This is a genomic window from Pseudomonas sp. GW822-FHT02G04 (assembly GCF_058802085.1).
Genome location: NZ_JBXANU010000004.1, coordinates 340,341 through 388,677, shown reverse-complemented (window position 1 = coordinate 388,677; position 48,337 = coordinate 340,341). Strand labels below are relative to the sequence as shown.

The following is a 48,337-nucleotide window of genomic DNA, read 5'->3' as shown; positions in this document are numbered from 1 at the left end:
ATTTTCGCCAACCTGGCCTACACCAAGACCCGGGCGGACCAGATCCAGTTCAGTGATCCGTACTACATCGCCAAGGAAACCCTGGTGGTGCGTGCCGCCAACGCTGAGCAGCCGAAAAGCTTCTTCAAGGACAAGCGCATCAGTTCCACCAAAGGCTCCACGTCCGAGCAGTCGATCAGAATGGCCGGGGCCACGCCGGTGACATTCCAGGACACCGGCTCGGCCTACATGGCCTTGCAACAGAACAAGGTCGTGGGTCTGGTAACCAACACCATGACGGCCTTGAAGTTGGTCAATCAAGCCAAGGCTAGTGGTGTCGAATTGGCACTCGCCAAGGAACCGATGGCGCTCGAACCGATTGGCGCGGGCATGCGCAGGGATGAGCCGGCGTTCCTCGCCAAGGTCAACGAATCGTTGGCGACGATGGAAAAAGCCGGGGAGATCGACGGGATCTGGGATCGCTGGATCGGCCCAAATACCGAGTACAAAATGGTACGTGAGGACAAAGTACAGAGCCTCAATGACTTGAAGTTCGATCCCCTGCCTTAGATCTCATACACCGCGGTGGACGGGTTTTTCGAGACCCGTTTTGCGCTCTCTCGGCAGCGGGCTCTTTCCCGCACGGCGTCAGTTGACCCGCTGCAAAAGGGAGGCGGTGCAGCCTCGTCCCATTCAAGGGTTAAGGAAGTCCTGATAGTTGGCCTTGGTAATCAGCTGATAGGGAATGGTCAACTGTGCCGTATAGGGTTCTTTCCTGATCATCTTCAGTGCAAGGTCGATCGACCCGATGGCCTGGCCTTTGTTGTCCTGGTAAACGGTCACCAGCAGTTGATCCTTCTTGATCGCGTCCAGGCCAGCGGGCCCGCCGTCGCTGCCACCGACCAGGATGTCCTGGCCCGGGCGCATGCCGGCCTGGCTGATAGCCATGGCCGCGCCAATGGCCATTTCATCAGCGTTGGCGGCTACGGCATCGATTTTTTTGCCCGACAAAATCCAGTTGTTCATCAGGTCCATGGCCTTGCTGCGCTGCCATTCGGCGCTCTGTTCTTCGACCACGTGGATGTCCGGATAGCTTTTGAGCACTTCCTTCACCCCTTGAGTGCGGTTGTGGGTGGCGTTGTTGGAGAGCAGACCGAGCATGATCGCCAGATTGCCTTTGCCACCCATTTTTTCCGCCAGGTAGCGCATTTGCATTTCGCCGGCCTTGATCTCGTCCGAGCCCACGTAGCCGACGCCCGGCGGCAGTTCGGCCTGATCGGGGCGGCGGTTGACGTAGACCAGCGGCACGTGGGCACCTTGCGCGTCGGCCGTCATCTTTTGCGTGGCGGCGGTGTCCACCGGGTTGACGATGATCGCGTCCATGCCCTGGGCAGTGAAGTTCTGCACTTGGTTGAGCTGGCGCACCACATCGCCTTGGGCGTCTTCGAATTGCAGAGTCACCCCCGGCAGATCCTTGGCGTGGGCGGCCATGTAGTCGCGCATCTGCGCCAGGAACACATCGTCTACCTGGGCGATGCTGACGCCGATGCGGATATCGGCGAGTGCCAAGGGGGTGAAGAGGGCGGCGAAGAGGTAGGTCAGGAGTCGTTTTTTCATGGTTTCAGTCCGGTTTTGTTGTTGTTTTTGAACACGTTTGAAATTGGCTCATGCCTGGCGCTTGGCGCTCATCTGCGTTACGCGTTCGGCAAAGGTCACGTAGGTCCAGCGTTCCGTCAGCGCTTGCAGCATGAGTTGTTGCCCGGTCTGCGGGGCCAGGCCATGCAGGGGCGGATCGGTGTCCAGGTTGGTGGGAAAGGCGTAGCCGTCGGCGGTGCAGGCAATCACAGCGTCCAGCTCTTGCGCGTCCAGTACCTGATCCGCCAGTCGCTGCAGCAGGCAGGGGTAGAGCGCCAACATCATGCGTTCGCGGTCCACGGTTTCCATGGGCTTGCCGAATGCCGAGGAGATTTGCAACAGGTTGGCCATGCGCTGGCGATCCGGCGTGTGATTGGTGCCGGCAGCGTGAAACAGCGCCGGGTTGAAGAACAGCAGGTCGCCCTTGTTCAACGGCAGCTGTACGGCGTGATGCTGGAAGTAGTCGATGAATTCGGCGCGGCGCCAGGCCAGGTAACCCAGCGCGTATTGCTGGGAAAACGGCAACAGCAGGGTGGGTCCGGTTTCCAGCGGCATATCGGAGTGGGCCACGGCCCCTTGCAACGTCAAGTACTGCGACAGCGTATGCAGGGGCAACGGGAAGCGCTCGACCACGTCCTCTGTCTGGAAACCCAAGTGATAGTCACGATGGGGCTGTTGCGCCTGGCCGCCCGGGTGCACCACGTTGACCTGTGCCGTGACTTGAAAGCCGGGGCCCAACCAGGCCTCGGCAATCAGCCCCAACAGCGGGTTGGCGTAGTACTCGACAAAAGACGACGGCGATTGCAGCGCTGCCTTTTGCAACGAATTCCAGATGCGCCCGTTGCTGCCGGCCTTGGCGAAGTGATCGGCGGTGAGGCCCTGGGCGGCTTCCTTGGCGAAGATCGCTTCGAACACCTGACTGTGGCGATCGACCACGCCCAGGTCTGCATAGCCCTGGCGTACAACCATGACCCCGGGGCCGTCGCGAAACAGTCGGTGCAACTCGCTCTGCACCTCTGCGCGATGGCCATCGCGCAAGGTCTGCGCGTGATAGATCGGCACATTGTTTTGTACGTCGCTGCAGTGGGCATAGTCCTCGGCTTTGACCTGTTGTTCGCAGAGTCTGGCGAAGTCCTGCAACTGCACTGAATCGGCACCCACAAACGCTGATAGCGGCTGATTCATAGCGCGTCTCCCGTCAGGCTCAGCGGGTTGGCGGGCCGTGGGGCGGTGTCGTCGCCGCAGCCGATCACGCCTTGTTCCAGGTCGATGACGGTGCCGGTCATCATTCCCGATTCGCGCGACAGCAGGAACGCAACGCTCTGCGCCACTTCCTCGGGTTTGAGCAGGCGACCAAAAGGTTGCGCGCGCTCGACAGTCGCCAGCCAGCCATCCTCGGCACCATGGTAGCGGCGCTGGATCTCGTCTTCATGGGGCGTGTCCATCCAGCCGATGTTCAGGCCGTTGACCCGGATGCGGTTGTGCAGGGCGCTGAAGGCCACGTTTTTGGTCAGGATCGCCAGGGCACCCTTGGACGCCGAGTAAGCGGTCAGATACGCCGGCCCACCGTGGCTGACGATGCTTTGGATGTTGACGATGGCGCCCTCCACGCCTTGGCTGATCATCAGTTTCAGCGCTTCCTGCATGAGGAAGAACGGTGCTCGCACGTTGACCGCGAACAGGCGATCGAACAGTTCAGGGGAGGTGTCGAGGATGGTGCCGCGGTCCGACATGCCGGCGCAGTTGACTAGCCCATGGAGGGTGCCGAAGCGGGTGCGGGCGGCGTCGATCACTGCACGGCAATCCTCGACTCGCTCCAGGTCGGCCTCGACGAAAAATGCCTGGCAATCGAGTTCCGCCAACTGGCGCACCTGGACCTGGCCCTGGTCTGCGCGGCGCCCGCAAATGATTAGGCCGGCGGCGCCCCGGCGCGCCAGAGTGTGGGCGACCGCTGCACCGAGGCCTTGGGTGCTACCGGTGACGACAAAGTACTGGCCACGGAACGAGGTAGTGAGGTCGGTTTGAGGCATGTGGTTCTCCTGGCTTCTTGTTGTTATGAGCGTTGTTGTCCTTGCGCCGGCTCGACGCCTGGCGAAACTGAGACTAGCATTGGCAAAACCTCAGTAATGCCCAAAAAAACCTCAAGAAAACCTCAGGCTTAAAACGATGCTCGAACGTGCCAAACACTTTTCCATCAAGCAGATCGCCACCCAGGCGGGCGTCAGCAAGGCGACGGTCGATCGCGTGCTGCACCAGCGCGGCAGCGTGCATTACCAGACCCACCGCCGCATCGAGCAGGCCCTGAACGAATTGGAGGCTCAGGAAAAGAATGGGCTGGCGGCAGGGCGTACGTTCCATGTCGACGTGATCATGCACACGCCGCAACGCTTCAGTGCGGCGGTGCAGGCGGCGATGACCGCGCAATTGAGCAGCCTGGCGCCGTTTCGCATCGCGCCGCGGTTTCACCTGTTTGAAGAAATCGAGCCACAGGCGATGCATGACCAGTTACTGCGCTGCGCAAGTACCGGCAGCCAGGGCGTGGTGCTCAAGGCCGCCGACGAGCCGGCGGTAAACCTGGCGATCAAGCAATTGGCCGCGGCTGGTATTCCGGTAGTCACGCTGGTCACGGACCTGCCGCACAGCGAGCGCATCGGCTATGTCGGCATGGACAACCGCACAGCCGGGCAGACCGCCGCGTACCTGCTGTCGCGGTGGCTGGCGCCACAGCCGCAGGACGTCGCCGTGGTGATCGGCAGTGAGCTGTTTCGCGGTGAAGAAGAGCGGGAGATGGGTTTTCGCATGTGGCTGCGCAGCCGTGCCGCCCATTTGCGAGTAATGGATATCAGCGGTGGCTACGGGGTTTACGATCGCACCTTCGAGCGCGTGATCGAGGCGCTGAAACAGCACCCCGATCTCAAGGCGGTCTACAGCGTGGGCGGGGGCAACCGGGCGATTGTCGACGCGTTCGCCGCACTGAATCGGCCGCTTGAGGTGTTTATCGGCCACGACCTCGACGAGGAAAACCGGCAGCTACTGGCCGAGGAAAAAATCGCCGCGATCATCGATCACAATCTGCAGATTGATGCTCGCCACGTGTTCCTGCATATCCTGCAATTTCATCGCCTGTGGAAGGCCGGGCCGATTGCATCTTCACAAGTGCAGATCGTCACGCCGTTCAATCTGCCTTACTGACTCATCCTGTTTATGCCGGGCGAACGCCCTCGTACGCATCTTGCAGCAGCTGCCGGATGGCCTTTGCTTCAATCGGTCGAGGGTTCCAGTAGGGGTTGGACAAGGCAATGTCCGTCGCTCGATCGAGGTCGGCCTCGGTCAAGCCCAGGTCCTTCAGCCGGGTCGGTGCGCCCAGTGAGCTGGACAGGTCGAACAGTGCCGCCGCCGGGCTGCAATCCTCAACGTTCAACGCTCGGCAAATGCGCGACAAGGCCGGAGCGGCAGACTGGTTGTAGGCAATAGCATGCGGCAACACGATGGTATGGGTCTGAGCATGGGGCAAGTTGAAACTGCCGCCCAGGGTGTGGCAAAGCTTGTGATGCAACGCCATGCCGACGTTGCCGAGCACGGTACCGCAGAGCCAGGCGCCATACAGGCAGTCATCGCGGGCGTCGAGATCGCCCGGGTTTTGACGGATGGTTTTCATGCCGGCGGCGAGCGCCCGAATGCCTTCCTCGGCCATCAGCGACATCACCGGGTTTCCGTCCTGGGCATACAAGCCTTCGGCGGCGTGGGCAATGGCGTTCATGCCGCTGGTGATGGACATGTCGACGGGCAGGCTGACGGTCAGTTCCGAGTCGTAGATCACGGTTTTGGGCAGTACGCGCGGATCTTTGCCGGTGCGCTTGAGGCCGTTTTCGGTCAGGCCGAAGACCGGCGTCATCTCAGATCCGGCATAAGTGGTAGGAATCGCCAGGATAGGCAACCCGGAGTCCATCGCGATGGCCTTGCCGAGACCAGTGGTTGAGCCGCCGCCAATGGCCACCGCGCAATCGGCGCCCAGCTTGCGTGCCAGTTCGCGGGCTTCACGAGCCGTTTCGATGGGCACGTGCATGACGGCTTTGTCGAAAATCTCCGCTGCACGGCTGCCGAGTAATTGGGCAATATTTTCGGCTTGGGGGCGTTGTTCTGGCGTGCAGAGGACTAGCGCACGCTTGGCGCCCAGTCGATCGATTTCCGCTTCCAACTGTTGCAGCGAACCTTGGCCGAAGATGACGCGCGATGGTTGGCCGTTATAAATAAAAGGGGACGTGGGCATATGTCTATTCTCCGCAAACAGGTAGGGATGATGAACGGGTGGCGATAGGGGTCGGTTGATAGGCAAACAATTGCCAATTCATTCCTGTCCTCAGCCAGACATTTAACGTTCGGTTTTGGATCGTTTTAGCCACGCCATGGGAAGTGATATCGGCAACCATTTCGCCAAAGACGATGGCGGTGTCTCCTGATTGATAAACCTTATGAACAACGTGTTGAATTCGGTGATAGACAGAAAGTCCATCACGCAAGTTCTTCAAAAAACTGTCGCAGTTATCCACTTTGCCACTGGAGTGGACATAACTGAGTTCGGGATGAAGTAAACGCTGAATGTTCTCCAGATCATTACTTTGCATCGCTTGATAACGCAGTTCTTCCAACGATGAAATTAATTCAGTAATGGACGGCTCGGTGCTCATGGGACTCTCGGGATTGGCATTGACAATGGAATTGACGACTACGCCTTCGCCAGGAAGAAATCGAATTCCAGGGTATAAAACGGATCGCTGCTGACAGTCCCGTCGGGAGTTTCGCCGGGAGGTTGTTGAGCCCAGTGGGTGATCAGTGACGAGCGCACGCCGAACACAGCATCGGAATCAAGGTAGGGATCACCTTCGCGGAAAACGTGGGTGACCAACCGTTTGTAACCGGGGGCACTGATCACGAACTCCAGGTGTGCCGGGCGCCAGGCGTGGCGATTGAGTGCGGTGAGCATCGTGCCGACAGGGCCGTCATGGAGTACGCAGTGACTTTGCGGCACAACGGTGGAAAAAAAGTATCGGCCGAGCGGGTCGGCTTGTAGCAAGGCGCGCTCGGTATCGCTCGTCACAGGATTATTCAAGTCGCCACCTGCCTGGCTGACCTGAAGGGTAGCGGACGGCACCGGATTGCCTTTGGCGTCACGAATGGTGCCACGCATGTACCCTTTGGCGCCGTGGAGCCCGGCACTGATGTCGGCGCCCAGGTCATACACCGTGGAGTTGTGAATCTGTTGCACGTCGAAGGCTGTCGCCTCAGTGCAACCCGACGGCTTCCTGTCATTCTGAGCCAGCACCAGGGTCGACAGACCCAACGTGTGTGACAGCAGCACAAACTCCTTGCGGTCGGACGAGCAGGCTTTGCCCACTTGTTCGAGAAAATCGATGCCGCTTCGCCATTCTTCTTCCGTGAGTTTGATATCGCGAGCGAAGGCATGAAGATGTTGTACGAGGCTGGTCATTACCTCGCACAAGCGCGCATCAGCGGTGCTGCTATTACGCGCCAATACGGCTTGTGTAATGGTCGCTTCGTCCAGATTTCGCATCTTGACTCCTTGATTTTCTTAAGCCCAAGCACGCTTGGCGATTGGCGAGAAACGTCTTGGGCCGCTCTTTTCAGGTCATAGCGCTGCACGTTATAGTTCCGCACAGCGTTGAAAAAGGCCGTCTACGAAATTCTTTATTTCATATATGAAAAAATAAAAACGGAGCACTGAATGGATCGGCTGACCGAGCTGGAACTGTTTGTCACCACGGCAGAGGTCGGGACTTTGACCAAGGCGGCAGAAATACTTGGATTATCCAATGCCGCTGCAAGCAGGCACCTGGTGGCATTGGAGCAACGGCTCAACGTCAGGTTGATCGACCGCAACACGCGACGCCTGGCTCTGACCAACTCCGGTCATCAATTTTATGCGAGCTGCAAGAGCCTGCTCGGTGAGTTGAAGGAAGCCGAGGCTTCGCTCAGCGAATCGCTGGTGCAGCCGGTCGGCACCCTGACGATTACCTCTTCAATCTCGTTCTGCATGCTGCATATCGCGCCGCTGATCCCGGCGTTTCGCAAGAAGTACCCGCATATCACCGTCAAAGTGCTGGGTGAAAACCGCTATTACGACATTATCGACAGCGAAATCGATCTGGCGATCCGGACCAAGGAATACGAGCCGGATTCCAATATCACCATTCGCCGCCTCGCCGAAACGCGTCGGGTGCTCGCCGCTTCACCGGGATATCTGCAGCGAAAGGGCACGCCGAAGACTATCGACGATCTGGCCAATCACGATCTGTTGATTTACAGCCACGCCAACCAGCCCCGGGTCATGCGCTTTACCAAAGGAGATGAAGAACGGGTGGTCAAGGTCGACCCTATTCTGGAAACCAACGACGGCCAGATTGTCCGCGCGGCGGCCTTGGCCCATGGCGGCATCCTGGTGCAACCGAAGTACATCATCAATGCCGACCTGGTGGCGGGGCGCCTGATCCCGGTGCTGGATGATTGGGACTTGCCGCGCCTGATCATCAACATGGCTTTTCAAAGCCGTCGTTACATGCCAACCAAGCTGCGCGTATTCATCGATTTTCTGCTCGCGGACTTTGCCGAGCACGAGTACGAACGCTACTGGACGCGCTAACGCAGTTTCTCGCTGGACGGAATACACATTTATTTTTTTGATGGTATTCAATGTGGCGAGTGCAAACTATGCTCCGTTCCGCTTGAACAGTTGAGCTTCTCTTGTTCAAAGAGAAGTTGTTCCTTCCGTTTTAATAGTGCTCGACAACACGACAATAAAGGCGTCTGCGTTCGCCTGCGCGTTTAAATATAAATCTAATAATAAGGAAGCGTTAAACCCATGAAAAACTTTGCCAAGTGCACGGTTGCGGTCAGCTTTTGCCTGCTGGTTCCCAATCTCTCAAATGCCGCCAATGAACCCTTTGCCAAGGATTCACGCTGGATGACCGGTGATTGGGCTGGCGTGCGCAGTGACTGGCTGGACAAGGGATTTGATATCGAGTTGGGTTACACCGGGGAAATGGCCGCCAATCTGCGCGGCGGTTATGACAAAGATCATACGGCGCGCTGGACCGAGCAATATGCATTGGGCTTCAAGGCCGACCTGCAAAAAATCCTCGGTTGGGAAAATTCGCAGTTCCAGTTCACCGTCACCGAGCGTGACGGGCGCAACCTGACCAACGATCGCATCGCTGATCCGCGAGTGGGAGGTTACTCCTCGAGCCAGGAAGTTTATGGTCGTGGGCAAACCTGGCGCCTGACGCAAATGTGGCTCAGTAAAGGCTGGCTGGACGGGGCGCTGGACTTGAAGTTTGGCCGATTCGACGAAGGCTCGGACTTCAACAGTTTCCCGTGCGACTTCCAGAGTACGCCGTTCTGTGGCGCCCAGGCAGCGAACTGGATTGGCGACATTTGGTACAACTGGCCGGTCAGCCAATGGGCCCTGCGCGCACGCTACCAGTTCGCTCCCGAGTGGTATGCGCAGATCGGGGTCTTCGAGCAGAACCCCTCGTATCTGGAAACCGGTAACGGCTTCAAGCTCAGCGGCAGTGGAGCCAAAGGCGCGCTGATCCCGGTTGAGTTGGTCTGGAGCCCCACGGTCAACTCGCTGCCCGGAGAATATCGGCTGGGCTATTACAAGAGTACGGCCGACGCCGATGACGTACTGGAAGATCGCAATGGCAACCCCCAGCCCGCCACCGGCGATCAGTTCAAACAGCACTCCAGCCGTCACGGTTACTGGTTTGTTGCCCAGCAGCAATTGACCGCTCGCGACGGCGACAGCCAGCGCGGACTTTCGGTGTTCGCCAACTTCACTGCACACGACAAGGCCACCAGCCGGGTCGATCATTTCATTCAGGCGGGCATCGTCTACAAGGGGCCGTTCGATGGCCGGCCAAAAGATGATCTGGGCGTGGGCATCGCGCAGGTCCACACCAACTCGGACTACCGCCGGCGTGCCCGCTTGCAGAATGAACAGAACGGCATTGCCGATTACGAAGATCCCGCCTATCTGCCCCTGCAGTACAACGAAGTGAGCAGCGAGATCTATTACGGGTTCCACGTCACCAACTGGCTCACCGTACGGCCCAATCTGCAGTACGTGAAGTATCCCGGTGGTGTGCGTGAAATCGATGCAGCAGTGATCGCCGGTCTCAAGATCCAGGCGAAGTTCTAGCCCGGTACTGCCCTGCCACGATCAATGGATTCGAACCGTGGCGGGGTTGACTACAGTTTTCCACTCAGCGGAAAACACATTTGCCGTAGAGACATTTTTTTTCCGTTTCAATGGCAGTAGTCTCAATTCCACTGAGCGTACAAATAATTTCAATAAGGTTGACCTCATGTCCAACAATCAAAATGCCTCCCGTGCTTCGTCAAAGATTCTTTGGCGTATCGCAGCCATCACCACCATGGGGTCGCTGGGATTTGGTTACGACACTGGAGTGATCTCCGGGGCGCTGCCGTTCATGACGCTTGATGTCAGTCAAGGTGGCTTGGGCCTGACGCCCATGACGGAAGGGCTGGTGGCTTCCTCACTGATATTCGGTGGCGCTTTTGGCGCACTGTTCGCGGGTCAATTATCTGATCGCTATGGCCGCCTCGGTGTGCTCAAGGCCCTGGCCATTTTGTTTGCACTGGGTGCGCTGGGTACGGCTATAGCGCCGGATATCTGGACCATGGTCATCACCCGTTTCATTCTGGGCATTGCCGTCGGTGGTGCGTCATCGACCGTTCCGGTATTGATCGCCGAGTTGGCGGCCCCCAAACACCGCGGTCGGCTGGTGTGTCAGAGCGAGTTGATGATTGTCGCTGGACAGTGCCTGGCCTACATCACCAGCGCCGGCCTGGCGCACTTGTTCGACAGTCCGTTCATCTGGCGCTACATGCTCGCCATTGCGCTGATCCCGGCGGTGCTGCTGTACGTTGGAATGCATTTTGTGCCGACCTCACCCCGTTGGCTGGTAAGTAAAGGTCGTATCGCAGAAGCCAAAACGACTTTGGCCGGCATCCGTGATACCCAGCGCGAGGCGGACCGTGAGCTGAAGGAAATCATTGCTCAGTGCAACGTCGAACGGCACCACAGCGGCGTGCTCGGCAAGCTCAACGAACCCTGGTTGCTCAAGCTGCTTGCCATTGGTATCGGCCTGGGTTTCGTTATCCAGTTCACCGGCGTCAATGCGTTCATGTACTACACGCCGATGATTCTCAAAGAGACTGGCATGGGTACTAATGCCGCACTGATCGCAACCATCGGCAATGGCGTGGTTTCGGTGATTGCCACCTTGATTGGCATGTGGGTGATCAACCGCATGGGGCGGCGCTCGATGCTGCTGCTGGGGCTGACCGTCGTGGTGCTGGCGCAAATCTTCCTCGGTGTCGTGCTCAACTTCATGCCGCATTCGCTTGTGCAAAGTTACCTGGCGCTGTCCGGCGTGCTGGTGTTCCTGTTCTTCATGCAGATGTGCATCGGCCCGGTGTATTGGCTGTTGATGTCGGAGCTGTTTCCGACCCACGCCCGGGGCTTGATGAATGGCATTTCAGTGAGCGTATTCTGGATTTTCAATGCCATCGTCGCCTTCGTCTTTCCGGTCCTGCTGAGTGCGATGGGCGGCATGACCTTCTTCCTGTTCGCCGTGGTGAACATCGGCTCGATCATCTTCTGCACCTTGTGGTTGCCAGAGACCAAGGGCCTGACCCTGGAAGAGATTGAACAGCAGATGAAGCAACGATTCAGCGGGCGTAAATGGCGTGCTCCCGTAGTGCAAGCGTATTGAGAACTGCCATTGCGCATACCGGCGCCCGACCTGAATGCCTGCCGGCCTTCAAGAATAACGATCAAGGATCTCGAATCATGACTGCTCACCTGGACACCGACATCGCCATTGGCGGCCTTTTCGAAGAGGAACATTCCGCCGAAATCGTCAATGCCCGAATCTCTGCCGACGCCAACCCGCGCCTGGCAGAAGTCATGGCGGTATTGACCCGGCATTTGCATGCAGCCATCAAGGAAATCGAGCCGACCCACGATGAGTGGTTCAAGGCCATCGAATTCCTGACTCAGACCGGACAGATGTGCACCGACTGGCGCCAGGAATACATCCTGCTGTCGGACGTGGTGGGTGTGACCATGTTGGTCGACGCGATCAACCATCGCCGGCCCAAGGGCGCCACGCCCAATACCATTCTCGGTCCGTTCTACGTGGCCAATGCGCCGCACTACGAAAACGGCGCGAACATCTGCCTGGACGGCAAGGGTGAACCGACGCTGGTCAGCGGACGGGTGCTGGATACGGCTGGTCGGCCGATCGCCGGCGCGACCCTGGATATCTGGCAGACCAACGACGATGGCTTCTACGACGTGCAGCAGAAAGGTGTGCAACCGGACTACAACCTGCGCGGGCTGTTTACCACCGATGCCGATGGCTATTACGCGTTCCGCACGGTCAAGCCGCGCCATTACCCGATCCCTGCCGACGGTCCCGTAGGCAAGTTGTTGGGTGATCTGGGCCGGCACCCGAACCGCGCAGCGCATCTGCATTTCATCGTCACCGCCAACGGTTACGACCAGGTCATCACGCACATCTTCACGCCCGACTGCCAGTACTTGCACGAAGACACCGTGTTTGGCGTGAAGAAAGAATTGATCGCCGAGTTCACCACTCAAAGCGACCCGGCGGTCGCCGAACGTTACGACTTGCCCGTGCCGTTCCTGGCGGTCAACTGGGATTTTGTTCTGACCCCGCTCTGATTAACCGACAACTGTCTTTGACCGTTCTCAAACCACTCATAAGTGATCGTCATGCCCACTAAAAATATCGAACTCCTTGCTGCCTATTGGACCCTCGCTGGCGATACCTATCCAGGTGCTCCCAGCGAAATCAGCCCGTTCTCCGTCCAGGATCGTGCACAAGCCGCCTCGAAAGCCGGTTGGCGAGGCATGGGATTCGTCCATGCCGACCTGCTGCATAACGTCGACAAGCTAGGCATTTCAACGGTGCGCGACATTCTCCAGGACAACGGCATCAAACACGTGGAAGTCGAGTTCCTGACCGACTGGCACCTGGACGGAGAGCGCCGCGCGGCGTCGGACAAAATGCGCGACGAGCTGCTGGAAATTGCCGGCGAACTGGGCGCGCGCAGTCTCAAAGTCGCCGGCGGACTATTCGAAGACGGGCCTCCGGATGTGCCGCGCATGCGCGAAACCTTCGCCCTGTTATGCGATCGGGCTCAACCCTTTGGCGTGAACGTGGTGATCGAGTTCCTGCCATTTTCCAGCGTGTGCACCATCGACCGTGCCATTGCCGTGGCTGAGGGCGTTCGCCCTAACGGCGGCCTGTTGGTTGACACCTGGCACGTGGCGCGTGGCGGCATGAGTTTTGATGAAATCGCCAAGATTCCCCTGGAGCTGATCAAGTCGATCGAGCTTGATGACGCCAACCACGCCATCGTGGAAACGCTGTTCAACGACTCCACGCACCACCGTAAATGCTGCGGCGAAGGCCAGCTCGACGTGCCGGACTTTATTCAGCAAGTGGTCAATGTCGGCTACAACGGGCCTTGGGGAGTCGAACTGATTTCCGCTGAGCTGCGCAAGCTGCCGCTGGAAGTGGCGGCGAAGAAAGCCTTTGAAACAACCATCGCGCAATTCGAAGGGATCAAGTTCCCGAATTGATGCGTTGAAGTCCATTGAAGTTTTGCTCGTCTACAACAACGAACAATAGAGTTTCCAGGAGATAAAAAATGGTAGGTATCGCAGTTCTCGGCGCCGGTCGTATCGGCAAGATCCACGCAGCCAACGTGGCTGCAAGCAAGTTCGCCAAGCTGGTCGTCGTGGCGGATCCGTTCGCCGATGCCGCTCAGAGCCTGGCCGATGCCTTCGACACCGAAGCCATGCTCGACTGCGAAGCGGCCATCGATCGCGACGATGTCCAGGCGATCGTCATCGGCACCCCGACCCACACCCACATCAGCCTGATGCTGCGTGCCGTGCGCCAGGGCAAAGCGGTGCTGTGCGAGAAGCCGATTGACCTGGACATGGCCAAGAGCCTGGCCGCGGTGGAGGAAGTGGAGCGCCTTAATGGGCGGGTCATGCTGGCGTTCAACCGCCGCTTTGAGTCCACGTTCGCCGAAATGCGCGCGGCTATCGATGCCGGCGATATCGGCGAAGTGCGCCAGGTGATCATCAGCAGTCGCGACCCTGGTCTGGCGCCTGAAGATTACATCCAGCATTCGGGCGGTATCTTCCGCGACATGACCATCCACGACCTGGACATCGGTCGCTGGTTGCTGGGCGAGGAGCCCGTCGAGCTGACTGCCATCGGCAGCCGTTTGATCGATCCGCAGATGATGGAAAAGTACGACGACTACGACACCGCGATGGTGCAGATGCAAACCGCATCGGGCAAGCAGTGCCATATCAACAACTGCCGCCAGGCGGTCTACGGCTACGACCAGCGCATCGAAGTGTTCGGCTCCAAAGGCATGCTGCAGATGGATAACCTGCGTCCGACAACAATCCGTCGCTGGAACCAGGACGTCACCGATGCGCGCGAACCGCTGCTGAACTTCTTCCTTGAGCGTTATCAGCAAGCCTACAAAGCCGAACTCGATGCCTATATCGAAGCGTTGGTGAAGGGCTCGCCGATGCCGACTACCGTGCAGGACGGCCTCAAGGCCTTGCAGCTGGCCGATGCCGCGGTCGAATCGGTCAAGACCGGGCGCGCGGTCAGACTCTGAGCTTGAACGGTCATTGGCTATCTCGGACAAGAACACCTGGAGAACATCATGTCTTACAAGCTTGAGAGTGGCGCCACTATTGGTGTGGCCTGCCTGGGGATTACCCACCCACACACGTCGGGCCGCGTCAAAGCCTTCAAGCGCATACCCGGCGTGCAGTTCCTTGGCGCCTACGACGACAGTCCCTTGCTCGAGCCGTTCTGCGATGCGATGGACTTGCAGGCACGCAGCAAGGAAGAAATCCTCGCCGACCCGAACGTGCATGTCGTACTGGTGCATCCCAAAAGCTACCTGATGGCCGACTGGGCCATCGAAGCGCTGGAGGCCGGCAAGGCTGTTCTCTGCGAGAAACCGGCGGGCCGCGGTACCATCGACACCACTCGCATCGTCGACGCGGTCGAGCGTACCGGCGGGTTGTTCCAGGTCGGCTACTGCTGGCGCTATGCGCCGTCGGTGGAAAAAATGCAGCAGGTTCTGCAAAGCGGTGAAATCGGCAAGGTGCTGCAGGTTCGCGCGCACGCTGGCTGTTCCCACGACGAGGCCGACACCAACCACATGAAACAACCGGGCGACCGTGGCGGTGCCTTTTATGTGATCGGCTGCCACACCATCGACCGTTTGCTGCTGCACTTCGGCATGCCCAAATCGGTCAATGCGCGGATTACCAAATTCGCCGGACAGATGAGCGATTCGGCCCGCGAGGACGCGGTAGGGGCGGTGCTGAATTACGACGACAAGTTGATCACCATCGACTTCATGTCCTGGGACCCGATGCCCTGGACCGAGAGCTGGGACATTACCGCCTATGGTACTCACGGGGTGATGCATTCCACGCCGATGCCGGCGTCATACAAGCTTTACCACGATGGCAAGAATGGCCATCAGCAAGGCTGGACGCACTGGAACGAGAACAGCTTTCCGGAGATCTGGGCGGTGCGTAAAACCGTCTATTCGCCGGAAATTGCCGAGATCGGTAACCCGGTGTATTTCGACCGTGAAGCCGCTGCCTTCGTCCAGTCGTTGCGCACCGGAAGCCCTTCGACGGTGCCGGCCAGCCAGGCGCATAACATCAACGTGATACTCGAAGCTCTGTTCGAGTCCGCTGAGTTGAATGGCCAGGAAGTCATCCTGGCTCAATAGCGACATGTAGTCCCGTAGGCGAAATACCCCCGTTCGGCTCTGTAAACAGAGCCGGAAGGGGAGTTGCATCCCCGAGAAATGCCAACAACAAAAAGAAGAGGACACTATGCACAAGATCATCAAGGTTGCCGCTGCAGTATTGTTGGGCCTGGCCGTCAGTGCCTGCTCGAAAAACGAAACCAGCACCAAGGGCACCATTGGCATTGCCATGCCCTCGAAAACCGAAGCACGCTGGGTTTCAGACGGTAGCAGCATCGTCGACTCGTTGAAGAAACTCGGTTACGACACCGACTTGCAGTATGCCCAGTACGAAGCGCCGACCCAGCTGTCGCAAATCGAAAACATGATGGTCAAGGGCATCAAGGGCCTGATTGTCGCGCCGATCGACGGCACAACCATGGCCGATGTACTCAAGCAGGCCAAGGAGAAAGGCATCAAGGTCATTTCCTATGATCGCCTGATCCGCAACACCAAAGACTTCGACTACTACGTCACCTTCGACAACTACCGCACCGGGGTGCTGCAGGGGCAGTCCATCGTCGACAAGTTGCAGCTCAAACAGGGCAAAGGCCCGTTCAACCTGGAAATTTTCGCCGGCTCCACGGACGACAACAACGCCCATGTGGTGTACGCGGGAGTGATGTCGCAGCTCAAACCCTACATAGACAGCGGCAAGCTGGTCATTCGCAGCGGCCAGCAATCCATAGACAAAGTAGCCACTCCAAACTGGGACGGCGCCCAAGCCCAGGCGCGTATGGATAACCTGCTCAGTGCCTTCTACGGCACCGCCCACCTGGACGCGGTCCTGGCCATGAACGATCAGATCGCCACTGGCGTGGTGTCTTCATTGCGCGGTGTGGGCTATGGAACGGGTAAGGCAGCGATGCCGATCGTGACCGGCCAGGATGCCGAGATTTCCAGCATCAAGTCGATCATTCGCGGCGACCAGACCTCGACCATTTTCAAGGACACCCGCGCCCTCGCTGAAGCCGCCGCGCAGATGATGGACGCGACCTTGACGGGCAAGACAGTCGTGGTCAACGACAGCACGTCCTACGACAACGGCTCCATGATCGTGCCGACCCAGTTGCTGACCCCGCAACTGATCGATGGCAACAACTGGCAGAAAGTCCTTGTCGATGACACCAAGTTCTACACGCCTGAGCAGTTGCGCTGAGGCAACCCGCGATCGGTGCGTGCTGGCAGGAGAGAAAAAATGACAAAAACAATTCTCGATATGCGTGATATCCAGAAATGCTTCGGCCCGGTGAAGGCGCTGAGCCGGGTCAACCTCAAGGTCGGCGATGGCGAAATCCATGCGATCTGCGGTGAGAATGGCGCTGGCAAATCGACCCTGATGAAGATCCTTAGCGGCGTCTATCCGCATGGCAGCTTCACCGGCGAAATTGTCTTCGATGGCGCGCCACGAACTTTCCAGGGGTTGCGCGATAGTGAGGCGCTGGGCATCTGCATCATTCACCAGGAATTGGCCCTGGTGCCCATGCTGTCAATCACCGAGAACCTGTTCCTCGGTAACGAAATCGCGCGTCATGGCGTGATCGACTGGGATCAAGCGCACCCGCGGGCCCGCGAGTTACTTGCGCGGGTCGGCCTCGATGCCCGGCCGCAGACCTTGGTGGGCAACCTCGGGATTGGCCAGCAGCAAATGGTGGAAATCGCCAAGGCGCTGGCCAAGGACGTACGTTTGCTGATTCTTGACGAGCCCACCGCGAGCCTCAACGAAAAAGATAGCGACACCTTGCTTAAGCTGATGCTGGAGCTCAAGGGAAGGGGTATCACCTCGATCATCATCTCGCACAAGCTCAATGAGATTGGACGGGTGGCCGACGAGATCACGGTGATTCGCGATGGCAGTACCGTCGACGTTATCGACTGCCGTGTCGAGCCTATCGATGAAGGCCGGGTAATCCGCTCCATGGTCGGCCGCGAACTCTCGGACCGTTATCCGACGCGCGTTCCCGACATTGGCGAAACGCTGTTCGAGGTTGAAGGCTGGTCGGTCGGCGACCCGGAGCACCCCGGACGCGATCGCATCCGCAACGTCAATTTCCACGTACGTCGTGGCGAGGTGGTGGGCATTGCCGGGCTGATGGGCGCTGGCCGTACCGAATTCGCCATGAGTGTATTTGGCCGCTCCTATGGCTCGAACATCCGCGGCAAGGCGCGTCTGGAAGGGCGTGAAGTTGACCTTGGCACCGTGCGCAAGGCCATCGATCACGGGTTAGCTTACGCCACCGAAGACCGCAAGGGCGCTGGCCTGATACTGGGTGAAAGCATCACGCGCAATACCAGCATGGCCAACCTGGCCGCCGTGTCCAAACGCTGGGTGATGAACGAACTGGCGGAGACTGCGGTGGCGGTCGATTTCCAGACGCGTCTGCGCATTCGCAGCCCGGACGTTTTGCAGGCGGTGGACAAGCTCTCGGGGGGGAACCAGCAGAAGGTCGTGCTGGGTAAGTGGCTGTTTTCCGATCCCAAGGTTTTGATCCTGGACGAGCCCACTCGCGGCATCGATGTCGGGGCCAAGTACGAGATTTACGCGGTGGTCAATCAGGTGGTCAGTGAGGGCAGGGGAGTGGTGATGATTTCCTCGGAAATGCCTGAGCTGTTGGGTACCTGTGACCGAATCTATGTGATGAATGAAGGGCGCTTTGTCGGCGAGTTTCCGATCGCAGAGGCATCGCAGGAAAAAATCATGCACGCAATCATGAAAAATGAGGTGATCCAGTGAGCGAAGTCAGTGTACCTCTCACATCCAAACCAACGGCGCTCACGTCATTCAAGCGCGGCGCGCGCGAATACGGTCTGCTGGCATCGTTGATCGTCATCATGGTGTTCTTCCAGGTGGCCACCGGTGGGGCGCTGATGCAGCCGCTCAACCTGACCAACCTGTTGTTGCAGAACAGCTACATCGTGGTCATGGCGCTGGGCATGCTGATGGTGATCGTCTGCGGCCACATCGACCTCTCGGTCGGTTCGGTGGTCGGCGTGATCGGCGCGCTGGCCGCCGTGCTGATGGTCCAGTATCGATTGGACTTCTTTACTGTAACGGTGATCTGTCTGGCGGCGGGTGCACTGATTGGCGCGGCGCAGGGTTACTGGGTGGCGGTGTGGGGCATGCCGTCGTTCATCGTCACCCTGGCCGGCATGTTGATCTTTCGAGGCGCGACCATCGCGATTTCCCAAGGACAGTCGATCGGGCCGTTTCCGCCAGCCTTTTCCGCGATCAGTTCGGGCTTCATCCCGGATGTCTTTGCCAACGAAAACCTGCGCATTACCTCGTTGCTGCTGGGGATCGCCGTCGCAGCAGCGTTCTGGGTGGTCGAGTATCGGAGTCGTAAACGCACCCTCAAGAGCGGCGGCAATGTCGCCCCCATGACCCTGTTCGCGCTGAAGAATGGCGTGATCGCGGCGCTCATCGTGTACTTCTGCTACCTGCTCTCGACTTACCGCGGCATCCCTACGGTGCTGGTGATCATGAGTGTGTTGATCGGCGTGTACACCTTCATCATGAACCGCACCGTGATCGGACGCTGGATCTACGCGGTGGGTGGCAATCTCAAGGCCGCCAAGCTGTCGGGGATCAACACTTCGCGGGTGACGTTCTTCGCCTTCGTCAACATGGGCGTGCTGGCGGCGGTGGCCGGGCTGATTTTCGTCGCTCGCCTTAACAGCGCGACACCGCGGGGCGGCACCGGGTTTGAGCTGGATGTTATCGCCGCGGTGTTCATCGGTGGTGCCTCGGCGTCCGGCGGAGTTGGCAAGGTGGTCGGCGTGGTGATTGGCGCTTTCATCATGGGGGTGTTGAACAACGGCATGTCGATCATGGGAATTGGCATCGACTACCAGCAGATGATCAAAGGCGCTGTGTTGCTGGCGGCGGTATTCGTGGACGTATATCAGAAGAGCAAAGGTTGATATGGCAGGCATGATTGGCACCGCAGGGAGACAGCGATGATCAAGCACATTGTGATGTGGAACCTGGAAGGTGAAACGCCTGAACAGCACAAGCAGGCTTGCTTGTTCCTCAAGGAGCAGTTTGAAGGGCTGGCCGGGCTGATACCTGGACTTTTGAAGATTGAGGTCGGCGTGGATTTGAGTCGAATCGACTATGCCTGCGACGTGGTGCTCTACAGCGAGTTTGATTCGCAGGAAGCGCTGGATGCCTATGCCTCCCACCCGGAGCATTTGCGGGTGAGGGGTGAGCTGGGCAATTCACGCATCGCGCGGCATCAGGTCGACTATTTGTCCTCGTAGGCGACGGTAAGAAGTGATGAGGGTGCGGGAGGGGCCAGAAAGTTTGCTCCCCACCTTCCACCTTTGACCTATTCCTACGATTCGGACGCGCTTTAGCATTAGTTAAATTGAACGCGTGGGGGCTGAGGACAGGCATTCACTACAGCGGAAAAATGCCGGACCTGGTTCAACCAATTGTTTCGCTATGCCATGGTTGAAAAGGATTGATGACCAACCCCTCAGCAGACCTCGATATTGCCGCCACTCTCAAGCCGCCGGTGACTAACAATCCCTATTTGCTCATGGAAGACCTTCCTGTCTTCATGCAAAAAATACGGCATTATGGTGGTGGCAAAGCGACTGTTTTGGGTTTGCGCTTGCTGTACCTGACCGGCGTGCGAACAGGTGAATTGCGGTTAGCTGAGCCTGATCAGTTTGACTTGGATCGGGGGATTTGGACTATACCGGCGGTGATTGTTAAGCAGTTGCAGGTGCGATTGCGTAAGGAAGGCAGCAGCAAGATTCCACCTTACGTGGTTCCGCTTTCACGTCAGGTGATCGCGATCGTCCGGGAATTGCTCGAGCTCAGGCGTCCAGCACAGCGCTATTTACTGCCCCATCGCAGTGACCTATCAAAGCGGATCAGCGAGAACACCTTCAACGTAGCGCTCAAGCGCATGGGCTATGAAACCCAGCCTACGGCCACGGTATTCGCGCAACGCTCTCTTCCGCGCTCAACGAGCTTGGCTATGAAGAGAAATGGATCAATGCGCAACTGTCCCATGCCGAACCCAACAAAGTCCGAGCCACTTACAATCATGCACTGTACGTCGAACAGCGTCAGCGAATGATGCAGGATTGGGCTGACCTGCTTGATCGCTGGGAGCGAGGAGAAAAGGGTGTTGTGGCGGCGCCTGCACCGAATCTTTCAGGAGAGTTGGATATGATTGCGGAATACCTGAAGAACCTCTCTGCGGGTGGAAGCCCTCAGCTTGGCGGTGCCTTGGGGCGGGAGCGGGCGGTTTTGGCACGCGGGCTTTGAATAATTTGAGCCGTCGGTAGGTGATGGCGCAGCGGTTAGAGGATTGGTTAATTAAATGGCTTCGCGGTGTTGGGAGTGCTTTTCTACCAGTGCTGCGTTGCTTGTTGATCGTGCATTTGCAAAATTGAAATCGGTACACTCAGAAACTTAGCTACTGGGGCTGATATATGAACCTCTCTGATGCAACGCTGGTGCTGCTGCTTGCGGCTCGAATCCATGGAACGGACGAAGCTGTTAGAGCTTCGGCCAAGAGCGTGGTGAAGAAGTTGCCGAGAAGCAAGCGCGATCTGATTTACAAGGTTATCGATTCGCGAAGTCCTCTCCATCTCGTGGGCTTTTTAGCAGAGAATCTGGATGATTGATGGTTTACCAGCGCCAGCGCGTTTTCTGCTTATCCCATCCAAGTGATGGCATCCGACGCTATGTTCTGTTCGCGCGATGATTCGGAGTGGCTTGCTCGGACCAAGACATTCCTGCTTGCCGGTTGACGCTCGGGGCCTGTAGGTCGACCCCAAAATTTTCGCCGGATCTTCTCCTACTTGCCGAATATTCCTACATTTTTCCTTCTGTGCATTTGTTAGCGTATCACCTTCATTTTGATGTCCGCTCAATGAAAGCGGTACTTCGACTTTGTCAGGAAAGAGGGTTGGAAAGGTGATGGATCACTCACTAGCATTGAAGGTTGTCGATCAGGAAAGAACAGAGTCACTGCGTGAACGGATGGACGCCGCCGGGTGTGTGTTCGAGTTTGTGGTTGTGTCTCCTGGGGAGAATTCACTGATCGATGAAGCAATGCATCGACTAGCGCTGAATGCATTGTATGAACAGATCATGGCCAGCCAGCTTGATTGGCATCGTAAGCTGATCCGGAGGCTCCCCTGCGGCGATTACCCCGAACCGAGCATGACTTGGGCTTTGGATAGGGCTACCGCCACTCCATTGAGTCGAGCAGAAGTCCGTAACCTGACATTGACCGAAGATTATCAGCGAGGGCCATTAGCTCTATATAGCCATTTCCGCGAGCCTCCCTATCTCACCCAGTTTGAGGGCGGTGAGGTGGAGGCCGAGGCGCTTTTTCGCGAGTGGCTTGAACTGCTTGGAGTCGAAGACCAGGACGACGTGGTTACTCTGAATTGGGTCAAGGGGGGCGTGGAGGGCAATAGTGGGTTGCTCGATAAAGACAACGTTGCCTCCGGACGTGAGTTGTGGAGTGACTACTTCGATGCAGGTTTGGAGTGGTGGGGGATTTGGTGTCTGACCATCTGGAATCCACGACGTCGTACGTTGGGTGCATTAGCTGCCAGTGCAACTGACTGTCGCTTGGGGGCGTATATCTGACAACTGCCGCCTTGCCGTAAAGCAATACGGGGAGTCGAGCTATACCTTGTTTGATGTGGCCGACGTTTCACCGATTCTCTCTTCGGCCTGCACACGCCCAGCTTTTGAGCCACAGCGTTCGCACTTTCTTGTCGCATGCACAGCGCGATGACCGCAGCCTGCTTCATCGCTGGCGGGCGCGCTAGCCCGTCAGATCGACCAACGACGCGCGTGTGCAGTTCGGGGTGCAATTCGTGAATCCAAGTACGCAACGAATCCCGTGCCGGGTAGCCCGGCGCCTTGATGGTGGAAGCGATGCAGCGCCCATGGTCGAGATAGTACCCGACAGCCTTTTCCCTTTGGGCCAGTGAGTACTCCAGCTTCGAGAGCACGTAGCCACGCGACAGGTCGAGGCATCGCTCGTACTCTTCATGCCAGCTCATCAGAGAGTTCTTCGTCGGGTAGCCCAGCTGACGAATAGTTACCCCGGTGTACTTCCCCAGTTTGATGTAGAGCTTGGGGGTGATGAAAGCACTAATCTAATACTGAGGATTTCCAATGATTTGCGGTTTTTTTGACCTGATCTCAGACTCAAAATTATCGATAGCGCTTAGTGCTAGAGTCTTTTGCTCAGATAGATTTTTTCTCATTACACGCATCACTCGATTTCTTCTTGCTTTTAGGTAATCCAATTGGCCCGCTGGATTATCACTCAATGAAAGTGGAAGCATAGTTAAGGTGTCACTGAGTTCCTGCTTTGAGAGCTGTCCTTTCTTCGCGAACATCAATAAGCGTTCCATATGGTGGTCAGAAAATAGCCCCAACGCTACAAGTGAATCTTCTAAATTTCCGCCATCTAGCGCTCTAAAATGCTCAACTAAATACTGAGCGCTCCAATCATTTCCTTGCTCCACCCAATGCGTCAATTGGTTGAGGTTGCTGTTCGACTGCTCGATAATCGACCAGCATTCAGTTTCGCTAGCTTCTGATAATGCAATAAAAGTACGCTTTTCTGGAGTGGCTAAAAACATCCTAACTACCTCTAGGCAACTAGGTGAACTATCACTCCCCGAAGCTGGCATGCCTAAGCTTGTAAGTATGAATAGCGTAAACAAAAGTTCAAGTGTCGACTTTTTTATAATCATGGCGCACCATCTTTCAATAGATTAAGGAAGTATCCTTTCTGGAGAATAACCCCGTACGCAGGGTGTATTCATTCGTCGTCAAACAAGTCATTCGATTGGACTAACAATTACTGTAATTCTTCCACTTCCATCAGAACTGATAATGTTGTTGATTCTATTCATGGCGTTAATTGTGTTAGCAAGGGAATCGGTGGAGTGCGAGGTTCCAGCGCCGATACAGCCCTTGAAGTCTTGTGGGTAATTACCGTTGTGAATCTGTATGTTTTGGTAACCCGGATTGCCAGGAATATCTTGCAGCTCAACCCGATGGGGGGTGTGGTCTGTCCTCACAGAAGCGTCATACGTTCCCGCTGGAATCGGCGGCTTGTCTCCGTTATAACCCGCAAAAGCATTCTCCATAGTGTAACCGGAGAAACTATTTGAGGATTGGTCGCTCGTTACGCTAATTGTTCCCTCCACAGTATTGCCTGTAGAAGAATACGTTCGATTGGAAATTCTGATCGTCACTTCCAACCCTAGGGGGTCAAGAAATTTGACTGGATTGCCTAAAGTATAGACATATGTATTAGTCCCCCCTGCCAATCCAATCGGATCTCCCGAGATAAATCTCCCAAAACCTGGAGAGTAATACCGTGCCCGATAGTAATAGAGCCCCGTGCCATCATTTTCTCGACCGGTGTACTGCTGGCTGTTAGCGCTGGTGGAGCCGCTGCTGCTGGTCTGGCCATAAGGGTCATAGGTGTATTGGGTGGTGGATGCTCCGCTGCTGTCGGTGAGCGCTTGGGTTGAACCCAGTGCATCAGCCAAGTAGCTGTAAGTGCTGCCACTGGCTTCGGTGCGGCTAAACATTTCATCGAGACCGCCCGTGAGGAGGTTGGCTTGCACCGTCGGGGGGACGGCACCGGTCAGCTCTTGCACCAGGTTGAGGCCATCGAAAACATAGCCGGTGGTCTGTCCGGCAATCGTCTTCTGGCTGCGTCTGTTGGCCGCGTCATAACTGAAACTGCCGGACGTGGTGCCCGTGAGCGTGCTCAGGCGCTGGCGCGAATCCCAGGTGTAGGTATTGCTGCCGTCGCTGGTCATGTTGCCGTTGGCGTCATACAGCAAGGAGGCACCGCTCCATGCCGTCAACTGGTTAGCCGCGTTATAGCTGGTGGAGCTCACAGCACCGGGGAGGGTGGTGCGGGCCAGGCTGCCGCCAAGCTGCACTCGCTGACCGGCGTTGTCGTAGGCGTAGCTCAAATTACCAAGGCTGGTGCCGCCCTTGGCGTAATTGAGGTTGATCAGTTGGCCGGCGTTATCGTAACCGTAACTGACGGTCACCCCGTTGGGCAGGGTCAAGGTAGCACGACGGTTGTCCGCGTCATAGGTGAACGCCGCGCTCTGGCTGCCATTACTGAGATTGGTCAAGCGACTGCCGACGTCATAGGTGTAATTCACAGCGGGCTGGCCCGTCACCGTCATACTGGTGCGACGATCAGCGGCATCGTAGGTGTAGGAAACGGTGCCTAGGGAGGTGGTTTCGCTAAGCAGGTGATCCATATTGTCATAGCTGCGGGTGATCGTGCCGCCTTGAGTATCCACGATCTGCGTCAGACGGTTACCACCATCGAAGGTGTAGCCAACGGTGGCATCCGGTGCTGTCAACGAGGGACCACTGCCGATCAAGGTTTGCCCAAAGGCTGATTGCGTGCGCCGATTCAAGGCGTCATAGGTGTAGGTGGCGATGACGCCATTGCGGGCGGTCCACTGTGTCACATTATCCAGGCCGTCGAGACCATAGCTTTGCGTCGCGTTCAATGGGTCGGTGTAAGTTATACGACGATCGCGAGCATCATAGGTGTAGGCATGCACTCCGTTCTTGGCGTCGGTGACGCTCAGGAGATTACTGTTCGTGTCGTAAGTAAAACCGGTCACGTTTCCTAGCGGGTCCGTAACCTTGGTTTTGCGATCCAGCACGTCGTACTCCATCAGGGTGCGGCGTCCCACGGTGTCAGCCATTGCCATGACACGTCCCACGTTATCGGTGAAGTAGTTGATGGTTCGCCCCAATGGGTCGCTAACGCTGGCGAGGTCTCCAAGAGAATAGTTGAGAGCGGTATTCGCTCCGATGGGATCGGTGATCTGCGTCACCCGCCCTTGGCTATCCGATGTGAATTTCACAGCATTGCCCAAGGGATCGGTAATCTGTGTCAGACGCCCCAAACTGTCATAGCTGTAATTGGTGGTATGGCTCAGACCATCGGTATGACTGGTTAGTTGATTGAAGGTGGGTTCGTAGGTATAGCTGTCCGTCACGGCCTGCGATGTCCCTTGCAGTCGGGTCACGCTGGTGAGATTTCCCACGCCGTCGTGTGTATAGCCGGTCACTCGTCCCAGGGCATCGGAGACGGAGGTCACCTGATTGGTCGTGGCGTCGCGCTGGAGGCTGTAACTCTGCTGCTCGGACAGACCGAGACCATAGGTGTTTGTTGTGACGTAGCCTGCCCCATTAAATGCCAAACGCTCGATGTTGCCGCGAGGATCCGTAATGTCCGTCTGGGTGACTTGGCTGCCGCTGAGGGTGTAGGCGAATTGATAGGTACCCGCCACGGTGCTGCCATACCCCAGGGTTTGCTGGGAGACCCGGCCGTTGGCATCATAACTGTTGCTGAGGAGTACATTTCCATTGGGCCGAGTAATGATCAGCATGTGGTGGGAACTGTCGTAGGTATAGGTTTCCACACCACCATTGGCGTCGGTTACTGTCTCAAGATTCCCATTACTGTCATATGAGTAGTTGACCGTGCGACCTATATTGTCAGTGGCCTGAGTAATGCGATTGCTGGAGTCATAGGTAAAGCTTATCCAGCGCCCGTTGGGCGATGTCACCTGTTGTAAGTTTCCGTTAGAGGCTCGCGTCAACGTGATCGTATTACCCACACGGTCCTTGATTTGAGTCATGGCTGCTTTTGCCGGCACGGTGTTACCTGGTGCATCCGGGAACCACATTTGGTAGCCATCTTTTAGCTTGAGCAGCCACGGCGAAGCACCGCCAACCCACGAGATGGTCGCCCCCTGATACCGATCCAATGGGGAGCCATTGTGTTGATACACCGCATCAAAGTAACCCGTACCTGTCGAGGTCCGGTTGAAGTGAATACGCTCGCCATCCGAGAGAATCAGATCCTGATAGGTATAGGGAAAGGTATCGCCAATCATGAAGATGTCATAGACGTGATTGGTACCGACGCCGAAGGCGCGCGATCGCGTGTCTTCGGAGAGGTAGGTGCGAGTCAAGGTCAGCGGGAGCGTATCGGCGACCGTCAGGTCGGTGTGTGGGTAGGTGAACAACCCCGTAGACGTATCCACCGGCTCGGCTTTGTCGCTCGAAGCAACCCCCAACCCTTGATTGCCGCCTCCGGCTGTAGGGTTTTTGGCGGGCGCCAAGGACGGCGAGCTGACCATGGCTCCAGTGAACTCGTAAATACCAACCCCATCACCTGGAATGACCTGTTTGCCGTTCGCGGAAACTAATCCCCCACCATAGACATACCAACCTTTGTAGGCGGGATCGTAGGTCCAGAAGTCCATCGTCGAGCCAGGTGGGCGGCTGTTGTAATTGGGATAAATGATTTGTGCTGCCTGAAAGCTTTTGGGGTCGATGGCTTGTAGATTCGCACTGCCTGGCTGGATGGTGAAGTACACAGGGATACCGTGCGTGGGCAGTGGAAATGGCGTCCGATCAACAGGAATGGGGGTGATACTGACGGAGGTGACAACCTTGCCATCGATATCGCGAATGACCGTTCCTTTGGGGATGTGCAACTCCAGACCAGGAATATGAGGCGTAGTGACCGTCACCTCACTTGTCGTAGGCGACGACAGACTCACCGCATGTTGTGTATCGGTACGGGGCAACCAAATGGTGTATTGCAGGGACTGCGTTTTGCCATCCTGAAAAATGACGACCAGATCATCGAAAAATCCATATTGACGACCTGGCTTGTTGGCACCAGAACCATCGATTCTCAGCGTTTGATTTCCGGTATTGATACCACTCAGTAGAAAGCGGCCAGTCGCGTCCGTAGTGGCGATTTTTTCGCCCATTTTTAATTTCACGCCTACGGCTGCCTTTCCATTCATCAACAGCACCTGACCCGCCAGGGCTGTAACCCCCGAGGGGGCTTGCAAGGGTGGTAAAGCTTGTAAGGGGGAAGGCGGGCGATTGGCGCGCCAGTCCCCGGTGAAATGCTCTGGGCCCGGGATCCAGTCTTCAGGGCCAGTGTTGGCCATTTCGGGGCTAGGAGGAGTAGCCGGAGGCTTGGTTTGATCATCGAGGGCGCCAGAGGAATTGGTGCCGGTTGATACGGTGTTGGCGGTCAGGGCCTGCGTAGTGAAGTTGTACCCCGTAAGTGGGAGTTGAGTGCCACTCGCGTCCGTGGCGCCGCTGACAAAGACGCTGTAATGCGTATCCGGTAATAGCTCCTGCGTCGGGACAAAGAACACTGCTTGCCCGTTCTCCACGGGAGTTACTCTGCCGGTAATTTGACCGGTCGGGCCGATCATCGTCACAGTGTTGCTGTTCAGTGACGTCACCGCCATCGGCTTGGAAAAGCGCAAGCTGATCCAGCTGCTGAGATCAACGGCGTTGGCATTAACCGCAGGTAGACTGGCTTGCACTTGCGGTGGACTTTGCAGGGAGGGTGACGTCGCTAGCAAGCCGGATTGGTTCTCCTCCTGCAGTGAGAAAACTTGCCGGGATGGGTCATAAAGTTCGCCAAGCGTCACCGGTTGATCACTTTGGTTTTTGCCTCCCTGGATCAGGACGGAGTCCGCAGGCAAGGTTTGCGCAGTATGCCCATAACGAGCACTCAATAAGCCGGCGGGCAATTGAGTTACCGTTCCGGTCCGGGAATCCCACAGCTCTGCACTGGATAGCGCGACATGTTGCGTCGATAAGCCACCAACCAACAGAATACGACCATCTAGTAATAGGGTGGCCGTATGCTGAGTGCGTGCAGTAAACGCAGCATCAGTAACCAGCTGCGACTGCTGTGTCTGAATACTCAGACGCTCTGCCTGGTTGAGGGGGGGGCTGTCCGCGCCAATTCCGCCAACGATAAGCACCGTGCCATCCGGCAACAAGGTGGCCGTATGGCCTTGGCGTGGCATGTTTAGGCTGCTCGCGAAGTGCGTATCAGTGTTTGTCACTGGATCAACCACGGTCAGTGTCGCGAGTGTCACGCCGTTTTCTGTACCTCCGCTGAGTAACCAACGGCCATCAGGCAACAACGTGGCGGCTTCACCAGCATGACGCATGGGCACGCTACCAGCAGCGCCGCCAATTGCCGAAGCGGCGATCGCCAGGGAACTCAGCATGGTTAGCGCAAGCCAGGCGATAAGCAGCAACAAGCAATACGTCACTCGCTGTAACCAGACCTCAGTGTTAGAGGATGCAACGCAACCGGAATAATTCCCTTTCATGGCGCATTACCTCAAGGATTGGTCACGCTGACGTTAATGGAACCCACATTGGCAGCTGAGGGATCGACATAGATCGTATAGGTGCCGGTGGTGGGAAGCGTCTGGGACGGCAGGTTAAAGCTGGCGCTACTGGACGTGGTCGATGTAAGGGACGTGTTGTCGGGCTTTTTCAAAGTAACCGCCACATAGCCCATGCTGTTGTTTGTCAGATGAACCGTTGCTGACTGACCCGAAGTCCCACTGAAAGTGATGCTCGCGTTTTGACCCGCAGCCGTTGTGGTGACAGTCAAGGCGGAGCCATTGATCGTGACAGAGCCAGTCACATCTGCCGGCACGCTGGTCAGGTGAAAGGTCATACTGCCGGTGTCAGCGCTGCCCGGGTTGAGATAGATGGTGTAGGTGCCCGTGGTCGGGAGCGTCAGGGTGTCCGTGAAGGATCCTGTCGACCATGAGTTGAAATAGATGTAACCGTTACTGGTACTGGCATTGCCATTGGCATCCGGCTTGTAGATGTAGACCAATTCGCTGCGGCTATACGTGGAATTGGGTGCACTGAGGTAGATACGCTGAGCGGAGGTGCCGCTGAACGTGAGGCTGCCGTTCTGGCCGATGGCGGTCGTGGTCAAGGTGGCATCGGCCCCATCGATGCTGATCGTGCCCGTGACATCTGCCGGCACGCTGATCAGGTGAAAGGTCATGCTGCCGGTGTCAGCACTGCCCGGGTTGAGATAGATGGTGTAGGTGCCCGTGGTCGGGAGCGTCAGGGTGTCCGTGAAGGATCCTGTCGACCACGAGTTGAAATAGATGTAACCGTTACTGGTACTGGCATTGCCACTGGCATCCGGCTTGTAGATGTAGACCAATTCGCTGTGGCTATACGTAGAGTTGGGCGCACTGAGGTAGATGCGCTGGCCGGTGGTGCCGCTGAACGTGAGGCTGCCATTCTGGCCGATGGCAGTCGTGGTCAGGGTGGCATCGGCCCCATCGATGCTGATCGTGCCCGTGACATCTGCCGGCACGCTGATCAGGTGAAAGGTCATGCTGCCGGTGTCAGCACTGCCCGGGTTGAGATAGATGGTGTAGGTGCCCGTGGTCGGGAGCGTCAGGGTGTCCGTGAAGGATCCTGTCGACCACGAGTTGAAATAGATGTAACCGTTACTGGTACTGGCATTGCCACTGGCATCCGGCTTGTAGATGTAGACCAATTCGCTGTGGCTATACGTAGAGTTGGGCGCACTGAGGTAGATGCGCTGGCCGGTGGTGCCGCTGAACGTGAGGCTGCCATTCTGGCCGATGGCAGTCGTGGTCAGGGTGGCATCGGCCCCATCGATGCTGATCGTGCCCGTGACATCTGCCGGCACGCTGATCAGGTGAAAGGTCATGCTGCCGGTGTCAGCGCTGCTCGGGTTGAGATAGATGGTATAGGTGCCCGTGGTCGGTAGCGGCAGGGTATCCGTGAAGGATCCGGTCGACCATAAGTTGATATAGATGTAACCGTTACTGATGCTGGCATTGCCATTGGCATCCGGCTTGTAGATGTAAACCATTTCACTGTGGCTATACGTGGAGTTGGGTGCACTGAGGTAGATACGTTGGCCGGCGGTGCCGCTGAACGTGAGGCTGCCGTTCTGGCCGATGGCGGTCGTGGTCAGGGTGGCATCGGCCCCGTCGATGCTGATCGTGCCCGTAACATCCGACGGCACGCTGATCAGGTGAAAGGTCATGCTGCCGGTGTCGCTGCGATTCGGATTGAGGAAGATGGTGTAGGTGCCCGTGGTCGGGAGTGTCAGCGTGTCGCTGTAGGACCCGGTCGACCAAAGGTTGCTATAAATGTTGCCGCTGGTGGTGCTGGCATTACCGTTGGAATCCGGCTTGTAGATGTACACCCATTCACTTTGGGAAAATGTGGAGTTGGGCGCACTGAGGTAGATGCGTTGGCCGGCGGTGCCGCTGAACGTGAGGCTGCCGTTCTGGCCAATGGACGGTGTTGCCACCCTGGCATCCGGACCGTCAATACTGATGAGGCCGACTGGGTCTGGTGGCACGTCATACAGGGTAAAGGTAACGTTGCCGGTGGCATTGCTGCCGGGGTTGATCAGGATTGTATAGGTCCCGGTCGTAGGCAATGTAATGGGATCGACATAGCCGGTGGAAGAACACTCGGTAGAATTGGTCAGGACGCTGCCATTGGGGTTGTAGATGACCAGGGCATAGCAAGCTGAAAAAGTCCCCCCTGCCATATTCAAATAGATGCGCTGGTTCTGTGTGCCATCGAACAGAAGCAGCGCCTTTTTACTCCCGGTTGTAATGCTCACCGTCTTGCTTGCAGCGAAGGCAAGACGATCCATGTACTGGATGTCAGTGGCCAACAAGGGAGAAGGCGGAACAAACAAATCCTGGGTGCTGATTGCAGTGCCATAGGGTGTCGTGACGCTGACCTTACCGCCCATAGTATTGGCGGGAACACTTGTGGCGATGCTGGTCGTGGTTGTGGACGTGATGATAGGGGAGCGGAGACTCAACACTATTTTTTCTTTCGTTTTGTCCGTTTGGAAGTTGCTTCCCGAAATGGTCACCGCGGTGCCAGCTGTCCCGATAGTTGGCGTAAAGTTGGTAATGATGGGGGCTTGGTTCGCTGTGATCGTGAAGTTGGTCGTTGAGGTGGCACTGCCCGCTGGCGTGGTCACACTGATCGGTCCGGTAGTGGCGGCACTCGGTACCAACACCGTGAGGCGGTTGGGATAACTGGGGTCGATGGTCACCGAACTGGCGGTTACACCATTGAACTGCACGGTATTCTGACTCGCCGTGCTGCTGAAGTTACTACCGTCAATGGTGACCGTTGTGCCGACCGGACCTTGCGCTGGTGAAAAGGCCAGGATGCTGGGAGTGCCCGCGGTATAGCCCTTAATGGCCGTGATATTACCTACCACATCGTAATTGTATTCGGCCGATGCCGTGCTATTGGTGACGCCAGCGAGGTGACCGGCTTGGTCGTAGCTGTAGCCAATGGAGCCAGTGCCTATGGTGATGTTGGCGGCGGACGAGGTCGTGGCGACGTTTTGGGAGTCTGTGGCTTTGGCCGTGAGGCTGTAGGTGCCAGGTGGAACGTTGGCCCACTTGAAAGCAAATGGCGGGATGGTGACCGTGCTCAGCAGTGTGCTGCCCTGATAGAACTCTACTTTGACAATGTTCCCAACGCTCGTCGCGGCGGTTGCAGCCAAGCTGACTGTTGCCGGTACGATAAATGATGCGCCACTTGCCGGTGCCGTTAAGGTCACCGTTGGTGCGGCAGAGACTTGGGCAGCAAACGCCATGCTCAGCATCCACCATGTCATCACAACGAGCCGATACCAGCCTGACGCTTGCTGCGACATATCCCTATCCTCGGTTCTGTTGTGTGTGGGCTGATTCGCATGCAGCCTTTTGCTGGAAATGAGCGCTTGTCAGGGTTTTGAGAAACGCCACCAAATCGATTTTTTCCGTGGGCGTCAGAACCAAAGGACGACTGGCTTGGATACCGCGGTAATACACTTCCAGGTCTACGGCTTCTTCGAGTGTTGCGACGCTCCCGTCGTGCATATAGGGCGCTGTCTCGGCCACATTGCGCAGGCTGGGGGTGCGAAAGCGACCGAGATCGACTGGATTCAGAGTGACGCTGAAACGGCCTAGTTCGGCCAAGGCGGGATCCGATTGCACGAGTGCCTGCCGTTCGGTTGCAGTCAGCTTTGCAAACCGAATCGCCTCTGGGGCCAAGCGATCCGCGAGATACCTGAATCCCACTCCTAGGGTGTGAAACTGCTGATCGGTGAACAACGCGCTGGTCTCGCCGATGACGTGGCATTGCCCACATTGGGCACGACCACGAAATAACTCCAGGCCGCGCAAAGCGTCTGCCGGCAGGGCCGTTTTGTCGTGTCCATAGCTGTAACGATCAAATGTAGAATTACCCGCCAGCAGGGTGCGTTCGTAGGTAGCGATGGCTTGTGCAACTTGCGTGGCTGTTAACGTCTCAGGGGAGGCCGCAAACACCTTCTCGAAAGCCGCAACATACTGGCCGTCCTGCCGAATGGTATGGAGTAACTGCGCCTCATCATTCACGGCGTGTTCGATCGGGTTAAAGAGGGGATCCGTAGCCTGCGACTCGAGGCTGTCGCGACGTCCGTCCCAGAACTGCGTTTCGGCAAAAACCGCATTGACGAGGGTAGGGGTGTTGCGGGTTCCAAGCTGGCGATGGATACCCTGGGCGCGCGGCAAGCCATCGATGAAGCCTCGTTCGGGTTTATGGCAAGAGGCACAACTGATCGAGCCGTCAGCACTCAGACGCTTGTCAAAGAACAGCGTTTTGCCAAGCTGGATTTTTTCCACCCGATGATCAGGTGACGAGGCATCTGGTACGGGCGGAAGTCCCAGCAAGTTATCTACGGCTTGCTCCGTACAAGTCGCCGACAATCCGGGCAGAGGGTCAGCCATAACCATGCCGGCAGGCAACAACACCAGGCACATGCTCAGGCAGTGCACGCTGCGCATGCTCAGTTACTGGTACTTAACGGGCTGAAGTCGGGAGCCAGGATGCCAGAAGGGGTAGGGGAGAGAAGCAGAGTGCTTTGTATCAATGCATTGGCGAATGCTCAGCATTTGCTGCCGAGACTTTAGACCTGAAGCCACCATAAGCACCTCCCTGTGAACCAGAGCCACATTGGGCTCGTCGTACACGTCGTATGCACAGCGGTTGGAACACTTGCGTGTTCACGATGGGGTCTTCATTCCATGACCTTGGGTTAGATCGAACGTCCACGATCCTGAGCATCCAGCACGAGATGACGGTAGTACAGGGTTTGAAAACTTGCCAATGGGAGACTGGAAAGCGCCTGGGCTGGAGCGCTCCGTGTCTGAGTGGTGACTGACAGCGTGGCCATACAGACAGACCAAAAATCCGTTTCAAGTCCAAACGTAGCATAGCTGGCTTTTGTGATGAGCTATCACTATTCAAGCAGGAAGTTTCCTGACATACGGCTATCATCGTTTTCAGCTTTCCGACACGTGAGACCGATGGCAGGGAGAGGGGATGAGGACGAGAATTATCTGTTCATTGGTTCTTGGAGGCGTTGTTTCAGGATGTAGCCATCTAGCGCCAGATATTAAGGACTCGGAGGTGGCAGCCGACCGTCCTACGACCATCAACGGTTTTGTGATTGCGTCAGACCAAACGGCACTGCGATACAGAGCCAAAATCGCTAAGCAGGAGGAGAGAGAGTGGGACACTGGTTCAGCCAACTTGATCGGGGGAGGCATAGGTGCGATAGGGGCAGTGGCTCAATCTATCCCAATCGCTGGAGCGGGAGCGCTGACTGTTGGCGTATCTACATTGGTCTCTAGCTTCTATGGTATTGAGAAACAAAACGATGCGTACACGTCTGCCTATGCGTCGACTAAATGCCTGACAGAGCTGGCTTCAAATTTGGAAAGCCCCGCCATGGGGTTCGTCAGCGCTCCATCTGGAGGAGGAGATGCGACTACTTACTCCTTGAGGCTTTTAAATACCGGAATGTATCGAATGGAGGACAAGCTAGTGGCTCGATTACGGAAACGGGCTGTCAGCACCTCTCCAGATTTTGTCCAGTTCCAGTCCTATCTGAAAATGGGTCTTGCATCCGCCAAAGCACCTACAGCTGGAGTCGACAAAAGTAAAAGTGTTGCCTTCGTAACTCAGTCTGATGGTTTGGCGACAACGATACCCTCGGAGGAGCTGGAGCGCGTACAAATCGCTGTCGGAAGGCTCGAGGCAGACGTTGGCGTGTGTGTCTCAGCAAACTAAAGGTATGCGTCCGGACATCACGCCTTGCGTGATTAGACCGGCTGCCAACTATGCGGCAGCAACTGATCGATTTCACTCGCCCGCTGCGTCGGCAGGCGCGTGTGAATATCCTTCAGATACGCATACGGATCATGGCCATTGAGCCGTGCAGACTGAATCAAACTCATGATCGCCGCCGCGCGTTTTCCGCTGCGTAGCGACCCTGCGAAGAGCCAGTCCTTGCGCCCCAGAGCCCATGGCCGGATCTGGTTGTCGGGTAGTCAGACGCGGTTACCCGCGTCCAACCCCCTAAGAACCGTGCACGCGAGTTGGCGTCACCCGAGTTGAAGCGATGATGGACTATGCAGATCAATTCGTGACAGGGATGCCTTGGCGCAATGCAACGCCGGCGATGGCCCCTTCAGGTTGCAGGTATTCCTGGACGATCTTGGCAAAGGGGTAAGCGCCCGGCCAACACACCCTCCTGAATCCAAACCTCAATGAAGCACACACCAGCGCCCCCAGCGTTGGGATCAGAACGAGATGTTGGCTGAATGGTTAGGTCAATGGTAAGCGTTCCGGGAACACACCTTCTGAACTCCAGCATTAAGGGCGATGGTGTCCGCGTATTTTTAAGCGGACGCGATCGCCCTTAACGTCAGGATTTCCATGCGCCAACGAAGCTCTTACCCGAAACCGTTCAAAGCCCAGGTTGTTCAGGAATGTCTGCAACCGGGCGCAACCCTATCCAGCGTTGCCATCAGCCACGGCATCAATGCCAACGTTATCCGCAAGTGGCTACCGCTTTATCGTGATCAGCTACCAGTGGCGTTGCCGGCTTTCGTTCCGTTGAAAGCTACGCCTAAACGGCAGGTGGAAGCGTTGGCGGCCATTGAGTTGCCGCTTGGTGAGCACTCAATCACAGTGAAATGGCCAACGTCCGATCCTGAAGGCTGCGCCCGCTTTGTCCGTGGACTCACCCAATGATTCGCATCGACGCCATCTGGCTCGCCACCGAGCCCATGGACATGCGTGCCGGCACTGAAACGGCGCTGGCCAGGGTGATCGCGGTGTTCGGTGCGGCGAAGCCGCACTGTGCTTATCTGTTCGCCAACCGCCGTGCCACTCGTATGAAAGTGCTGGTGCATGACGGGATTGGCGTCTGGCTGGCTGCTCGCCGGTTGAACCAAGGCAGGTTTCACTGGCCCGGTATTCGGAATGGCTGCGAGATGGAGCTTGATACCGAGCAACTTCAGGCCTTGGTGCTCGGTCTGCCTTGGCAACGCGTTGGGGCTGGCGGTGCAATCATACTGCTTTAACGCCCGCCATTAGCCCATTGGTCTATCGCCGCAAACGGCTTGCTCTGGCAAAGTTCGCGGCATGACTTCATCGCCCAATCTCGACCAAATGTCCCCTGACCAACTGCGTGCCCTCGCGGCGCAGTTGCTGTCCCAGGTTGGTTCTCTCGGGCAGCAGGTCGACCGGATGGGCAAGAAGAACGACCGCGACCAAACCATCATCGAGCAGCTCACCCACGAAATCGCCTGGTTCAAACGTAATAAGTTTGCCAAGCGCAGTGAGCAATTGAACCCTGCCCAAGGCAGCCTGCTCGACGACCTGCTCGACACCGACATCGCGGCCATCGAAGCCGAGCTGAAGGCGTTGAATCCGCCGGCTGCGCCCGCCGAACCATACAAGCAGCCAAAGCGTGTTTCCTTGCCAGCGCAGTTTCCGCGTACCGTGATTTATCATGAACCCGACACCACCCAGTGCGCCTGCGGCTGCCAGCTCCAGCGCATCGGCGAAGACGTCAGCGAGAAGCTGGATTACATCCCGGGCGTGTTCACCGTCGAGCAGCATGTGCGCGGGAAATGGGTCTGCCGCAAATGTGAAACGCTGACTCAGGCTCCGGTTCCGGCCCAGGTAATCGACAAGGGCATCCCGACCGCTGGGCTGCTGGCTCACGTGATGGTAGCCAAGTTCGCCGACCATTTGCCGCTGTATCGGCAAGAGAAAATCTTTGGCCGCGCCGGCCTGGCTATCGCCCGCTCGACACTGGCGCAGTGGGTCGGCCAAACCGGTGTGCAGCTCCAGCCCTTGGTCGATGCACTGCGCGAAACAGTGCTTGCTCAAGGCGTGATCCACGCTGACGAAACGCCGGTGCAGATGCTCGCACCGGGCGAGAAGAAAACCCACCGTGCTTACGTCTGGGCCTACTGCACCACGCCTTTTTCGGCACTCAAGGCGGTGGTTTACGACTTCAGCCCAAGCCGTGCCGGCGAACATGCACGCAACTTTCTTGGCCAGTGGAATGGCAAGCTGGTTTGCGACGATTTCGCCGGCTACAAAGCCAGCTTCCAGCAAGGCATCACCGAAATCGGCTGCCTGGCCCACGCCCGCCGCAAGTTTTTCGATCTGCACGCGACGAACAAAAGCCAACTAGCCGAACAGGCGCTGCACTCAATTGGCGGGTTGTACGAAATTGAACGGCAAGCGCGGGAGATGACCGACGAAGATCGCTGGCGAATACGCCAGGGGAAAGCGGCACCCCTTATCGACGCACTGCATACCTGGATGTTGGCCCAGCGCGATCTTGTGCCCGAAGGGTCGGCTATCGCCAAAGCGCTGGATTACAGCCTCAAACGCTGGACGGCACTGACTCGATATCTCGAGGACGGGGCTGTGCCCATAGATAATAACGCGGTCGAAAATCAGATAAGGCCGTGGGCACTTGGACGCTCGAACTGGTTGTTCGCCGGGTCGCTACGCAGCGGTAAGCGGGCAGCTGCGATCATGAGTTTGATCCAGTCAGCCCGCATGAATGGGCATGATCCTTATGCGTATCTCAAAGATGTGCTGACGCGCCTGCCGACGCAGCGAGCGAGTAAGATCGACCAACTGCTGCCACAGCATTGGGTCTCGGTCTGACGTTCTCAACGTGAGGGTGCTCTTGCATTAGAATGACCGCTCAACTCATATGGAACAGGACTGATCCGAATGGAAGCGCGAGCCACTTTTTCCTCCAAGAATTTCAAACCAACTGACCTGACTCCCACGCCCGAAATTACAACAGGCTTACCAGTGTCGATCAGCTCCATGGAAAAGTCCTATACAGGAGCTATCGATGGTATTTCTTCAACAGCCTTTACTGCGGCGTTCGACCAAGCGTCAAGAAGGGGCAGCTACATCGCGATGGAGAGCTTCAAGGGTACGGTGAATGGGGTAGAGGGTTCCTTTAACTTCATTCATTCCGCCTCCACGACCGGAATTGATCGTGCAGATGAGTTTTTCTGCATAGTTGGAGGCAGTGGTACGGATGGTTTGAAAGGGATATCAGGGTCAGGAGGGATCACAATTGACACCGATGGAACGCACCATATTTGGTTGAATTACCACCTCGAATAATTTAACAAACCGTAAAGGGCACCGCCCCTGATGCGCATCAGGGAGGTGTCTTCGCTAGGTGCTTACCTCTAAGTGGATGAGACCACGCTGCTACGCTAAGCCGTGGCGCTATGGATATTGGAATGGCCTGCGGTACAAAGAATGTTCATGGTTGAGCCATATTGCACAACATATACAAGGACGAAAGCATGACTGACAGACGACCTTTGAATCCAAACGTAACTGTTCCGAAGCCGGGCGGCGGCGTTCAGCCCCGGTCTCGGAATCAAGATGGCCAAGTCCGCGATAAGCGAGATGACGCAGGAAAGCCCAAGAAGAAATAATCAAACGTGGTGAGTGGTAGGTCATTCACGAAATGGGAGTGACCTGCTTTTTCAACTGGCTTGGTTTGGCGCTATGTAGACGGTCACAGTCCCTTCCTAGTTAGTTGTCGTCACCCGGCCTTTTTTTGAGCGCCACCATCGAATGCATCAGCCTCGGCTCATTCTAGCCGATCAGGTGATGTGTTCGAGTGCCTGCTCTTGGCCGAGTCTGTGTAAAAACGTTTTTCAGCGCGACAGGTACTCAAAACCGGACTGGAAATCGCGCATCTACGCAAAATCCACATCTGCTCGACTGGATAATCTTGGCCTGGATCAATACAAGAGAAAGCGGTGTAGTCTTTCATCGCCCGAGTTACAGACCCGGGCACTTTGAAAATAACCGCCTGACACACGCCAACAAAGAAAAACCGATGAGCCTTGAGTAGGAGGGAACCTGTGGAACGGGAATACATGGAATTCGACGTGGTCATCGTCGGCGCTGGCCCGGCAGGCCTGTCCGCCGCCTGCCGACTGAAGCAGAAGGCCGCCGAAGCCGGTGACGAAATCAGCGTCTGCGTGGTAGAGAAAGGCTCCGAGGTCGGTGCACACATTCTCTCCGGTGCGGTGTTCGAGCCGCGTGCGCTGTACGAACTGTTCCCGGACTGGAAAGAACTCGGCGCGCCCCTGAACACCGAGGTCAAGCGCGACGACATCTATGTGCTGCGCGATGCCAATAGCTCGATCAAAGTGCCCTACCTGTTCGTGCCCAAGACCATGCACAACGAAGGCAACTACATCATCTCGCTGGGCAACTTGTGCCGCTGGCTCGCCCAGCAGGCCGAGAACCTTGGTGTGGAGATCTATCCGGGCTTTGCCGCCCAGGAAGCCCTGTTTGACGAAGACGGCGTGGTACTTGGGATCATCACCGGTGATTTGGGCGTCGACCGCGAAGGCAATCCCAAGGAAGGCTTGTACACCCCCGGCATGGAGCTGCGCGGCAAGTACACCCTGTTCGCCGAAGGGTGCCGCGGGCATATCGGCAAGCAATTGATCAAGCGCTTCGACCTGGACAACGCCAGCGACGTGCAGCACTACGGCGTAGGCTTCAAGGAACTCTGGGAAGTCGATCCCGCCAGGCACCAGCAGGGTCTGGTAATGCATACCGCCGGCTGGCCGCTGGACGTGATTAGCACCGAGAACACCGGCGGCTCGTTCCTGTATCACCTGGAAAACAACCAGGTGGTGGTCGGTCTGCTGGTCGATCTGTCCTATGGCAATGCCTACTTGTCGCCGTTCGACGAGTTTCAGCGCCTCAAGCACCACCCAGTGATCAGCCAGTACCTGGAAGGCGGCAAGCGCATCAGCTATGGCGCCCGTGCATTGGCCAAGGGTGGTATCAATTCGTTGCCAAAGATGGTTTTCAAGGGCGGTGCGCTGATCGGTTGCGACCTGGGCACCATGAACGTCGCAAAGATCAAGGGCAGCCACACCGCGATGAAGTCCGGCATGCTCGCCGCCGAAGCAGTGGCTGATGCGTTGCTGGCCGGCGGCGAAGGCGGTGATGAGTTGACCGCGTACGTCGAAGGCTTCGAGACCAGCTGGCTGTATGAAGAGCTGTTCGCCAGCCGCAATTTCGGCCCGGCGATGCACAAATTTGGCCCGATGCTCGGCGCGGCGTTCAGCTACATCGACCAGAACTGGTTCGGCGGTAAGCTGCCGTTCACCCTGCATGACACCAAGCCGGACTATACCTGCCTGAAGCTGGCGGCCGATTCGAAGAAAATCGACTATCCCAAGCCCGACGGCAAATTGAGCTTCGACAAGCTGAGCTCGGTGTTCCTCTCCAGCACCAACCACGAAGAGGAACAACCCTGTCATCTCAAGCTCAAGGATCCGAACATTCCAATCGGCACCAACCTGCCGCTCTACGACGAACCGGCACAACGCTACTGCCCGGCCGGTGTGTACGAGGTAGTGACCCAGTCAGATGGTGAGAAGCGCTTCCAGATCAACGCCCAGAACTGTGTGCACTGCAAGACCTGTGACATCAAGGATCCTTCACAGAACATCATTTGGGTAGCCCCGGAAGGCGCTGGCGGCCCGACTTACCCGAACATGTAAGTCGGCGATGCAAGAAAAGCCCCCTCGTCTCGCGGCTCAGGGGGCTTTTTTTGCCGCGTGATAACCTGCATTGGCTGACGCCTTCGCCGGCAAGGCCGGTTCCTACAGGCGAAGGGGCCCGCACGGGCCGACTCAACCCTTGGCCAGCACCAGCTCATCCGCTGTGCTCTTAGCGATCCGCTCGTAGCGGCGCATTTCCGAAGTTTCAAGGTAACTTCGCTGGACGCTTACCTTATGCTTAAGTGGGCGTCCTCCTAATCACGCAAGGTGTGTTCGGCGGACGCTTACGGTCAATGCATCCCCAGCTCATAATCATCGGCAACCCTGGACGGAAATCGTGTGTCTGGCTGCTTGTGCCATGATTGATTTCCAATACGACCAGATGCTCATCACCATGAACAATTTCAAATTCTTTCAGCTGGTTTGCGCAGTTGGCAGGGGTAGAAAAAGCTTGGCTGTTGGGAGTGGTAACTTGCACAGATGTAATGTCGCGAAAGCCGTTGGGATGTTCAAACGGCTGCGCTCGCTAAATCGGAGCCTCATCTGGTCTCTTGGCAAACGAAAGAAAAAACCACATCGGTTCGGATATAGGCGCATGTCTCTCCTTTGTAGGTTTTCCTTTGCTGATTGGGGTGTATGGATGGCCAGTTGAGTCGGCTCAAACTTTCCTTTGGCACGTCCTTGTTGAATTGGGTGAAGCGCTAAGCGCTTCTACTTGGGAGGCCGCTCCTCCTAGTCATTCATGGGACGATGCTTGGCCAAGGCAGACCACCCAGCCGCTTAGCCAGAGGGTTATTACAGCCCCTCTGGCTACCGGATCGGACCCACGTTGACCGAGTCCTGCGACTCAGCCTCGCCGAATTGACAGCAGCTTATAGGTGAAGGGGCCCTTCTTGCCGTTCGCTGGGAAAGTGTCAATTGACACTCGGTCACCTTGATTGCCTCCAAGAACCCCAATCATGCCGCCGCCTGCATCCAGCCAAAACCCAACATGGCCACTGCCAGGGCTGGCACCACCACCGGTGCGGCTGAATACTACTATGTCGCCTTTCTGGGGCGATTTGGTGACGTCAATGCCCCAATCAGTGTTGTGCCAAGACTGGGCGCTCGCACTGTTAGTGCCATGCATGCCGGCCTGGGTTACGCAGTAGTTCACGAACGATGAGCACCAAGCTACGCTGTCCTGTGTCGCGTGCAGCGATGTGGTCGAGTGATAGAGAAGTATGCGTGGATTGTTACCCGGACCAGGAACTTCTGTGACCCCTGCGGCCAGTTCCGCGCGGGCGATGTCGTATGGTCTGCTACCCGTAGGTACGGGAATTGGAAGGCCGCCGGCGACAGGAGCCAGATATTCGCCGAACATGAAACCGTCAGCAACACCATCGCCCTCTTGATCAACTTTGATCCAGTCCCCGCTTCGTCCCAAAGCGCGCACAACAGTGTTCAGCGGTACTGTCTCGATGTCAGTGAACTCGCGCCCCGGCCCCCGGCGCAGGATTAGTCCCGAGCGGGCGGTCACGCGCATCAGCGCGAGCGGCGGTGAAGGGAGCTGCCCAACATCTGTGATGGACGCTGCTCCGAGATGGAATTGACCAAAGTCGCCGAAGGCTGGACTGGCGATGTTTCCATCGTGGCTGATGCCAGCTTCAGTTTTCTCGAGCGCCTTCTGGAATAACGCCCAGCGTTCGGTGGCCAGCATTTCGGGGGTGCCCGACCAGCCGAGCGAACCCGATAACCAAATCAACGAAACCAACGACTGGTCCAGAAGGTGACCAGCGACCTTCCCGGAACCGTAGACACCGATCCGGAAATTAGGGCCTACCGCTGTGTTGACCGCACGAAAGTAAGCGTCAATCTCAGACAGGTCAGCCGCCTTTACGAAATCCCAATCGACGGCGAAGTAGATCGCCGAGCCGTTGGGCTGTTTAAGGCTCACCGCTAGGTCCCGGGCTCGTGTGCCATCCCTGGTTCCGTTCGCCGTGCCGAAGTCCTCAATGTGCCCGCCTTTGCCGCCGGCACGTTGCTCAAAACAAACTACCAGGGCTAATCCAGCCTCGCTGAGTGCAGTTGCTTCGGCCAGCTCCAGGCGCTTAGTCGGAAAAGTCGTTGAGTTCGTGTTGTTGTAGTAGCGAATGACTACCTTGACGCCTTTAGCCAGCAGGGTTGGTATGTGGGCTGTTAGGGAATTAGCACTGTCGATTATTTCCAGCATGGCGGATCTCCTTTCCTATTCGTACTCTTGATACCTTCATTTGTCGGTCCGAGCTTCAACTAAATATTCATATGAATGTTGAGTAGCAACTCAAGACTGTGTCACTCCAGTCAAGCACAACATCCACACAATCGTCGGTTGCGGGGGCACGCAACTATGTTTTTCAGGTCAACTCGCCGCCGGCAGTCGCCAGCATCCGTCCATCGTGGAACTGGATCAGCAGTTCAGCATCGTGTTCTACCAACGCGGAGTTGTGGAATAGCTAGCTGGAGGAAGAGGGGGGGCCTGGCCGTGACTTTCTTTGGGATTGATCAGCTCTACGATCATTGCCGAGTGGGTGTTCACCCAAAACGGGCAGCGGCAAGCATGAGTTTGATCCGGTCGGCACGGCTCAATAGGCATGATCCGTATGTTTATCTGAAAGACGTTCTGACGCACCTTCCGAGGCAGCGGGCGAGTGAGATCGAGGAGCTTCCACCTCACAAATGGAGCGAATCACAGTCGTGTGCCTGATGGTCAAGAAGCGAATGCGTGCGACGCTGCGGGCTATTCGGGATGAGCTGAAGCGCCGACGTCATGAACCCATCCGGGCTCAAGGGGCAATGGCTCACTCGGGTGGTGAGTGGTTACTTCAATTACCACGCGGTGCCAGGAAACTTGAAGCTATTGAGTGGTTTCAGGAAGGCCATATGCCGATATTGGCGTCAGGCTCTCGGGCGACGCAGCCAGCGAAATCGGCTGCAATGGTCTCGCTTCGGGTTGCTCACAGATCACTACATACCGAGCCCAAAGAATGCACACCCGTATCCTGAGGTTCGCTTCGCGTCACGCACCCAAGGTAGGAGCCGTATGCGGTAGTTCCGCACGTACGGATCTGTGCGGGGGGGCAGGTAACTGCCATCCCTACCGTGACCAACACGAAGCGCGTTTTGTTCACTATGGCGCGCTGACGCATTGGGCAGTGCTGACGGCTGATGATGAGCCAAAGCTACACGATGCGGCTGGATCAACTGCGGACCGTAGTCGGGTAATAGATACTCCAGTAGAGAAGGGCTCTTTGCCGGCTTGAATAGATAAGCCTCAAGCTTGCAAAGAGCCTATTCCAGTGTCGAAACTTACTGACTCCTTCGCGCTTACATCCTGATTATTGCTACCAATATGAATCATCGCTCAAGCTGTTGTGGAGCTCACTTAGCCGCTGCCTGGATAGTTTTAATAAGAGCGGATGTTGCTTCATCTTTCGGCTCGACTGATGTGGCAACCGTAGCGGCGTTTTGTTTTTGCTGGTCATCGGCAAGGGGCACCGTTTGACTGAGTACGACTAGCAAGTTGTGCTGACCATCTACGCTCGAATCCGGGAGCTGTTGGATGACCAGGGGGATCGCCCGCGGATCCTTGAGGTTTACCAGAACATTGGTGGCGAACGATCGAACGGTGCTGTCATCACTTACGGACGCTTTAGTCAGAGCCTTCAAGTCGTTTTCTTCAACAACTGCTTTCAGTTCTCCGTTCTGGTTGGCATTTGACTCTGCAATTTCATTGAGTGAGACAAGCGCACCAAGCTTTGTACGATAACTACTGTCGGTGCTCTGTACTTTGGTTAACAGCGGTCTTGCGGCGGGCATACCTTTTTTTCCAAGCTCAGAGCGCGCATCGCGCCTCACGTAGGTACTGTCGGAGTTCAGGTTCTCGATCAGCTCTTCAACGTTTAGAGTAGGCTCATCCGCGTTGGCTGTTGGCACCAGTGACCAAGATGAATTATCAATAGCGGGTGTTAATTCAGCGACAACATGGTTGGTAGTGGCTCCACTTCCGCACGGGCCAACCTTGGCAATTACGGTATTTGTCTCATCGTAAAGGCTCTCTTCCCGGGAAATGTAGCTCCACTGAATGGTATCTCCAGAGCCTAATTTCGGTTTTATCAAAGCAGAGTCGATGCAGCTAAATACTTGCTCTTTATCACCAATGTTAACGATGAGAGTCAGTTTTTTACGAACAATATCTTTGTCGAAAACCACAAAATCATAACTATTTTTTAGTCTGGATCCGAAAAAATCGTTATCGCCCTCGAATACCATAGTTGCCTCTTTTGTAAAGCCATCTATGTTTATGCGTAAGTAGCCCGTGCGGCCAGAAATGATAAAAAATATTGCGATTGCAAGTGCTGCGGACCCTATGATGGTCATTGATTGGCCTGGTATGGTGAGGCTGGCCTTAGAACCAAACGCACCAAGGATTATTCCGAGACCTGCACAGAACATGAAGATTTTCAGTGAAAAATATCCAAGGTGCATCACTTCGAAGGAGGTTCCTATCCCGATCATGACTAATCCCATAACAAGAGCAGAGTAAAAAATAGGACCAACGCCGACTGATTTGTTATCGGTAACGTCTGACTTGTCGCTCATGATTGCTCCGGATTGCTGATTTACCAATGAATCACCACTAGACTCAACAACCCAATGAGTGCCTATGCTTAAAGTGGTGGTAGAAACAAAGCTAGACGGCACCTAAACACTTGTCCAATAGGGGGTGGTCAGAATCGTGTGCGAAAGTTCTCATCTGTATAAAAGAGTGGAGTGAGGCATCTGATGCCGTTCAAGTGCTCGGGCATTCGTGCGTATCGATGCTGGCTGGCACTCTTCACGTCTACCTCGAAACTTGGGAGCAGAAAGTCGGGATAAAGATCCACCCCGAAGAACGGAAGACATTATTTCGCAAGGGGGCTGCACGGTTACAGGACCGTATTCTCGAACTCCGTCGGTGTGCAGTTCAATGACAGCGGTGCGAATCTCGGTATGCTTGAGCAGCTCGTGTTAGCTAGAAATCGGGCACAGCACCCAGGGAGTCTTACACGTATAATTGCAACTCATGAGGCGAAGGATCTGAAAAAACATCCCAATCCATTTTTCCTTGCGGACCATGAACGCGAGTTGCTTGCTCAGATAGAGGTCATTGGATTGGATGTGGATTTAGTGTGGATGATTAAGCCCACGTTGCATGTCGATGCCGACAAGCTCAATACAGTCCTCACTGAAGTCGAGCACTTCGCTACATGGTTCGATCAAGCGTGCTTCGAATGGCTTTACAGTCCGGAGCAGGTAGACCATAACGATCAGTAGTAGAGTGGAGTCGGAAAAGCGTCTAACGGTCCGCTACTTTGGTTGTAAGGTGGGTGAGCTTTGCTCACGTCCGGACCTTGCCTTGGGGGTGGAGTCAGAATGCTTATTCTGGATAGCGACTACAACATGGAGGTCTAACTCGTGAGCATTCGTTTTTCTGCCGAAGGCCCTGCATTTCCTGAAACACTGGTAGACGCTCTGCTTGCCGGGGAGGTCGTCTTTTTGTGCGGGGCAGGTGTAAGCGCGCCACAACTGCCAGGCTTCGGCGACTTAGTCCAACAATGCTTTGACCGACTTAATTTGGTGCAGAGCGGGTCTGAGCTCGCATCATCCGAAGCTGGTCGCTTCGAAGAGGTACTAGGTTCTCTCAGCCGTCGAATCGTCAACCCACGTGATATGACCCGCGCGCTGGTCGATCTCCTGCAGGCACCCACGCCCCCCGATTTGACTAATCACAACACGATCTTGCGATTATCACGAGACCTCGATAACCATCCGTTGATAATCACAACCAACTTCGACACGATGCTTGAGAAAGCACTTCATAGCGCTGACAGCGTCGTAAACGTTCAGGGACTTAGCTTTGCTGGGCAGGATCTCCCCGCTCCAGGTAGCGCTGACTTTCGTGGAATCATCCATCTCCACGGACGTATCGCCGACGATACGGTCGGGCTGCACCAAACACCCCTTGTTGTAACGAGTGCTGACTATGGCGATGCCTACATGCGATCAGGATGGGCTTCGCGCTTTCTGTTCGACCTGTGTCGCTGCAAGACGGTTGTCCTAGTGGGTTATAGCGCAGGGGACGCGCCAGTACGTTATTTTCTGAACGTCTTGGAAGCAGACCGCGAACGTTTTCCAGACTTACGTCCCGTTTATGCTTTAGACGCGATTGAAGCCCGAGACGCTCCGGACGCACGCTGGGAAGCGCTCGCCGTCGAACCGATAGGCTACGAAAAAACTGTGGATGCTGTGACAGGTCGCCGCGGTCATCGAGCGCTATGGGACGACCTAGCCCAGCTTGCGGATCTGGTAGAGCGCCCCCGTTCGACGAGACAGGCGTGGGCAACGGCAATTCTCTCCCAACCTTACGCATCCATGTCCCCAGCGGAGCTCGACAAGGTTTGCTGGCTGTTCAATGGTAAAAATGATCTGTCATCTATTGCGATCACCTCAATTCAAGACTCTGCATGGATCGACTTTTTCCTTGAACGCAAGCTTTGGAGCGACGATCAAGCACCTTGGATACTGGCTGCGTGGCTTGCTCTAGACCTCGAGTCTCGAGATCGATACTTGCTAGCTCTTAAATGGATGAAGAAGATTGGCAAGTCGCTCGCAACCGCGTTAGCAAATCGTGTAGATCACGTAAATGGATTGCCTGATCTCTGGACGCGTGCGTGGCGCCTCCTAGTGTCTAATCCGTCGTGTACTGATCGTATGGAGGCAGAGCTCCAAATCTACAGCCTGCAAAATAGGCTCGGCGGCACAGTCGTTCTTCATTCCGACTTCCTCACAGCAGTTGATTTAATTACCCCTGTGCTGACCCTCGATGGAGCGCGAGCATTCCTGTCAAACCAGGAAAACGCCGACGCGCCTGAGCAAATCAGGGATCTGATTCGACCCAGTTTTGACCTGCGAGATTCTGGCGGCGCTGCCGAGTTGGTAGATGCTTTGCTGACGCAGTCACAGCCAGCGCTAATAATGAAGTTAGCGACCGCAAAGCTTCAGGATCTTGTCGCGTCAACCGTCGATTGCGGAGCGCTTGAAACCGACTATGACATCAATGATGCCTCAGTTCCCTCGGTGGAACCTCACCCACAGAATGAGCATCATGACGGGCCGATGCTCCTGGTTAAGTTGATCGCGAGTCTTTTGCCAAGAGTTGCCGAAACGGATCGAGATGCTGCTCGGCAGATTGTTGATGAGTGGCGGCGTGTGCCAGGAATGTTAGCCGTAAGACTATGGCTTCATGCGCATCGTAATGCCGCTATCTACACAGCAGACGAGGCCATTCGTGGCCTCAACGCTCTGTCACTTACCCAGTTTTGGCAGGTGAAACGTGAACTTCTCCTCGTGATGCGAGAACGCCTTGCTGATGCCAGTCAAATGTTGGTCTTAGAACTTGAGCGGAGGGTGCTGACTGAGGGCGAAGTGTTCTTCGCACGCTACACCATCGACAGTGGCCAAACCGATTGGAGAGGCCATGCTCGTGACTCCGACGTATGGCTGCGCCTGAAGATGTTCGAAGCTGCAGGAGCCTTGTCCGAAGCAGGAGCCCAGGAGCTCTCCGCAATCTTACTACGGCGCGATTACCTAGATCGCGACGTGGAAGAGCGAGACTTCTTTAGATCTTATTCAAGCGGTGTCCGAACGATCATCGGTGATGCTCAACCAATTATAGCCGCTGCTAGTGAGCAACGTCTCGAGATCGCGCAAGCGGTCATGCAGAGCTTCGACATCGAGAAAAGAATGGGCTGGAGTGCCTACTGTGGTGATGATCCCGAGGGCGCGTTCGACACACTTCAAAACGCTCCCCTTGAGGAAGTGAATGCACCGTTGTGGAACGACTTGATAGGCGCTTTGACATTTCCCCCAAGTACCAACGCTGGGACGACCTCAG

Annotated in this window: 35 protein-coding genes and 4 pseudogenes (1 of these 39 running past the window's edge); 25 read left to right on the top strand and 14 right to left on the bottom strand. The window is 56.4% G+C overall.

Translation table 11 applies throughout. The annotated features are described in order from the left end of the window. A partial coding sequence (locus AC1RO5_RS08545) for a transporter substrate-binding domain-containing protein (protein WP_493174440.1) occupies positions 1–549 on the top strand: 549 nt, incomplete at its 5' end. A gap of 123 nt (positions 550–672) precedes the next feature. Here the strand turns inward: AC1RO5_RS08545 and AC1RO5_RS08540 are convergent. The 3 genes from AC1RO5_RS08540 to AC1RO5_RS08530 are packed head-to-tail and all read right to left on the bottom strand — an operon-like array spanning position 673 to position 3,644. Then, complete coding sequence (locus AC1RO5_RS08540) at positions 673–1,596, bottom strand: sugar ABC transporter substrate-binding protein (RefSeq protein WP_493174438.1); 924 nt, start codon at positions 1,594–1,596, stop codon at positions 673–675. Positions 1,597–1,644: 48 nt separating this feature from the next. Beyond that, on the bottom strand, positions 1,645–2,799 hold the full coding sequence (locus tag AC1RO5_RS08535; protein ID WP_493174436.1) for a phytanoyl-CoA dioxygenase family protein: 1,155 nt from the start codon (positions 2,797–2,799) through the stop codon (positions 1,645–1,647). Continuing rightward, entirely contained in the window at positions 2,796–3,644 is an 849-nt protein-coding gene (locus tag AC1RO5_RS08530; protein ID WP_493174434.1) for an SDR family oxidoreductase, read from the bottom strand. The genes AC1RO5_RS08535 and AC1RO5_RS08530 overlap by 4 nt, the downstream gene beginning before the upstream one ends. A gap of 136 nt (positions 3,645–3,780) precedes the next feature. On the opposite strand from AC1RO5_RS08530, the gene AC1RO5_RS08525 reads away from it, so the two are divergent. Further along, a complete protein-coding gene (locus AC1RO5_RS08525) occupies positions 3,781–4,806 on the top strand; it encodes a LacI family DNA-binding transcriptional regulator (RefSeq protein ID WP_493174432.1) in 1,026 nt (341 codons plus the stop codon). A 10-nt stretch (positions 4,807–4,816) separates the two neighbouring features. On the opposite strand, the gene AC1RO5_RS08520 is transcribed toward AC1RO5_RS08525, so the two are convergent. The 3 genes from AC1RO5_RS08520 to AC1RO5_RS08510 are packed head-to-tail and all read right to left on the bottom strand — an operon-like array spanning position 4,817 to position 7,186. Next, on the bottom strand, positions 4,817–5,884 hold the full coding sequence (locus tag AC1RO5_RS08520) for a maleylacetate reductase (protein WP_008073778.1): 1,068 nt from the start codon (positions 5,882–5,884) through the stop codon (positions 4,817–4,819). A gap of 4 nt (positions 5,885–5,888) precedes the next feature. Continuing rightward, entirely contained in the window at positions 5,889–6,302 is a 414-nt protein-coding gene (locus AC1RO5_RS08515) for a nuclear transport factor 2 family protein (RefSeq protein ID WP_008073780.1), read from the bottom strand. 38 nt (positions 6,303–6,340) lie between these two features. After that, complete coding sequence (locus AC1RO5_RS08510) at positions 6,341–7,186, bottom strand: dioxygenase (RefSeq protein ID WP_493174430.1); 846 nt, start codon at positions 7,184–7,186, stop codon at positions 6,341–6,343. A 171-nt stretch (positions 7,187–7,357) separates the two neighbouring features. Between AC1RO5_RS08510 and AC1RO5_RS08505 the strand changes: the two genes are divergently transcribed. From AC1RO5_RS08505 to AC1RO5_RS08440, 14 genes and pseudogenes are all read left to right on the top strand, one after another. Then, positions 7,358–8,272: a LysR family transcriptional regulator gene (locus AC1RO5_RS08505; RefSeq protein WP_493174428.1), complete on the top strand. Its 915-nt coding sequence runs from the start codon at positions 7,358–7,360 to the stop codon at positions 8,270–8,272. Positions 8,273–8,491: 219 nt separating this feature from the next. After that, the gene (locus tag AC1RO5_RS08500) at positions 8,492–9,829 is read left to right on the top strand and encodes a carbohydrate porin (protein ID WP_493174426.1); all 1,338 of its coding nucleotides are present in this window, start codon (positions 8,492–8,494) and stop codon (positions 9,827–9,829) included. A gap of 166 nt (positions 9,830–9,995) precedes the next feature. Continuing rightward, on the top strand, positions 9,996–11,429 hold the full coding sequence (locus AC1RO5_RS08495) for a sugar porter family MFS transporter (RefSeq protein WP_493174425.1): 1,434 nt from the start codon (positions 9,996–9,998) through the stop codon (positions 11,427–11,429). A gap of 77 nt (positions 11,430–11,506) precedes the next feature. After that, entirely contained in the window at positions 11,507–12,403 is an 897-nt protein-coding gene (locus tag AC1RO5_RS08490) for an intradiol ring-cleavage dioxygenase (RefSeq protein WP_493174423.1), read from the top strand. A gap of 51 nt (positions 12,404–12,454) precedes the next feature. Further along, on the top strand, positions 12,455–13,327 hold the full coding sequence (locus tag AC1RO5_RS08485; RefSeq protein ID WP_493174421.1) for a sugar phosphate isomerase/epimerase family protein: 873 nt from the start codon (positions 12,455–12,457) through the stop codon (positions 13,325–13,327). Positions 13,328–13,395: 68 nt separating this feature from the next. Beyond that, positions 13,396–14,391 carry an inositol 2-dehydrogenase gene (gene iolG / locus AC1RO5_RS08480; RefSeq protein WP_493174419.1) on the top strand — a complete coding sequence of 332 codons (996 nt, stop codon included), beginning with the start codon at positions 13,396–13,398 and terminating at the stop codon, positions 14,389–14,391. A 12-nt stretch (positions 14,392–14,403) separates the two neighbouring features. After that, the gene (locus AC1RO5_RS08475; protein ID WP_493174475.1) at positions 14,404–15,531 is read left to right on the top strand and encodes a Gfo/Idh/MocA family protein; all 1,128 of its coding nucleotides are present in this window, start codon (positions 14,404–14,406) and stop codon (positions 15,529–15,531) included. Between the two features lie 106 nt (positions 15,532–15,637). Next, complete coding sequence (gene chvE, locus AC1RO5_RS08470) at positions 15,638–16,708, top strand: multiple monosaccharide ABC transporter substrate-binding protein (protein ID WP_493174417.1); 1,071 nt, start codon at positions 15,638–15,640, stop codon at positions 16,706–16,708. A gap of 39 nt (positions 16,709–16,747) precedes the next feature. Next, positions 16,748–18,283: a multiple monosaccharide ABC transporter ATP-binding protein gene (gene mmsA / locus AC1RO5_RS08465; RefSeq protein WP_493174415.1), complete on the top strand. Its 1,536-nt coding sequence runs from the start codon at positions 16,748–16,750 to the stop codon at positions 18,281–18,283. After that, positions 18,280–19,470 carry a multiple monosaccharide ABC transporter permease gene (gene mmsB / locus AC1RO5_RS08460; protein WP_493174413.1) on the top strand — a complete coding sequence of 397 codons (1,191 nt, stop codon included), beginning with the start codon at positions 18,280–18,282 and terminating at the stop codon, positions 19,468–19,470. The genes mmsA and mmsB overlap by 4 nt, the downstream gene beginning before the upstream one ends. Positions 19,471–19,506: 36 nt before the next feature. Further along, positions 19,507–19,809, top strand: a complete 303-nt coding sequence (locus AC1RO5_RS08455) for a Dabb family protein (RefSeq protein WP_493174411.1) — start codon at positions 19,507–19,509, stop codon at positions 19,807–19,809. A gap of 129 nt (positions 19,810–19,938) precedes the next feature. Continuing rightward, positions 19,939–20,830: pseudogene (locus AC1RO5_RS08450) on the top strand (tyrosine-type recombinase/integrase); the annotation flags it as partial. 167 nt (positions 20,831–20,997) lie between these two features. Then, the gene (locus tag AC1RO5_RS08445; protein WP_493174409.1) at positions 20,998–21,192 is read left to right on the top strand and encodes a DUF7740 domain-containing protein; all 195 of its coding nucleotides are present in this window, start codon (positions 20,998–21,000) and stop codon (positions 21,190–21,192) included. A 295-nt stretch (positions 21,193–21,487) separates the two neighbouring features. Continuing rightward, complete coding sequence (locus AC1RO5_RS08440; RefSeq protein WP_493174407.1) at positions 21,488–22,168, top strand: hypothetical protein; 681 nt, start codon at positions 21,488–21,490, stop codon at positions 22,166–22,168. Positions 22,169–22,251: 83 nt separating this feature from the next. Here the strand turns inward: AC1RO5_RS08440 and AC1RO5_RS08435 are convergent. From AC1RO5_RS08435 to AC1RO5_RS08415, 5 genes and pseudogenes are all read right to left on the bottom strand, one after another. Next, positions 22,252–22,686: pseudogene (locus AC1RO5_RS08435) on the bottom strand (IS3 family transposase); the annotation flags it as partial. Beyond that, complete coding sequence (locus tag AC1RO5_RS08430) at positions 22,687–23,178, bottom strand: hypothetical protein (RefSeq protein WP_493174403.1); 492 nt, start codon at positions 23,176–23,178, stop codon at positions 22,687–22,689. Positions 23,179–23,379: 201 nt separating this feature from the next. Beyond that, entirely contained in the window at positions 23,380–28,758 is a 5,379-nt protein-coding gene (locus tag AC1RO5_RS08425) for a DUF5675 family protein (RefSeq protein WP_493174400.1), read from the bottom strand. An 11-nt stretch (positions 28,759–28,769) separates the two neighbouring features. Continuing rightward, complete coding sequence (locus AC1RO5_RS08420) at positions 28,770–32,135, bottom strand: beta strand repeat-containing protein (protein ID WP_493174398.1); 3,366 nt, start codon at positions 32,133–32,135, stop codon at positions 28,770–28,772. A 4-nt stretch (positions 32,136–32,139) separates the two neighbouring features. Next, positions 32,140–33,288, bottom strand: a complete 1,149-nt coding sequence (locus tag AC1RO5_RS08415) for a cytochrome-c peroxidase (RefSeq protein ID WP_493174396.1) — start codon at positions 33,286–33,288, stop codon at positions 32,140–32,142. Positions 33,289–33,913: 625 nt separating this feature from the next. On the opposite strand from AC1RO5_RS08415, the gene AC1RO5_RS08410 reads away from it, so the two are divergent. Beyond that, positions 33,914–34,576 (top strand): hypothetical protein, encoded by a 663-nt coding sequence (locus AC1RO5_RS08410; RefSeq protein ID WP_493174394.1) that lies wholly within the window; start codon positions 33,914–33,916, stop codon positions 34,574–34,576. 32 nt (positions 34,577–34,608) lie between these two features. Here AC1RO5_RS08410 and AC1RO5_RS08405 read toward each other — a convergent pair. Further along, positions 34,609–34,830, bottom strand: a pseudogene (locus tag AC1RO5_RS08405) (transposase domain-containing protein); the annotation flags it as partial. Between the two features lie 394 nt (positions 34,831–35,224). On the opposite strand from AC1RO5_RS08405, the gene tnpA reads away from it, so the two are divergent. The 5 genes from tnpA (at position 35,225) to AC1RO5_RS08380 (ending at position 40,383) form a co-directional block, all read left to right on the top strand. Further along, on the top strand, positions 35,225–35,542 hold the full coding sequence (gene tnpA / locus AC1RO5_RS08400; protein WP_493174392.1) for an IS66-like element accessory protein TnpA: 318 nt from the start codon (positions 35,225–35,227) through the stop codon (positions 35,540–35,542). Further along, positions 35,539–35,874, top strand: a complete 336-nt coding sequence (gene tnpB, locus AC1RO5_RS08395; protein WP_493174390.1) for an IS66 family insertion sequence element accessory protein TnpB — start codon at positions 35,539–35,541, stop codon at positions 35,872–35,874. Before tnpA ends, tnpB begins: the two co-directional genes overlap by 4 nt. Positions 35,875–35,935: 61 nt before the next feature. Continuing rightward, the gene (gene tnpC / locus AC1RO5_RS08390) at positions 35,936–37,483 is read left to right on the top strand and encodes an IS66 family transposase (protein ID WP_493174388.1); all 1,548 of its coding nucleotides are present in this window, start codon (positions 35,936–35,938) and stop codon (positions 37,481–37,483) included. A gap of 69 nt (positions 37,484–37,552) precedes the next feature. Then, positions 37,553–37,960 (top strand): DUF3224 domain-containing protein, encoded by a 408-nt coding sequence (locus AC1RO5_RS08385; protein WP_493174386.1) that lies wholly within the window; start codon positions 37,553–37,555, stop codon positions 37,958–37,960. A 758-nt stretch (positions 37,961–38,718) separates the two neighbouring features. Then, on the top strand, positions 38,719–40,383 hold the full coding sequence (locus AC1RO5_RS08380) for an electron transfer flavoprotein-ubiquinone oxidoreductase (protein ID WP_493174384.1): 1,665 nt from the start codon (positions 38,719–38,721) through the stop codon (positions 40,381–40,383). 847 nt (positions 40,384–41,230) lie between these two features. On the opposite strand, the gene AC1RO5_RS08375 is transcribed toward AC1RO5_RS08380, so the two are convergent. After that, positions 41,231–42,595, bottom strand: coding sequence for a TIGR02594 family protein (locus AC1RO5_RS08375; protein WP_493174382.1), 1,365 nt, complete (start codon positions 42,593–42,595; stop codon positions 41,231–41,233). A 348-nt stretch (positions 42,596–42,943) separates the two neighbouring features. On the opposite strand from AC1RO5_RS08375, the pseudogene AC1RO5_RS08370 reads away from it, so the two are divergent. Continuing rightward, positions 42,944–43,108 (top strand): annotated as a pseudogene (locus tag AC1RO5_RS08370) (transposase domain-containing protein); the annotation flags it as partial. Positions 43,109–43,782: 674 nt separating this feature from the next. Here AC1RO5_RS08370 and AC1RO5_RS08365 read toward each other — a convergent pair. Next, the gene (locus AC1RO5_RS08365; protein WP_493174380.1) at positions 43,783–45,003 is read right to left on the bottom strand and encodes a HEAT repeat domain-containing protein; all 1,221 of its coding nucleotides are present in this window, start codon (positions 45,001–45,003) and stop codon (positions 43,783–43,785) included. A 357-nt stretch (positions 45,004–45,360) separates the two neighbouring features. Here AC1RO5_RS08365 and AC1RO5_RS08360 point away from each other — a divergent pair, with 357 nt between their 5' ends. Continuing rightward, a complete protein-coding gene (locus tag AC1RO5_RS08360; protein ID WP_493174378.1) occupies positions 45,361–45,717 on the top strand; it encodes a hypothetical protein in 357 nt (118 codons plus the stop codon). Positions 45,718–45,858: 141 nt separating this feature from the next. Further along, positions 45,859–48,337 carry the 5' portion of an SIR2 family protein gene (locus AC1RO5_RS08355; RefSeq protein WP_493174375.1) on the top strand. The gene runs 1,139 nt beyond the window's last position, so the window shows 2,479 of its 3,618 coding nt (coding positions 1–2,479); its start codon is at positions 45,859–45,861; the stop codon falls past the right edge of the window.

Coding starts and splice junctions, on each gene's coding strand:
- AC1RO5_RS08515 (WP_008073780.1), bottom strand. CDS start 6,302: ATGAGCACCGAGCCGTCCATTACTGAATTAATTTCATCGTTGGAAGAA.
- mmsA (WP_493174415.1), top strand. CDS start 16,748: ATGACAAAAACAATTCTCGATATGCGTGATATCCAGAAATGCTTCGGC.
- AC1RO5_RS08365 (WP_493174380.1), bottom strand. CDS start 45,003: ATGAGCGACAAGTCAGACGTTACCGATAACAAATCAGTCGGCGTTGGT.
- AC1RO5_RS08445 (WP_493174409.1), top strand. CDS start 20,998: ATGAACCTCTCTGATGCAACGCTGGTGCTGCTGCTTGCGGCTCGAATC.
- AC1RO5_RS08485 (WP_493174421.1), top strand. CDS start 12,455: ATGCCCACTAAAAATATCGAACTCCTTGCTGCCTATTGGACCCTCGCT.
- AC1RO5_RS08440 (WP_493174407.1), top strand. CDS start 21,488: ATGGATCACTCACTAGCATTGAAGGTTGTCGATCAGGAAAGAACAGAG.
- tnpA (WP_493174392.1), top strand. CDS start 35,225: ATGCGCCAACGAAGCTCTTACCCGAAACCGTTCAAAGCCCAGGTTGTT.
- AC1RO5_RS08505 (WP_493174428.1), top strand. CDS start 7,358: ATGGATCGGCTGACCGAGCTGGAACTGTTTGTCACCACGGCAGAGGTC.
- AC1RO5_RS08540 (WP_493174438.1), bottom strand. CDS start 1,596: ATGAAAAAACGACTCCTGACCTACCTCTTCGCCGCCCTCTTCACCCCC.
- tnpC (WP_493174388.1), top strand. CDS start 35,936: ATGACTTCATCGCCCAATCTCGACCAAATGTCCCCTGACCAACTGCGT.
- AC1RO5_RS08425 (WP_493174400.1), bottom strand. CDS start 28,758: ATGAAAGGGAATTATTCCGGTTGCGTTGCATCCTCTAACACTGAGGTC.
- AC1RO5_RS08535 (WP_493174436.1), bottom strand. CDS start 2,799: ATGAATCAGCCGCTATCAGCGTTTGTGGGTGCCGATTCAGTGCAGTTG.
- AC1RO5_RS08490 (WP_493174423.1), top strand. CDS start 11,507: ATGACTGCTCACCTGGACACCGACATCGCCATTGGCGGCCTTTTCGAA.
- iolG (WP_493174419.1), top strand. CDS start 13,396: ATGGTAGGTATCGCAGTTCTCGGCGCCGGTCGTATCGGCAAGATCCAC.
- AC1RO5_RS08500 (WP_493174426.1), top strand. CDS start 8,492: ATGAAAAACTTTGCCAAGTGCACGGTTGCGGTCAGCTTTTGCCTGCTG.
- AC1RO5_RS08430 (WP_493174403.1), bottom strand. CDS start 23,178: ATGTTTTTAGCCACTCCAGAAAAGCGTACTTTTATTGCATTATCAGAA.
- AC1RO5_RS08420 (WP_493174398.1), bottom strand. CDS start 32,135: ATGTCGCAGCAAGCGTCAGGCTGGTATCGGCTCGTTGTGATGACATGG.
- chvE (WP_493174417.1), top strand. CDS start 15,638: ATGCACAAGATCATCAAGGTTGCCGCTGCAGTATTGTTGGGCCTGGCC.
- tnpB (WP_493174390.1), top strand. CDS start 35,539: ATGATTCGCATCGACGCCATCTGGCTCGCCACCGAGCCCATGGACATG.
- AC1RO5_RS08495 (WP_493174425.1), top strand. CDS start 9,996: ATGTCCAACAATCAAAATGCCTCCCGTGCTTCGTCAAAGATTCTTTGG.
- AC1RO5_RS08385 (WP_493174386.1), top strand. CDS start 37,553: ATGGAAGCGCGAGCCACTTTTTCCTCCAAGAATTTCAAACCAACTGAC.
- AC1RO5_RS08375 (WP_493174382.1), bottom strand. CDS start 42,595: ATGCTGGAAATAATCGACAGTGCTAATTCCCTAACAGCCCACATACCA.
- AC1RO5_RS08520 (WP_008073778.1), bottom strand. CDS start 5,884: ATGCCCACGTCCCCTTTTATTTATAACGGCCAACCATCGCGCGTCATC.
- AC1RO5_RS08415 (WP_493174396.1), bottom strand. CDS start 33,288: ATGCGCAGCGTGCACTGCCTGAGCATGTGCCTGGTGTTGTTGCCTGCC.
- AC1RO5_RS08455 (WP_493174411.1), top strand. CDS start 19,507: ATGATCAAGCACATTGTGATGTGGAACCTGGAAGGTGAAACGCCTGAA.
- AC1RO5_RS08510 (WP_493174430.1), bottom strand. CDS start 7,186: ATGCGAAATCTGGACGAAGCGACCATTACACAAGCCGTATTGGCGCGT.
- AC1RO5_RS08530 (WP_493174434.1), bottom strand. CDS start 3,644: ATGCCTCAAACCGACCTCACTACCTCGTTCCGTGGCCAGTACTTTGTC.
- AC1RO5_RS08525 (WP_493174432.1), top strand. CDS start 3,781: ATGCTCGAACGTGCCAAACACTTTTCCATCAAGCAGATCGCCACCCAG.